The organism is Acidobacteriota bacterium (assembly GCA_009838525.1).
Classification (GTDB): Bacteria; Acidobacteriota; Vicinamibacteria; order Vicinamibacterales; family UBA8438; genus VXRJ01.
In genome coordinates this window covers 1-43,123 of the sequence record VXRJ01000012.1, presented here as the reverse complement: position 1 = coordinate 43,123, position 43,123 = coordinate 1, and the positions used below count along the sequence as shown (strand labels likewise).

Here is a 43,123-nt window from a genome sequence, read left to right as displayed (position 1 = left end):
ACGCCAAGCGCGAGATCCACCTCTTCGACGGCAAGCTGGCCGATCCCGCCGCCTAGCCAGAGGTCCGCCGGCCTCCAGGCCGGCAAGAGAACAGCCGGTGCCGGCGTGGACGCCGGCGCGGCTGGTAGACTGTGAGTCCATCATGCGACTGGCTGCCCGCGCGCTGATCGTCGTCGGATGCCTGCTGCTGATTCCGCTGACCGCGATCCTCACCGCCGCCGCGAAACAGCGCTTTACCGATGGTCCGAACCGGTTCTTCTCCGGCGGGCCGCTCGTGTCGGGGGAGTTGCACGGTGGTCCGGAGCCGGACTGGAGCTTCACCGACGATATTCAGACCATCGAGCTGCAGTTGCTGGACCCGCCGCGGTCACGCCGCATCTGGATCCAGGCGCACGACGGGAAGATCTACGTCTTCTCCGGCTTCATGAGCACGACGGTCGGCCGGCTGTGGAAGCGCTGGCCGGTCCAGGCGGAGCGGGACGGCCGTGCGGTGCTCCGCATCGACGGGAAGCGCTACGAGAGGCAACTCGCACGGATCGAGTCGGGTCCGGTTCTGGAAGGCATCACCGGCGCCATCCGGGACAAGTACGCGTACGACGTCAGCCGGGCGACGGTGGAAGCGGGGGACACCTGGGTGTTTGAGGCCGCGCCGCGGTAGGGGCGCAGGCGACGCCCGCCACACCGTCGGGGAGCGAGCAGCCACATGCCGACGACGGGCTTTCTCGGGACGCGCGCGGATGTCCTGATCGACCTCGCGCTCGTCGTCTTCGTCGCGGCGCCGTTCCTGATGACGTACGCGCTGCGGCTTGCGGCGCGCCGCCGCTACCGGCAGCACCGTAACCTGCAGGTGAGCCTGATCGCCGGCGCGATCGCTGCCGTCGTGCTGCTCGAGGCGAGCATTCGCTACGGTCCGGCCGCGGCGGCCTTCCAGCAGAGCGCGTACTATGGCACCTCGCTGGTGCGTGGGCTGTTCCTCGTGCACCTCGCAGTGGCGATACCGTGCTTCGTGGTCTGGTGCACCCTGGTGGTCATGTCCTGGCGCCGCTTTCGAGGCATCCTCCCGGGTTCCTTCAGCCCGACCCACCGGCGGTGGGGGTGGGTGACCTACGTGGCGCTGTGGCTCACGTGCATTACGGGCGTGGCCCTGTACGTCCTCAGCTTCGCGCTCTGAGCGGCCGGAGGCCCGGTCAGCCGGCCTCGGGCCGGTGGTAGACTGAGCCCATCATGCGACTAGCTTCCCGAGTCCTGATCGTCGTCGGATGCCTGCTGCTGATCCCGCTGAGCGCTGTCCTTACCGCTGCCGCGAAACAGCGCTTTGCCGACGGCCCGAACCGGATTTTCTCCGGCGGCCCGCTCGTATCGGGCGAGCTGCACACCGGCCCCGAACCGGACTGGAGCTTCGTCAGCGACATCCCGACCATCGAGCTGCAGTTGCTCGACCCGCCACGGTCCCGGCTCATCTGGACCGCGGAACACGACGGCAAGCTCTATGTCTGGTCCGGCTACATGGGCACGACGGTCGGCCGGCTCTGGAAACGCTGGCCGGTCCAGGCGGAGCGGGATGGCCGCGCGGTGCTTCGCATCGACAGCAAACGCTACGAGCGGCAGCTCGTGCGCATCCAGTCGGGGGACATTCTCGACGGCATCGCCGGGGCCATTCGGGACAAGTACCCGTCGCAGACCACGCGGGAGGCGATAGAAGCGGGCGACGCCTGGCTGTTCGAGGCCGCTCCTAGATAGGCGACCGCCGGAGCGGACGCGCAGGAGTTCTATTGTGCAATCCCCGACGCAACCCATGACGTACTTCTACTGGTGCATCGCGGCCGCCGTGGTCGTGACCATCCTCGCGGTTCTGTTCGTGCCGGGCGTGGACGACTTCGTGGAACGGACGTTCCAGGGTTACGTCGGCCGCGCCGCGCGCTGACGCCACGGCCCATTTTGCTCCTCTAGCCAGTCCTCCTTCTAAGCGAGCCAGCCTGGAAGGGGCTGAGTCGATGATGTGATGTTATGATGTGCTGATGCGTACCACCGTCACCATTGATGATGACGTACTGGCTGTCGCTCGGGCGCTTGCGGCGCAGCGCGGCGGCAGCTTGGGAAGTGCGCTGTCGGACCTTGCGCGCCGAGGCTTCAGGCGCACCCCGGCTGATGAAGATGACGGACTTCCAGTATTCCGTGTTGCAGCCGACGCCCCCTCCATTACCAGTGAGGACGTACAGAAGGCGCTGAGCGACTGGCCATGATCCAGTTGCTGGATGTCAACGTACTCATTGCGCTCGCCTGGCCCAACCACGTTCACCACGGCGCAGCAAGGTCGTGGTTCGCCAGGTGGCGCGCAACGGGTTGGGCTACCTGTGCAATGACTGAAGCAGGATTCGTTCGCGTGTCATGCAATCCATCCGCCGTCAAACAGTCGGTTACGCCGGCGGAAGCGATTGCCTTGTTGAGCCGGCTCCGGCAACTGGAATCACACACGTATTGGGCTATGGACCGATCGATCACCGCACTGCCATCGGCCATTCTGGCGCGTATTCAGGGGCACCGACAGATTACCGACGCCATGTTGCTTGCTCTCGCAATGCAATACGGCGGACAACTCGCGACCTTCGACGCCGGGCTTGCAGACCTTCTCACGACGGAGGCGCGCCGGTCGATCCGCACGATTCCAGTGTGAGTCGCACGGCGGAAGTCAGTGCCGAGTGCCCCGGGATCCGTTCAGAACCTGACTCGGACGCCGAACGACGGGATCAGCGGGAAGCCGGCGGTCGGGCTCTCCACGATGCGCGGCATCGGCCCGTCCGGGTCGTGGGCCAAGCTGGTCTCCACCTCCACCGGGTTGTCGCGGTTCAGCAGGTTGATCACCTCGATGTACCAGGACCAGCGGCCGGACGGACCGCCCGGCCGGTTGGCGATGCGCAGGTCGACGCGGGCGTAGTACGGCAGGCGCCCCTGCTGCAGCGCCGCGAGGCCGCCGAGGTCCACGGTGTATACCGGCGCGCCGATGGCGTCCCGGGCGGGAACCAGGCGCCCCCCGGCGTCCTCATCCGACGCCACGCGCAGCCCGACGGCGGGCGTGTAGGGGAAGCCGGTCGCCACCTGTGCGGTGGTTGCGACGCTCCAGCCCCGGCCGATCCGGATGCGTCCGACGGCATTGAAGGCGTGCCGGCGGTCGTACTCGAACGGGTAGCGCAGGCCGTAGGTGTCGCGGTCGGCGCGGCCCCAGGCGTAGGAGAGCCAGCCGGCAAGCCGGGAGGCCGGGTTGCTGCGCACCAGGTAGGCGTCGACGCCGTAGGCGGACCCGCGGCCGCCGTTCTCCGGAATGCTCGTTATCTGCGCTTCCGACGGGACGCTGGCCTGCAGGTCGGCCGGGAAGTCGTAGCGCGCGACCCGCGCGAGCCGCTCGGCCTCGGGTTCGAGGCGGCCGACAATCAGATCGTCGAAGGTCTTGTAGTAGCCCTCCACGCGAAAGAGCGTGTCGGATCCCAGGTCCTTCTCGAAGCCGGTGACCAAGTGGGTCGACCGCTCGTGGCGCAGGTTGCTGACCACGTCGGGCGAAAGGTCGAAGAAGTAGTCCGACTGAATGAGCTTCTCGTAGCCGGGGCTCTGGGTGTAGAGGCCGCCCGCGACGCGCAGCCGGCTCGACCCGGGGAGCAGCACGGTGGCGGCAAAGCGCGGCGACAGGACCGCATCGCCGTTGACCGTGCTCCACTCGAGCCGGAGTCCGGGTTCGACCGACAGCCACGGCGTCACCGTGTAGCGGTCCTGGACCCAGGCGCCGCCCCGCGTCCCGCCCAGCGTCGAGTCGAGGTCGTCGGGGAGCCCCGTCCCGCCCCGTGCGCTGGACGGGTTGGCGACCGCCTCGTTCCGGTCCCCTGTGATCGACAGGCGAGCCGCCGAGTCGAGCTGGTGCAGCTCGATCCCGGTGTCGATGGTGTGCGAGGCCGAGGCCGAGAACGCGAACTCCTGGCGCACCGACAGGTCGCGCACCGACAGGTCGCGGTCGAAAACGACGCTCGTCGAACCCGCCGCACTCTCTTCGTCGGGTGCGTTGGAGCGCCGCGACGACGATTCGAACGTCGCGTCGACGTCCAGCAGCTCCGTGTTGCGGTACCACGAGACGATGGTGCGCGACGTGGCGCGATTGCCGAGCACCGCGTCGAACCGCAGCGAACCGAGGTCGTTGCCCGCCTCCGAGACGAGGCCGCCGGTGTCGCCCGACTCCTCGTCGTCCTCGGGGTCGAATCTGAAGTCGGCGTTCTCGCGGCTCGTGAGGCCGAAGAGGGACAGCCGGTGTCCGGGGCCGAACGTCCAGTTCGCCTGGAGCTGCAGGTCGGCGAACGACGGGAGGTTCTGGTCGGTGACGAGGCCCGCCACCAGGTCGTAGTAGGTCCGCCGGCCGGTCAGCAGCCACGATCCGTCGCCGGGCGCCGCGCCTTCGAACACGACGTTCGCGTCGGTGACGCTCGCCGACGTGGAACCCGTGAGGTCGCGTTCGCCGGGCCGGTTGTCGACTATGAGGAGTGACGACAACCGGTCGCCGTACGCTGCCCCGAAGCCGCCCGCGGTCAGCTCGAAACGCTCGACCGTCTCCGGATTGAACGCGCTCACCAGACCGAACAGCCGGTAGGGGTTGTGGATCTCCACACCGTCCATCATCGTGAGGTTCTGATCCGGCGTGCCGCCGCGAACCGCAAGGCGGCTGCCGAAGTCGCCGGTCGATGCCACGCCGGGGAGTGTGTCGAGGGTGCGGAAGATGTTGTCGAAGGCGCCCGCGACCTCGAAGACCTCCTCCGCCTGGATGGGGGTGGCGGACGGCCGCTCCGGTAGGGTCAGTGGCGCGGAAACCACCTCCACGGTTTCCGCGAACGTGTTGCTGAAGAGCAGGATCTCCAGGTCTCCGCCCGCCGCGGCGATGGCCGGTTCCAGGGTGACGGTGGTTTCCAGGTAGCCGTCGCTCCCGACGCGCAGCTCGCCGTCGCCGGGAGCGAGGGTCACCGTAAAGCGTCCGTCTGCGCCGGTCGCCGCCGTCTCCGCGCCGCTCGCAACGGTGGCCGCGGCCAGGGGCGACAGCGTAGCGCCGTCGAGGACGACGCCGGTGACGACGGCCGGCTCCTGCTCACTTGCTACGCCAGCCGTCGTTGGTTGCGCGGCAGGCTCCGGCTGCGCGGCCGCGCCTGCGCCCTGCGCCACGGCCAGGTACGGAGCAAGCGCCAGCACCAGAGTCACCGCCAGCAGGACGGCGAGCGTCGAGCGGGAAGCGGGCATCGTGGGGGCGTCCGGCGAGGTCAGTCGAACGCGAGTTCGACGCGCCCGATTCCCGGGAACTCCGCCGACAGTCGCTCCCCCGCCTGAACCGGGTAGATCTCATCGGTGGTGACCCCGGTGGTCACGTAGTCGCCGCGCGAGAGGGAGAGCCCGTAACGCGGCAACTCGTTGGCCAGCCAGGCCACCACTTGCAGCGGGTGTCCGAGGACGTTTCCGCCCGAGCCGGTGAGCCGCTCTTCGCCGTTGACCAGTAGCCGGGTCGGCTGCGCGGCCAGGTCGAGGCCGCGCCAGTCGTCCACCGGAGCCCCGTGGATCCAGGCGCTGTGGATGGCGATGTCCGCCGCGAACGACTCGGGCGTGAACCGATCGAGCCCCGCGAAGTGATGCTCGACGAGTTCAATCGCGGGATAGAGCGGCCCGATGTATTCGGCGACGGATTGGCGGTCATGGCCCCCTTCGACGGCGGGCACGTCGGCCGCCATGCGGAAGGCGATCTCGACCTCGATCAGCCGGATGACGTAGTCGGCGGCGGGCAGGGTAACGCCGGACTCGTGCAGGCGGTTCGTGAACAGGCGCCCGAACACCGGATAGGGCACCCCCAGCATGCGCTGCGCGGCGGGATTCGTCAGCGCCACCTTGTAGCCCGCTGTCGTGCCGCCCCAGTGTTCGCAGAGCCCGTCGACCAGCAACGCCTGGGCCTGGTAGGCGGACGCGAGGTCGGGCGGCGTGAACGCCGCCGGCAACGCCTCGACTCGCTCATGCCGCGTGCGGAGGTCGTATAGGAAACGGGCGGTATCGGCGTTGCTCATGGGCAGTCAGGCGGCCGCTTTGTGGGCGGCATCAGTATACGGTCAGCCCGGTCTTCGACCTGCACGACGAGGTCGCATTCAAGCATCGCTCCCAGCAGATCCTGGTCGTCTTGCATGGGCTTCAGGACCCGACCGACGGACACCGGGCTGAGATCAGTCAGCGTGGTGGAGCGAGCATTCGCCCCGCGCGGACTCTTCATGCCACTTAGCCTCACGCATCGGACGCCTCCCGTCAATCTCGCCGCAACCTGCCTTGACATCGACCCCTCCTCCGGGCAACGTGGGCGCAGGGTACCGTGATGCACATTTTCGGCGCGGCTCGCGCACCCACACTCCTCCGCGCTCTCATCCTCGGGATTGTCTGCGCCGCCCCAATCGCGGCGGCAGTCTCCGCCGGGGCGCAGTCTCCGGGTCAGGAATGGCGCTACTTCGGCGGTAACGAGGCCTTCACCCGGTACTCGCCGCTGGACCAAATCGACCGCGACAACGTGCACGACCTGGAGATCGTCTGGCGCCGGTCGGCGGCGGATCCGGAGCTGCAGGCGGCGTTTCCCGATCTGGGCGTAAATGCCTACCTGAAGTCGACGCCGATCCTGATCGACGGGGTGCTGTACGCCCCGAATGCTCACGGGCTGCTGGAGGCGTTCGATCCCGTAACGGGTGAGACCGTCTGGCGGCAGCCGCCGTTTGCCGCCACCGAAGAGGAGGCGGCGGGCAGCAGCACGCGCGGGGCCGCGCACTGGAGCGACGGGACGGCCAGCCGGCTGCTGCTGGTGCGCGGCGGCTATCTGTACGCGCTCGACGCGCGGACCGGCCGGCGCGTGCCGGCGTTCGGCCTTGCCGATCAGGGCCGGGTCGACCTGGACTGGGAGCATGCGCTCGCCGGCGAGTTCAACTGGACGTCCGGACCCATCATCGTCGGCGATGTCGTGGTGGTGGCGGGCACGACCGGCGGGTCCGGCGACGGCGGCGTCGTCCGCGAGGCAGCCCCGGAGGACGTTCGCGGCTTCGACGTCCGCACCGGCGAACTGCTCTGGACGTTCCACGTCGTGCCGCGCCCCGGCGAGTTCGGGGCGGATACGTGGGGCGACGGCTCCGGCGACTACTCGGGCGACCTGGGTTCGTGGTGCTGCCTGACCGCCGACACGGAGCGGGGACACGTCTACGTGCCGTTGTCGGCGCCCACCGGGATGGTCTACGGCGGCCACCGGCCCGGCGACAACCTCTTCTCGGACAGCCTCGTCGCCCTCGACGCCGCCACCGGCGAGCGGGTGTGGCACTTCCAGATGGTGCACCACGACATCTGGGAGTACGACACGGTCGGGCCGGCCATTCTGGGCGACATCACGGTGGACGGGCGGCGCATAGAGGCGGTGATGCAGCCGAGCAAGACGGCGTTCCTCTACGTCTTCGACCGCGAGACGGGCGAGCCGGTGTGGCCGATAGAGGAACGCCCGGTGCCGCAGTCGACCGTCCCGGGCGAGCGGACGTCGCCGACGCAGCCGTTCCCGACGAAGCCGCCGCCCTTCGATAGGCAGGGCGTAGCCGTCGACGACCTCATCGATTTCACGCCGGAGCTGCGGGCGGCGGCCCTCGAGGCGGTGGAGTCCCTGGTGCTTGGGCCGCTCTTCACGCCGCCCTGGCCGCGTGGCGGCGATCCGGGCGGCAAGCTGGGCACGCTGACGGTCCCCGGCGGCTGGGGGGCGGGCAACTGGCACACCGGGGCGTTCGATCCCGAGACGGGGATCTACTACGCGGTTTCCCACACCATGCCGACGGTCTGGAGCGTTTCCCCGACGACGTCGGAGGACGCTACCCTGGCCTGGGCGACCTCCCGGGGCGAAGAGCTGCGGGTGCCGACGCCTCGGCCGCACGGGCTGCCGATCGTCAAGCCTCCCTACGGCCGGATCACCGCCCTCGACCTGAACCGTGGCGAGCGGGCGTGGATGGTCCCCAACGGCGACGGTCCGCGCAACCATCCGCTGCTGAAGGATCTCGATCTGCCGCCCCTCGGCATCCCCAACCGCCCGGCGCCCCTCGTCACCGGCAGCCTGCTGTTCCTCGGGGAGGGGAGCGACTCCGTCATCGGCACGATGCGCGGCGAGGGCGATTCGACGGACCCCGAGCAGGATCAGTCGTGGCGCTGGGGCCGCAAGTTCCGGGCCTACGACAAGGCGACGGGCGAGGTCATCTGGGAGACGGAGCTGCCGGCCGGCACGACCGGCGGGCCGATGACGTATCTGCACGAGGGCCGGCAGTACATCGTGGTCGCCGTCGGCGCCCGTGACGAGGTTCCGGAGTGGGTGGCGCTGGCCCTGCCGTAGCCGGGGCGATTCGGATCGGGACCAGCGGTTGGCACTATCCGACCGGCGAAGGCGCCTGGGACGGGATCTTCTATCCGCCGCGCGGCCGCCGTCACCGCCCGCGCGGATTCGACGAGCTGGAGTACTACGCGGAACGCTTCGACACCGTCGAGGTGAACTCCACGTTCTACGGTATTCCGCGCCGCTCCGTCACCGAGAGCTGGGCCAGGCGGACTCCCGACGGCTTCGCGTTCTCGATCAAGCTCTACCAGCAGTTCACCCACCCGAAGATGTACGCGGCCTCCACCGGCAAGAGCGACACGCGGGTCGGTCGTGACGACATCGATCAGTTCTGCGAGGCCCTCGTCCCCATCCACGAATCCGGCAAGCTCGGCGTGCTCCTCGCGCAGTTCCCGCCGAGCTTCAAGAACGACGCGGCCGCGCATGACTACCTGGCGTGGCTGATCGAGGCGCTCTCCGGCCACCCGGTCGCGGTCGAGCTGCGTCACCGGAGCTGGAGCGACGATGTCGCGGGGACGCTGCGCCTGCTGAACGGGCTCGGCGCGGCCTGGGTGCAGATCGACGAGCCGAAGTTCCGGCTCTCCATCGAGCAGAACTTCCTGCCGAACGTCGAGACCTTCTATTACATGCGCCTCCACGGCCGCAACGCCCGGAAGTGGTGGCGCCACGACCGGACCGAGGAGCGCTACGACTACCACTACTCGACGGCAGAGCTGAAGCCGTTCCGGGACACCGCGGACGCCGCGGCGCATCTCGTCAAGCGGCTCTACCTCTACATGAACAACCACTTTTCGTCCAAGGCGGTAGCGAACGCCGCGACGCTGAAGCACGAGCTGGGTCTGCCGGTTCCCGGCGTATACCCGCAGGAAATGCTTGCGCGCTACCCGGAGCTGGAGGAAGTAGTCAGGACGAGTCCGGAGCCCGCTCCCCTGCTCGTGCCCGCCGACGGGTCTCCCGAGCGCCGGTAATCACACATGGTTCAGCAGCGCCAGTTCCTTCGGGTGCGGGTGCAGGTAGGTCTGGCCTAGCAGGTACTCCACGTCGAGCCGCCGCGCGTGGTGCCGTACGAGGGTGAGCGGCACGATCCGGGGCACGAGGCCGCGGCGGTAGTCTTCCAGCACGGCCAGCAACTCGTCGCGCGAGTCGGTGTCGAGCTGTCGCTTGAAGTGCCCGACGGCATGCATCAAGGCGTTCGTATGGCGCGCCCGGGTCGCCCGGATGCGCATGGCCGACATGAACTCGTCCTCGTAGCGGCGGCTTAGTTCCGCCCGCGGTATGGCCTTCGCCTCGGCCACGAGGCGCCCCAGTTCGCGGTACCGGAGGGGGGAGTGGGCCATCAGGGCCAGCTTCTCCGCGGTATGCCATCGCACGAGGGCGCCGACGTTCCATCGGCCGGAAAGCAGCGCCCGCAGCCGCCGGTAGGCGAACACGCGCTCGAAGAAGTTCTCGCGCAGCACGGGGTCCTGCAGCCGGCCTTCTTCTTCCACCGGCAGGTTCGGGTACTGCCGCAGCAGCTCGGCCGCGAACATCCCGCGGCCGTTCCGCTCCGACGTCCGGCTGTCGTCGGCGCTCCAGACCTTCACCCGCTCCATGCCGCAGCTCGGTGAGTCCTTCTTCAGGATGTAGCCGCTCAGATCCTCCTTCGCGAGGGCGCGGATTCGGCGGCGGGCAAACTGCCGCATCCGGCCCGTCAACCGGACCCCGCTGCGGCTGACGAGCCGCACGCCGTCGGCCTGGCCGGCGTCGCGCACCAACCGGATCGGTTCGCGTGGCGTTCCCAGACCCAGTTCCACCTCCGGGCACACCGGAACCCATTCGACCAGGCGGCCGAGCGTCTCGACCAGGAAGGCGTCGCGCTTGTGTCCGCCGTCGTGCCGGACGTTCTCGCCCAGGAGGCAGGTGGAGATGCCGAGCCGAACCGGCGTCTCCGAGGTCGAAGCCGGTCGGTTCGTAGGCGACCGACCCGGTCTCTCCTCACGTCCGGTATCGAGCACTGTCACCTACAAATAGCTTAGTGTCTGGACCGCCCATCAATGACGCGGCGCCGCCCATCCGGGAAGATCTGCAACCAGTTCTCCTGGGTATACGGCAGGTCACTCTTCCAGGCGTCCGGCGACCTCGTGTGCGGCCGCTTATTCCGCCAGATGAAGGTGTCCATCCCCGCCTGGATGGCGACGGCGCCGCGGCGGACCTCTTGTCGACCCGCGGCCTCGGTGATCTGATGTGCTAGTTGCAAGGCATCCCTGACGTCCGATTGGGACCACTTCCGATTGCGCAGCTCGTCGAACCGGACGTCATGCACGTGTTCGACGAAGCCGATGTAGCTGATGCCGACCGCGTGCCCGTTGTTTGCTCTCCGCACGAGATCGTGGAATAGACGGATGCCGCGGTCGATGGCGGGCTCGAGCTCCACATCGCGCTCGTCTACTAGCACCGCGCTCTTCACCGGTGCGGGTTCGATGGCAGGGAGCGCTCCGTCGACGGGCGCCGCGTCCCAGATAAGCCCTTCCACCAGCGCTGTGTCAGCTTGGCGGGCCGGTTCGCCACGCGCAACTGCCTGTGCCGGACCACCGAGTAGTCCGGCAGCAGGCAGTGCTGCGACGACTGCCTGGAGATGGTCGTGGTTGCGCGTAATCGCACCGGATGGGAGCGAGTAAGCGTCAACGAGACGCTTCGCAAACTCTGCGACGGTCTTCGGCGGTGCCTTGCGATGTCCTGGTAGCGCCTCTAGGCCAGACGTGCGCCACGTCGAGGTCGGAAAGCACTCCAGCAACCAGTAGCCTCGCTGTCGCAGCGGAACCGTACCACCGGTATCGTTGACGAGTCCGACATCAGGGTACTTGAGGAGTTCGGCGAAGACCTCGACGCTGAATCGAATCCAGCGGAGGAAGGTCGACGGATAGGCGATGCCGGTCGTTCCGGTCTTTCCGGGTGTGCGAGTCGCATACTCGCACGCGCGACCGACACCCTTGCGTGAGGAAGACGCCGCTGGATCTCTCCAGCCTTGTGGGCCGTCGATGGAGACGGCTGAGACTTGATGTGCGCGAGTGAACGAATCGATGGCTCGTGCGACGGCAGGCGGTGTCAGTTCCTCTCCTGGCCAGGCGACCGCGTCCGGCAAGGCCGTGGTGAAGCCTTGCCGGTCGAACGCGAGCAATGCAGAGCCGATGTCTTTCCAGCTCCGACAGGCCAAGTCGATCCCGAGTACAGACGTTGAGTGCTTCAGATAGGTCATCAGCTCTTATGGTCGTGGACGTACTTGTGCCACTCGATGACCTGAACGTCAGATGCGGCGGTCACGCGGGCGATAAAAGCCTCCGCCCGCCGCCCAAGTAGTCGAAGCATGTCGGGAAGTGCCTCCTTCAGTACCCGGGCCTGGTCTTGTCCGCTGAGAGTGGCACCCGTGAGCACGAACGTCTTGACGCGTTCTTGCCGAAGCGCGCGCAGCTCGAGCTCGCGTTTGCGGATGTGCTTGTCCTTCGTGATCAGGATCCAGCGGCGAGCGCCAACATCGGGGAGCCAGTCTCTGTCCGGGGTACCGCTCTCGAACGTCTCGTTGTGCACGTGCGCAGTATGTCCTTCCTCTCGCAGCATCTCGGCAATCGGACGTGCCGCGACGCATTCGTCAAGGAAGAACTCGTACGGGTGTTCAGGCGGCGCGGTCGAGCGTGAGCTCGCAACGGATCGCTTCTTCGATTTCCTGCGGCGGCCGGCCATACTCGTCTGCCAGTTGGTCTAAAGAGTCGCCGGCCCGGAACCGTTCTGCGATCTCTTCGGTAGGAATGCTGGTACCTGCGATGACGGGGCGGCCGAATCGCACGCGAGGATCGAGGGCAATGATCTTCGGTTCTTCGGTCAGGACTTCCGGTGGACGGGGCGTGTCTGGATCGTGGCGCACGAAGGGGAAGAGACGAATGGCAAGGCCGTCGACATCCTGCTCGATGCGCTGCAGATGGGCTTCCATCAGTTGCCGCATTGCCAGTTGGCCACTCCTGGTCGCATTGATCAGAGTGCCAGTGTGTTCGACGAAGATGGAAACGCCGTCTGTGAGCATGCTCTTGGTCAGCAAGGGATGCTGGGTCTTAAACGTGTCTTCCAGGTAACGAATGGTGTTGCGCAGCTTCCCCGGGGGAATCCGGTGGTATCGGCGGAGCGCGCCGAGCACGTGCAGCTCGGCCATGTTCCAGAAGGACAACAGGTGGCGCTGCCGGTCCGCAATGTGGATCAGCGGATCCGCACCACCCGTGCGGAATCCGAACGACCAGTTCTGCACCGTACGGAGCGGCAGCCGTAGGTACCGCGCCGCCTCCGAGCTTGTGTACGCCGGCAAACCCCGCGGGTCACGCCCCTCGTACAGGCGCCACCGATCGTTCGTCTGACTCATCAGGACCTAGGCTCTTCTTTGGTGAACATCGTGCAGTGTGCAGGAACCTCCCGCATGCACAATGCCCTTCTCGATTGTGACACGAGTGGGTCTCAATTGCTGATTGTCCGCGCGGCAATCGATGGCCTATATTGGGCATCAGTCGGAACGTCGGACGCGCGGGCCGGGGCGCATGCCCGGCTCGCAGGATCGGAGTCGCGGGACAGACAGCAGGAGCAGGGAAATGGTGGACCAGAAAAAGATCGACAAGCGGGTCTTCGACCTCTACGACGAGTACTGCCACGGCCGGATCGACCGGCGCGAGTTCCTCGCGCGCTCGGCCGCCATCACCATCGGCGGCGTATCCGCGCTCTGGATGGCGCAGGCGCTGCTGCCACGCTACGCGGAGGCGCAGACGATCTCGTTCACGGATTCGCGGATCAAGGGCACCTACGTCGAGTACCCGTCACCCGGCGGCACGTCGGGCGAGATGCGCGGCTATCTCGTGCAGCCGACCGGCGAGGGTCCGTTCGGGGCCGTGCTGGTCATTCACGAGAACCGCGGCCTGAATCCCCACATCGAGGACGTCGCGCGCCGCGCCGCGGTGGCCGGCTTCCTCGCGCTCGCGCCGGACGGACTGTCGCCGGTGGGTGGCTATCCCGGCAACGACGATGACGGCCGCGTCCTGCAGCGCGAGCTCGACCCTGAGGAGCTGGATCAGGACATGATCAACAGCGCCCGCTACCTTCAGGCGCACGCGTTGTCCAATGGCCGGCTCGGGGCCACCGGCTTCTGCTGGGGCGGGGGTATGACCAACCGCCTGGCGGTGGAGCTGGGCGCCGACATGGCTGCGGGCGTGCCGTTCTACGGCGCTTCCGCCGCCACCGAGGGCGTGCCGAACATCCAGGCCGCGATGATGATCATTTACGCCGAGTCGGATCCGCGCATCAACGCGATGTGGCCGGAGTACGAGGCGGCGCTGCAGGCGAACGGCGTGGATTACGAGATGCACATGTTCCCGGGCACGCTGCACGGGTTCCACAACAACTCGACGCCCCGTTTCAACGAGGCGGCGGCGGGGCTCGCCTGGAATCGGACAGTCGGTTTCTTCCGCCGGCACCTGACGGCGTAGGACGGCGAACAGGAGAAACAGGCACAATCCAACCGAAGCGCACCTTGCGGGGAGGCTGAAGATGAGTCATCGACATCTCGCGGCGGCATGCACGGTGATCGCGCTGCTGGTGTTCTCGCCGGTCGTTGCGGCGGGGCAGGGCGCGGAAACGCCCCGGACACCCTGGGGCGCGCCGGACCTTCAGGGCGTCTGGGACTTCCGCTCCATCACGCCGATGGAGCGGCCCGACGACCTGGCGGATCAGGAGTTCCTGACGGCGGAAGAAGCGGCGCGTCTCGAACAGGAGACCCTCGACCGGAACCAGGAGCTATTGCTCCGGCCCGCGCGGCGCACGGAGGCGACCAACAGCGTGGACCAGGGTGAGGAAGGCGCGCCCGGCTTCTACAACAACCTCTGGCTGGACCGCGGCACGACGACCGTCGGCACCCGGCGCACGTCGCTCGTGGTGGACCCGCCGAACGGGAAGATGCCGGCGCTGACTCCCGAGGAAGAGCAGCGGCGAGCGGAGTACGCGGAGCTCCGCGAGGGCGTCGACACCCACGCGCCCACGCCCGGCGGCTGGATGGAGGAACTGGGCACCAACGGACTGCAATTGCGCTGCATCACCGGCTTCAACTCCGGCCCGCCGATGACGCCGGGCGGCTACAACAACAACGTCCAGGTGTTCCAGACTCCGAACTTCGTCGCGTTGCTCAACGAGATGAACCACAACGTGCGCTTCGTTCCTCTCGACGGGCGCCCGCACGTCGATCTGCCACAGTGGACGGGTGACTCCCGCGGCCACTGGGACGGTGACACGCTGGTCATCGAAACGAACAACTTCCTGCGCGAGACCAGTTTCGCGCAGGGGCGGACGGGCCCGAACCTGCAGCTCGTCGAGCGGCTCACCCGCGTGTCCGAAGACACGCTGCTGTATCGGGCGACCATCAACGACCCGACCGTCTGGACGAGCCCGTGGACCTACGAGGTCCCGATGGTCCTGAACGACCAGCCGCTCTATGAGTACGCCTGCCACGAGGGCAACTACGGGCTGGAGAACATCCTCGCGGGCGCGCGGGTCCTGGAGGCGGAGGCGGAAGGGCGGTAGGCGCCGCCAGGGCCATAACAGGCGGCCGGTAACGGGAGGCACGCCATGAATCGGCTGGCGGCCTTCGGCGGAATGGCAGGGATCCTAGCGGGCGGCGCCGTGGTCTTTGCGGCCTGGGCTGCGGATGCCACGCTCGCCGCCCAGCAGGCTGACGCGGAAGGCGCCAACGCCGTCATTCCGTGGGCCTACACGCTGAACGATCCGTCACCGGAGGACGCGCCGCCGACGCCGGACCCGGACGAGGTCCTGACCGTTCCCGGCAGCGATGTCACGTTCCGGCGCTCGGAGCTGCGCGATCTGTTCAACCCGCCCGACTGGCATCCCGACAACCATCCCCCGATGCCGCCGGTCGTGGCGCGCGGGCGCCAGCCGGATGTCCGGGCCTGCGGCTTCTGCCACCTTCCCAACGGTCAGGGGCGCCCCGAGAACTCCAGCGTGGCGGGTCAGCCGGCGGAGTACATCGTCCAGCAGATGCGGGACTACCGCAACGGCCTGCGCCGCAGCGGCGAGCCGCGCATGGGCCCGCCCAGCCTGATGGTGGAGATCGGCCTCGCCGCTACCGAAGCGGAGGCGCAGGAGGCGGCGGAGTACTTCTCGTCGTTCCCGTTCCGCCCGTGGATTCGAGTGGTCGAGACCGACACGGTTCCGGTGACCCGCGTCAGCGGCTGGATGCACGTTCCCGTGGAGGGGGGCGGCATGGAGCCGATCGGAACCCGCATCATCGAGACGCCCGAGGACGTTGCGAGGACGCAGATACGCGATTCCGAGGCGAGCTTCGTTGCCTATGTGCCGACCGGATCGGTAGCGCGAGGCGAGGCGCTCGTAACGACCGGCGATGGCGGCACGACGGTGGCGTGCGGCGTCTGCCACGGCGATGACCTGCGCGGCCTCGGCCCGGTGCCGCACCTCGCCGGCCGGTCGCCGAGCTACATCGCGCGGCAGCTCTACGACTTCCAGATCGGGGTGCGCAACGGCGCCTGGTCGGACCTGATGGACGCTGCGGTCGCGAACCTCACCGTGGCGGACATCGTCGACATCGCGGCGTACACCGCGAGCCTGGAGCCTTGAGCCCCGAAAAACCTGCTCAGCTAGCACCCTTGCTGAGGCCGCGCCGGAACTCCCGCCCGGCGCGCGGAGCAAACCGCGTGACGGTGACCTCCTATTGCGGGCGCGCGTCGTCGCGAAACGGGTTGACGACGCGCAGGTGTCCGAACGTTTGACCGTGTTGCAGGTCTTCCGTGAGGAGAACTGTCGCGCCAGCGTCGATCGCGCTCTCGACAATCAAGGCGTCCCAGTAGGACAGCGGCGCCGACCTGCTCCGTCGAACCGCGGATCGGACCAGCTCCGCTCCCAGGGGCCGAACCGTAAACGTACACAGTGCATCCACGGCCTCGACGGCGCGCAGGGCGTCGAGTGGTCTGGCCAGCTTGCGAGTCACGGTGACGTAGAACTCTCCGAGCACCTGCGTGCTCAGAACGATCTGCTCCGCCTTCTCGAGAAGGAGTTGCCGGGCCATCGCGCGCTTCCGGGGCGAGTCGTCGTCGTACGCGTAGACCAGTATGTTCGTGTCGACGAACCAGGGATCAACGCTCATGTAGCTCGTCGCGGGTCCAGGTAGCGTTCCCTCGGCCGGTGTTGGCGTCATCAGCCAGAGCAAGGAATCGACCGATTGCTTCGCGGCGCTTGGACGGCCCGCCAGCATACGACTCCAGATAGTCCCTGACTACGGCGTTCACGGAGGTGTCTTCCTCCAATGCGCGAATCCGGGCTCGCTTGAGGACTTCGTCGTCGACCGTTAGCGTCAGGTTCATGATGCCTTCGCTAAGTGGAACACGAGATCAGTGTAGCACGGATTAAGGTGCTTGTGACCCCGGTGTGGAAGCCGCTATGGCCCGTCGTAAAGCGCAGAGTCCGGAATCATGGGCGGTCTGTCAGAAACTGCTTGACACGTTTTTCCAGAGGCCCCTCCGGAACTTCCCAACCGGTGGGTAGACACGTCGTTCCAGCAGCCTGACAGCGCCGTAGCGCGACACCGCCGCGAATCGCGACGACAGGTTCATGTGAACCTCGGCGCGACCGCCACAGTCGAAGCTAAACGGTCTAAATACAGTGGTTTACACTGGAGGTATGAACACTTCCACGACGTCCGACAAGGCCCCGATTCCGTCTCCCGACGAGCTCCGCCGGAACCGCGAAGAGCGCAACCGCCTCGAGAACGAGATCGCCGAGCTCTCCGCCCGCATCGACGCCGCCATCTACGAGCTGCTGGTCCGTATCCGCCGCTTCGACGAGCTGGGAGGCTGGTCGGGCGCCACGTCCTACCCCCAGTGGCTGAGCTGGCGGGCCAACCTGGCCCCCGGCACCGCGCGGGAGTACGTGCGGGTGGCGCATGCCCTGGCCGACCTGCCGAAGACCTCCGACGCGCTGCGGCGGGGCCAGATCTCTTACTCGAAGGTGCGCGCCATCACCCGGGTCGCGACGGCGGCGACCGAGGACCGCCTGCTGCATCTCGCCCGCCAGTCGACGGCGGCCGACCTCGAGCGCATCGCCCGGGCGTGGCGGCTGTGCGACCGCCAGCAGGAGGGGCGGGAGGACGCGAAGCGGCGGCGGAACCAGGAGCTCAGCATCTATCCGGATGTCGACGGCATGTTCGTCGTCCGGGCGTTGTTGACGCCGGAGTTGGGCGCGGTGGTGCGACGGGCCATCGAGGCGGCGTCCGAGCAGCTCTACCAGGAAGCGAAGGACGCGGAGCCGAAGAACGTGGAGAAGGAATCGCCGGCCTGCCGGCGGGGGGATGCGCTGGGGCTGATTGCGGAGAGCGCGCTTGCCGCGAAGCTGGACACGGGGACGGCGGGCGACCGCTACCAGGTGGTCGTGCACGTCGACCCGGAGACATTGCGGGACGACGTTTCCGCGGAAACGTCCGGGGCGACCGACGGTCCGAGCGAGAACAACTCGGGCAAAGGGTTGGCGAGTGCCGGGCAGGCTGCCCTGGAGGAAGCGGGCGGGATCCGCGTTTCCGCGGAAACGTCCCGGCGTGTTGCCTGCGATGCCGGCAAGGTGGTGATGCGCCATGACGCCAAGGGCAATGTTCTTGATGTTGGACGCAAGACGCGGACGGTCTCCCCTGCGTTGCGCCGGGCCCAGGAGTCACGGGACCAGCACTGCCGCTTCCCCGGCTGTGAGGCGCGGCGCTGCGACGCTCATCACGTCAAGCACTGGGCGGATGGCGGTACAACGAAGCTGGACAACCTGGTTCTGCTGTGCCGCCGCCACCATCGGGCAGTCCACGAGGAGGGATTCGGCCTGACCCTTGATGCGGAAGGTCAGCCGCGGTTCACGCGGCCGGGGGGCGGCGTGTTGCCGAGGGTGCCTGCCCCTCCCGCCTGGTCGGGTGCGCCGCTGGCGCCGACGGACGCGAAGCTCGCGGAGGACGGCATCGCGGTTGACGCCAATACGTCGATTCCCAACTGGGCGGGCGAGCGGCTGGACCTGCCCTATGTGATCGGTGTCGCGTGGAGGCCGGGGGGCAGTTCGGGCGCGGAGGAGACTGCGGGGCGGTAACCCCCGCACGAACCCTCACGTAGCGATTCCGTTGTACGTTCCCTGCTGATGACGGCCACACGTTACGTTAGTGCCGCCGGCCTGCTCGCGATGGCCGCGCTGGCCTGCGGTCCGGGCTTGCCACAAGGCGTCGGGCCAGATGGCGCGGAGCGTGATCTCCTGACCCGCGCGGAGCGCACCGGCTACGAGGAGACGACGGGGTACGACGAGGTTGTCGAGTTCATCGAGCGTGCCGCGGGGCTGTCCGACGAGATTCATGCCACGAGCTTCGGTTCGACGGTCGAGGGGCGCACGCTGCCGCTGGTTGTCGTCGGTGACGTCGCCGATGCGGGGCGGGAGTCGGTTGCCGCGGCCGGCGGGATTCGAGTCTGGCTGCAGGCCAACATCCACGGCGGCGAGGTATGCGGCAAGGAAGCGCTGTTGATGCTGCTGCGGGATCTGGCGACGGGGCGCCACGCTGCCTGGCGCTCGTCCATGGTTCTGCTCATCGCTCCCATCTACAACGCCGATGGCAACGAGCGGATGGCGCTCGACAACCGGCCCTACCAGCTCGGTCCGGTCGGCGGCATGGGCACGCGGCGCAACGCGCAGGACCTCGACCTGAACCGCGATCACATGAAGCTGGCGTCGCCCGAGGCGCGGGCGCTGGTGCGCGCCTACCGCGACTACAACCCCCACGTGGTGATTGACCTGCATACGACCAACGGCACACAGCACGCCTATCACCTCACCTATGCACCGCCGCTGCATCCGAACACGCATCCCGCGATCGACGCCCTGCTGCGAAACGACTGGCTGCCCGCCGTCACGGATGCCATCCGGGCGTCCGACGGGTGGGACTTCTACCACTACGGCAACGTGCCGCGGGCTGAGGACGTCCCGCCGACCTGGCGCACGTTCGATCACCGCCCGCGGTTCAACAACAACTACGTCGGGTTGCGCAACCGGATCGCGATCATCAGCGAGGCGTACGCCTACGCGACGTTCGAAGAACGCGTCACCGCGACACTGCGTTTCGTCGAGGAATCGCTCGCCTTCGCGCACGCGCACGCCGACCGCATCGCCACGGTGATCGAGGAAGCGGACATGGAGCGCGTTGCCGGCCGGCGCCTCGCGACCCGGGCCGTCCCGCGCCGCTCGCCCGAGCCGGTGGAGATCCTGCTAGGACGGACAGAGGAGGTGCCGCACCCGCAGACCGGCGAGCCGATGCGGCGCCGCCTCGACGTCGCGGAGCCGACGCCGATGGACGAATACGTCGCCTTCGAGGCGGCGGAGGACGGCGTGGAGATAGCGCCGGAGTCCTACTACGTGCCGGCCCAACTGACGGCGGTAGTCGACCTGCTCACCGCCCATGGCATCGAGGGCCTCCCACTGGATGCGGACGCAACGCTCAGCCTGGAGCAGTTCGTCACTAGCCGCACGTCACTTGCTGAGCGGCCATTCGAGGGGCACCGTCTGCGCACGGTCGAAGGCGTCTGGACCACGGTGGAGCGAGCCCTCCCGGCGGGCACACTGTACGTCCCTGTTACGCCGGCAACCGGCCGCCTGGTGTTCGCGCTGCTCGAGCCCCGCTCCGACGATGGAGTCGTCGCCTGGAACCTGCTGGACGACTACATCGAGGCAGGCGCGGTCTATCCGATCCTGCGGGCGCCGGCCGTGGAGACGCCGGAGCCTTGAGCCAGCGCGATCGATATGATCGAAACGATGCCAGCCAAGTTGGGAGAAGACGCGCCCGAGGCCAGCAAGTACCGCACGAGGCCGCACGCGCTCGGCATGCGCCCCGGCTTCGACCCGACCCGACTCAACCAGTTGGTTGATGAGCTCGAAACGGACGTCTACCTCGAGCGGAAGGGCCCGCTGAAGCGAGAGGACGCGCCGCAGCCGTAGCCTACTGCGCGGCCTCCACCCAGTCCGCGAACTGCGACCACGGCCCCGGCACCCCGTGAATGGGGACGATGGTCTCGACGTCGAGCCCCAGGCGCTGCACGTTGCGGTACAGGGTTCGGGCGCTGGCGTTGGGACTGGCGGGCAGCGACCCGCCGGGACCGGGCGGCGTGAAGAGGTCGGCCTGCACGAGGATCTTCTCGTGGGGCAGGTAGGCGATCAGCATGCCGGCGGCATGGGCCAGCCCCTGGACGTGGTGGATCTCGACGAGGCGCGTCGTGTCGCCGAGGATGTACTTCTCCCGTAGCGTCTCGAAGATGTAGCCCTCCGACCACTCCTCCGGCGGGAACAGCGAGAAGCGGTCCGGCTCGAGCAGCCAGGGTCGCGCCCGCAGGACCTCCTGGTAGTAGGGGCGGTTCCCCTCGTGGGTGACGACCGTCGCGCCCTCGTGCACGTAGGCGCGCATGCCGCCCAGGTGGTCCCAGTGATGGTGCGTCGTCACGATCCAGCGGATCGGCTTGCCGGGGATGCGCCGCATGATCTCGTCGATCACGGCGAGTGAGCGCGCCTCGTTCAGCGGCGCCTCGATGACGGCGACCTCGTCCTCGAACTCGACGGCCACGCTGTGGTGCGATCCGCCGGCCATCAGCCACACGCCGTCGGCCACCTCTTCCGCCTCCACGCGCATGGGGGGCGCCGGGGCGTTCCGCGCCGAGTCGGGGACGTCCAGTGCGGCATCGGCCACGTTCACCTCGACGTCGTCGATGGTCGACAGTTGGAAAGTGTGATCGCCGCCGCTGACGTTCGGCTCGTGGGCGCCGTCGTCGAAGTCCTGGTGCTGGTGCCAGTTCATCGGAAACATCATGCCCCCGCCCACGTCCTGATAGTTGGTGTAGACGGTCTCGTAGTACATGTCGCCGACGACCGGGTTGGGCATCCAGGTCTGCACGCGCTGAACGATGTTGTCCTCGGTGATGGTGCCGTTGATCCGGTACTTGTCGAGGGCGACGAACGAGACGACGGTCACCCGTCCGCCGTATTCGTTCCGCTCTACCGCAATCACGTCGTCAGCGGCCATCGCGCCCTTCAGAAAGCCGTGCGGCGTCAGGTAGATCTCCAGCCGACGGCGCTCCGCATCCTGTGGCCTCGGGACCACGCGATCGATTTGCCGGTTCCACGCAAACTCGCCCCGGACCATCCAATTCCGGATCCGGTCCCCGACGATCGGTGCGCCGCCGCCGCCCCGGGCGGGGTAGTTCCCCTGCCGGATGACCATCTCCTCGGTGGACGACTCCGTCTCGAAGTCGATGGTGCGTTCGTACTCCGCCAGCTCGAAGCGCGGCCAGTCCTCGGCCGGGGCGAAGTTCTGGCCCGCGGCGCCGACCCAGCCGCTCCCGGAGTACCGGATGGACATCATGTCGTCGACGCCCATCGTCTCGGCGGCGGCCTGTAGCATTGCCTGCGCGTCCTGCGCCGCCGCTGGCCCCGCCGCCAATCCCGACGCCAAGAGTGCAACCGCAATCAACAGTCCGACTCGCTTGGCCATGGCTACCTCCAGATTCCCCAGACTAGTCTTCCTGGGGTCGAAAAACCACCGAAATCGTTGCCAGCGAGCACGGCGTCCGGCAACTCAGCCGGCCAACGATGATCGTCACGTTCACGGCGAGCGCTCACCGGTTTCGTCGGCCGGCGACGGCCCGGGCGGACGCTGCTCGGCGTTCGCCTCGTCGGCGGATGCTTGGGCCGAGGCCGGACGTCGCGCGCGGCGGGACGGCATGCGCCCTGCCTGCTGCAGCGCGCGCCGCAGGATGAAATCGATCTGGCCGTTGACGCTGCGCAGCTCGTCCGACGCCCAGCGCTGCAGGGCGTCGAGCACGTCCGGATCCGTGCGCAGCAGGAACGGTTTGCGTGGGGCCATCCGCTAGTTCCGAGAAAGCCCGACGGCGCCGATGGCCGCCGGGCCTTCGCTGGTCGATGCGTTACTGGTGCAGGGTACCCGTGTTGACCACCGGCTGCGTCCCGCGGTCGCCGCACAGCACGACCAGCAGGTTGCTCACCATGGCGGCCTTCCGCTCCTCGTCGAGTTCGACGATCTCGCGGCTGGAGAGGCTGTCGAGCGCCATCTGCACCATGCTGACCGCGCCCTCGACGATTTGCGTGCGCGCCGCGATGATGGCGCCCGCCTGCTGGCGCTGCAGCATCGCGGCGGCGATCTCCGGCGCATAGGCGAGATGCGTGATGCGCGCCTCGAGCACCTCGACTCCTGCCTTGTGGAGCCGCCCCTGGATCTCCGTCTGCAACTGTCCGGCGATCTCCTCCGTATTGCCCCGCAGCGAGAGCTGGCCTTCCTTCTGCGTGTCGTACGGGTACTGCGTCGCGAGGTTCCGGACCGCGGACTCGCTCTGCACGTGCACGTAGTTCACGTAGTCGTCCACCTCGAACGTGGCTTCGGCGGTGTCGACCACCTTCCAGACCACCACGGCGGCGATCTCGATCGGGTTGCCCTCCGTGTCGTTCACCTTCGAGCGCCCCGTCTCGAAGTTGCGGACCCGCAGCGAGATGCGCCGCTTCGTGTAGAACGGGTTAGCCCAGCGCAGACCCTGGTCCTTCGCCGTGCCGACGTAGCGTCCGAAGAACTGCACCACGCGCCCTTCGTTCGGGTTGACCACGAAAACGCCCAGCATGAGGAAGATGAGGAGTGGAGCCAGCACGATGCAGGCCACGCCGAGCGGCGTCATGCCTGCCTGGATGAGGCTGAGCACGAGCACCGTGATGTCGAGCGCGAACAGGACGATCAGCGCGATGAGAACGACCAGGCCCGACTGGGCAGCGAACGGTTTCTCCTTGATCACCGATGCACCTCCTGGGTGGATTTCATAACAATATCATAGTGATATCATTCTGCGCAACCCGCCCCCGCATGGGCGAAACCGGTCCCGCACGTACGTACCCGCCCCCCGCACATACGGAGGGGGACACGTTTCCAGGTGCTGTGATAGTTTTCTGCTACCTACCCACTCTCCGCCCTACCTCCAACGCAAGCGGAAATGAGCGAATCGCAGGAACCGACCTCGAATCCCCGTCTGCGCTACGCCGTCGACGAATTGCCGTCGCTGGGGCTCACGCTCGGACTCAGCCTGCAGGTCGTGACGCTCGTCCTGACCGGCATCATCATCACGCCGATCATCGTGCTCAACGCCGCGAACTATCCGGCGGGAGTGGAGTGGACGGTGTTTGCGGCGCTGGTGGTCAGCGGCCTCGCGACGATCCTGCAGGCCCGGCCGGCGGGGCCGATCGGCGCCGGGTATCCCCTCTACATGGGGACGTCCGCCGCGTTCATCGGGGTCTCGGCGGCGGCCATCATTGCCGGCGGCCTGCCCCTGCTGGCGACGCTCGTGGCCGCCTCCGCGCTGGTGCAGTTCTTCTTCTCCGCACGCCTGTCGCTCTTTCGCAGGCTGATAACCCCCACCGTCGGCGGCACGGTGATCATGCTGCTCGCCGTCAATGTCTTTCCCATTACGACCGACCTGCTGGCGGGCGTTCCCCCCGGGGTCGACTCCCTCCACCTGGGCATACCGCTGGTTGCCCTCGTAACGTTCGTGACGATCACGCTGGTCTCGCTCTATGCGAGCGGCGCAACACGCCTGTGGGCGCCGCTCATCGGCATCGTCATTGGCACCACCCTCGCGGGCCTGCTCGGCATGCTGAACTGGACGCCGGTCCTCGAAGCGGCCTGGTTCGGACTGCCCCGGGCCGGCTGGCCGGGTATGGATCTGTCGTTCGACGCCCGGTTCTGGACTCTCCTCATCCCCTTCATCATCGTCACGATCATCGGGGCGCTGGAGACCTACGGCGACGCCATCGCCATCCAGCGCGTATCCCACCGCACCCTGGTGCCGGTGGACTTCAAGGTCGTTCAGCGCGCGCTGAACGCGGACGGGGTCGGCAACCTGCTCTCCGGCCTTGCCGGCACGGTTCCGAACACGACCTATTCCAGCAGCATCTCCATTGCCGACCTGACCGGCGTCGCGGCGCGGCGGGTCGCCCTCTTCGGCGGGATCATCATCGTCCTGGCCGGGTTCGTTCCGCTGTTGCCGGCGCTGCTGCAGATGGTGCCGGATGCGGTCGCCGGCGCGTACATCTTCATCTTCATCGTGCTGCTGTTCCGCCAGGGCATGCGAATGGTCACGGCGGGCGGGTTCGACTACGAGAAGGGGCTCATCGTCTGCATCTCGTTCTGGGTGGGTCTGGGCTTCCAGTACGGGGTCATCTTTCCCGACCATCTGCCGGAATGGTCGCGGGGCATCCTCGACAACGGCATGGCGAGCGGCGGAATCGTCGCCATGACTCTCACGCTGTTGACGTCGTTTCGGCGTCGCGCCCGGGCGGTCGTACTGGAACCCAGCGTGCGGTCGGTCTCGAAGTTGCGCGCCGCCCTGGACGTTGCCGCGGAACGCGCGGGCTGGGACGAGACGGCCACGAACCGCCTGGAGCTGGCGGGGGAGGAGGCCTTCCTGTATCTGCTCGAACGGCAGGACGAATCCGCGCCCCAGCCCGTCCGGGTCGCGGCCCGGCCGGTGGAAGACGTGCTCGAGATCGAGTTCGTCAGCGGTCCCGACAGCGCCAACCTGGAACTCCGGCTGAGTGAACTGAAGGAGGATCGCGTGGTGCTCGAGGAGGTTGGGGCGCGCCTGCTCCGGCACGTGGCGAAAGACGTACGACACGAACAGTTCTACGATCTGGACGTGCTGACAGTGACCGTGGACACCCGTCCGTTGGTCTGAAGGGGAGATCGACCGATGGCAACCAGCAGCGCCGAAGAACGGCGAGACGTTCGCTACGAGCCCGACGAGACGCCGCCCGGCGTGCTCTCGCTCGGGCTCGCGGCGCAGTACGCGATGGTCGCCGTCCCGAGCATCGTGCTGAGCCCGACCATCCTGATCACGATGGCGGGCGGCAGCGATGCCTATCTCTCCTGGGCGGTCTTCGCGGCGCTGGTCATCAGCGGGATCACGACCGCCATCCAGGCCCTGGGCCTCGGGCGCGTCGGCGCCCGCTACGTGATTCTGATGGGCAGCAGCAGCGCCTTTCTCGCCGTCTGCATCTCGGCGCTGGAGCAGGGCGGTCCCGGACTGCTGGCGACGCTGATCATCGTGTCGTCGATGGTCCAGTTCGCCCTCGCGGCGCGGCTGTCGGCGCTGCGGCGGATCTTCACGCCCACGGTAGCCGGCACCGTCATCATGCTGATCCCGGTGACGTTGGCGCCGGTCTTCCTGGGCAAGCTCGTCGACGTGCCGGAGGGAGCCTCGCCCCTGGCGGCGCCGGTCACGGCGGGCGTGACGCTGCTCTGTACGGTCGTGGCCGCGCTCCGGGCGCGCGGCGCGTGGCGGCTGTGGGGGCCGATTCTCGCCATCATCGTGGGCAGCGCGACGGGCGGATTCGCTTTCGGGATCTACGATACGCAGCGCGTGCTCGAGGCGGCCTGGATCGGCTTGCCGGAGCTTGCCTATCCCGGCCTCGATCTCGGGTTCGGGCCGGCGTTCTGGGCGCTTCTGCCGGCGTTCGTAATGGTGACGCTGGTGGGGGCCATGGACACGCTCGGCGACGCCATCGCCACCCAGCGCGTATCGTGGCGCAAGCCGCGCGCCGTCGATTTTCGTTCGATCCAGGGCGCCATGACGGCCGACGGGGTCGGCAACCTGCTGTCCGGTCTCGCAGGCACGCTGCCGAACACGACGTACGCCACGGGCATCTCCCTCGTGGAACTCACCGGCGTGGCGGCCCGGTCCGTGGGCGCCTGCATCGGGGTCGTCTTCGTCGTGATGGCGTTCGTGCCGAAGTTCATGGCTCTCGTCATCGCGATTCCCGGGCCGGTGGTCGCCGCCTATTTCATCCTCATCGTGGCGCTGCTGTTCGTCTTCGGCATCCAGATCCTCCAGCACGATGGCCTCGACGGCCGGAAGGGTCTCATCGTCGGTCTGGCCTTCTGGATCGGCGTTGCGTTTCAGCTCGACTGGATCTTTCCCGAGTTCTTCCAGGGCCAATGGAGCGATCTGCTCGCCAACGCCGTGACCGTCGGCGGGACGACGGTAATCGCGTTGACGCTGTTCCAGGAGTTCACGGGAGCGCGCCGCCAGCGCCTGCGGGTCGACCTGAGCCCTGAGGCGTTTCCGAAGCTCGACACGTTCCTCGCGAAGCTCGGCGCGCGGCGCGGCTGGGACGAGGAAATGGTCGAGCGGGTCCGCGCGGTGGGCGAGGAGACGCTCCTGCTGTTGAGCGGGAAGGACGCGGAACGCCCGCCCGGAGGCGACCGGCGCATGCTGCTGATCGCCCGCGGCGAGGGGGATGCCGCCGTGCTGGAGTTCATCGCCGCCACTGACGAGACAAACCTGGAGGACCAGATGGCGGTCCTCAGCGAGCGCGCCGTGAGCGGCCTGGTGGAGCAGGAAGTGTCCCTGCGTCTGCTGCGGCACTACGCCTCGTCGGTGCGCCACAGCCAGTTCCACGACACCGACGTCATCACGGTGCGCGTGGAGTCCGCGCAGCCGTGACAAGCCGTCCGAAACCTGCTTGATCTCGCGCTTGGGCGTGATAGGTTGGCGGCGAGGCCCTCATGACTGAAGAACACACGAGCCCGCCGCCGGCGCCCGCATATCCGCTCAGGTTGGAGATCGACTATCCGGAAGGTGGCCTGAGCCGTCTCACCACGGCGTTCCGCTTAGTGCTGGTGATTCCCATCGCCGCGGTTACCACGCTGCTGACGGGGGGCGCGGCTCAACCGACCGAGATCGACAGCGGGGCGGACGGCTGGTCGGCAGTGGTCTACGCGGGCGGCGTCGTATTCCTGCCGGCGCTGCTCATGATTCTGTTCCGGCGCAAGTACCCCCGCTGGTGGTTCGACTGGAATCTCGAACTCATGCGTTTCTCGACTCGTGTCGCCGTCTACCTGTTTCTGCTCCGCGACGAGTACCCCTCCACGGACGACCAGCAGGCCGTTCATCTGGACATCGACTATCCGGACGCCGCGCGCGACCTCAACCGGTGGCTGCCGTTGATCAAGTGGCTGCTCGCGATTCCCCACTTCCTGCTGCTGGCCTTGCTCTCAGTCTTCGGCCTGGTGGTGACCGTGATCGCCTGGTTCGCCATCCTCATCACCGGCCGCTATCCGCGGGGGCTCTTCGGCTTTGTTGTCGGTGTGACGCGCTGGTCGCTGCGGGTGCAGGCGTACATGCTCCTGCTGGTAACCGACCGCTACCCCCCGTTCCGTCTCGACCCGTAGCTGCTAGGGCTCGGCGAGCCGGAAGGCGCCGTTCCCGGGTGGAGAATCTGCCGGATGCGGACGCCAGTCATGGAGAGTATGATGGCCCGTGAAGCGAAGCGACGGATCGTGAGGAGGACACCATGAGCGGCAAACAACCGAGCCAGCGGCTGAGCGCGCAGCCCAGCGAGCGGCCCAGCCGGCGGCGGTTTCTCACGAAGGGCGCGGCGGCGGCCGGCCTGGTTGCCACGGCCCCGGCCCTGGAGTTCGCCGGCGGTTCGTCCGCGGCGGCGGCGCAGGTCCCGGTGATCGCCGACAACAACGACATCGAGAGCGTGCTCTACGGTCGGCGCTCGCGCTTCGTCACCACCACCCGCGAGATCGAGGGGCGGAGCCACAGCCAGACCCCCCGCATCCGGCCCAACCCGCAGCGGCCCAGCGCGCGCACGCCGCTGGCCGAGCTGACCGGAACCATCACGCCGACGTCGCTCCACTTCACGACGCAGCACTACTACGGCATCCCGGACATCAATCCGGCCGAGCACACGCTGATGGTCGAGGGGATGGTCGACCGGCCGCTCGTGTTCACGATGGCCGAGCTGCACCGTATGCCGTTCGTCACGCGCATCCACTTCCTGGAGTGTGTTGGCAACCGGCCGAACCCCCGCGGCGAGACCGTGACCGCGACACACGGCCGCATGGGGTGCAGCGAGTGGACCGGGGTGCCGCTGTCGGTCCTGCTCGACGCGGTCGGCGTGCGGAACGGCGCGTCGTGGATCATCGCGGAGGCGGTCGACGGCGGGAAGCACACCAAGAGCGTGCCCCTCGCCAAGGCGCTCGACGACGTCCTCGTCGCCTACGGCCAGAACGGCGAGCCGGTGCGGCCCGACCACGGCTACCCGCTGCGGCTCCTCGTGCCGGGGTTCGAGGGCATCTACAACGTCAAGTGGCTGAAGCGCATCAAGGTGGTCGACCAGCCCTACCTGTCGTTCCAGGAGCATTCGCGCTTCCTGACCCCGGATCCGAAGACGCAGCGGGACAGCTACGACTTCGGGCCCAACTCGGTCATCACGCACCCGTCGGGCGGTAACGAACTGCCCGCGCACGGCGCCTACGCCATCAGCGGGCTGGCGTGGTCGGGCAGCGGCAAGGTCACCCGCGTCGACGTCTCGACCGACGGCGGCGCGACCTATCAGGAGGCAGAGCTGGTCGGCCCGGTCCACTCGAAGGCCCACACCCGCTTCTGCCTGCCGTGGCGCTGGAACGGCGAGGAAACGGTGTTGCAGTCGCGGTGCCTCGACGAGCGGGACCAGCTTCAGCCGACCGAAGCCGAGTACGCGCGCTACTGGGGTCTCACGCGGGGACAGCTCTACGGGACCATCCAGAGCCAGCTCGGCCACTGCAACTGGATTCAGCCGTGGAAGGTAGGTTCCGATGGCAAGGTCACGAACGGGCTGGAGCCGACCGACGTCGTCGTCGACGTCCACGCGTAGCGGCCTGCACGGGGCGTGCCCGCCCGTCGCCGGCCCACGCGTCGCGAGCCTGCGCATCGTGAACGCGCTTGTCGCGGGGGCTGTCATGGCGGCCGTCCTGTTCGGCGGCGCGGCTCACGCCCAGCAGGAGGGACCCCTCGCCGGGCTCGGCCGTCCTCCCAGCGCGGGCGAGATGCGCGACGTCATCGTCGGGCCGGACGGCGCCGACCTCCCCGAGGGGAGCGGCAACGCGGCCGAGGGCGCGATGGTCTTCGCGCGCCGGGGCTGCTCGACCTGCCACGGCCCGACGGCTGAGGAGGGCCCCTCCATCCCCCTCGTGGGCGGCGACGTCACCACCCGCACCAACTACTGGCCGATCCTGCACTGGCCGTTCGCACCCAGTATCTGGGACTACATCCGCCGCGTCATGCCCTACGACCGGCCGGGCATCCTCACCGACGACGAAACCTACGCGGTGACCGCGTACCTACTCTTCCGCAACGGGATCATCTCGGAGGAAACCATCCTGGATGCGCAGACCCTGCCGCAAGTCCGGATGCCGCGCCGGGACGACTACGTGATGCCCGGCACGTGGACGCCGGAGACGCGGCGGGGATTCCAGATCGAACCGGATCGGTAATTCGCTCGTGTTGTCCGCCGGAGCCGGGAGGCTCTGCATATCAGCGTAGTAGTTGCTGTATTTCATGTAATTCAGCGATAATGGCGCGGATATGTACCGCCGCGTCCTGGATCTGCGGACCCTCGTCAAGGACCGCTCCGTCTTCCTGCTCGGCCCCCGCCAGACCGGCAAGAGCACGCTCGTCCGCCGGACGTTCCCCGAGGCGGCGTTCTACGACCTGCTCGAAGCCGACACGTTCCGGCAACTGAACAGCCGTCCCGAACTTCTGCGGCAGACGTTGGACCCACGCCGCGAGATCGTGGTCGTCGACGAGATCCAGAAATGCCCGTCGCTCCTGGACGAGATTCATCTGCTGATCGAGCGGAACCGGTCGCTCCGATTCGTGCTGACCGGCAGCAGCGCGCGCAAGCTCAAGCGGGGCGGCGCCAACCTGCTCGCGGGCCGTGCGCGCGTGGCGCGGCTGCACCCGCTGGTGTCGCCGGAGGTCAGTGACGACCGACTGCTGGATCGCGTGAACCGAGGCGGCCTGCCGGGGTTTCTCGACGCGCCCGCGTGGCGGGACGATCTCCGGGCGTACGTCGGGACGTACCTGAGGGAGGAAGTGCAGGCCGAAGGGCTCACTCGCTCGATCGGCAACTTCGGCCGCTTTCTCGACGTGGCGGGCCTGACCAACGGGGAGCAGGTCAATTTCGCGAACGTCGCCTCGGATGCGGGTCTCGCCCCAAGCACCGTGCGCGAGCACTATCGGATTCTCGAGGACACCCTCGTCGGCGAGCAGCTTCCCGCGTTTCGCGGCACCCGCACCCGGAAGCCAGTGGCGACGGCCAAGTTCTACTTCTTTGACGTCGGAGTCGCCAACACCCTGCGCCGCACCGGCGTCATCGAGCCGGGATCCGACGCGTATGGCCGCGCGCTGGAGCATCTCGTGTTTCTGGAGGTGCGAAGCTGGCTCGACTATCGTGGCCGCGATGACCCGCTGACCTATTGGCGCAGCCGGTCGCAGTTCGAGGTCGACCTTGTCATCGGCGATGCGGTCGCCATCGAGGTCAAGGCCAAGTCACGGGTCTCGGTCCGCGACTACAAAGGTCTGCTCGCTCTGGCCGAGGAGGTTCCTCTCGATCGGAAACTGGTGGTCTGCCACGAGCTCCGTCGCCGTCGGGACGACCACGGCGTCGAGATTGTGCCCGTACAGCGGTTCCTGCAGGAGTTGTGGGACGGCACCATCCTCGGGTGACGCGTGGCGCACCGGTTCCTGCTCGACACCGTGGCGCTGCTCACTCGCTGAGCGGGCTTGAGACCTGCTCGAGAAGCGCCTGTAGCCTCGGCAGCGCCTGCCGGTCCTTCTCCCTGTCAGCGGCTTGCTTCGAACGGATGATGTCGGCCAGCGACGCCACGGAAATGGAGAGGCCCCTGGCCGGCTCCATCGTCACCGCGTCTCTCTTCAGGTCCTCGTAGCCGGTCGTTCCGGCCGGGATAAACGCGACGTCCAACGCTCCCGCTCTCGTGGTCAGGCTGAGGAGAGCGTCCGGCCCTGATTTGCGCAGGAATCCCGCCGAGCAGTCGAAGGGGAGACCTTCCGGGACGCCGTCGGCGCGAATGCGCGCTTCGAGCGCCCGCAGGGCAGCGGCAAGCCGTTCCAGGTTGTCGGGATCGTACGCTGGCGCGATGTCGATATCGACGGTCACCCCCACGTCGCCGTGCAGGACCGCCGCCATCCCGCCGATCAGGACGAACCGGACGTCGGCATCGTGCAGTACCGCCAGCACCGCGGCCGGGTCGAACGTCGGTTTACCCACGGCTTCGCTCGCGCAACTGCTGGCGCCCGTGCAGGACGAACCGCGCTGCCCGGGTAGCGTCGGCCAGGCGTTGGGCGGGGGTCCGGCGGAGAGTCTGCGAGAATAGCGAAACGGTTTCGGGGTCGGGTTCGCCGAGACTCACTCGGGGTTCGAAACCCGCGGCGCGCACAAGCCGCTCGACCATGTCGGTGGACGGGGTACGGGCGCCAGACTCAATGCGGGCGATTGTCGACTGCGGCACTCCGGCCCGGCGGCCCAGTTCCGCCTGCGTCAAACCGGCACGCTTGCGCGCCTCCCGGACGAGATTGCGAAGGATCACCTGCCAAGCATATAGCCGATTGGCTATCCGGGGTGCAACTGGGAACTGGCGACCGCCGCAGGGGCGACATCGAATCGATCACAAGTCACGCCAGGCTTCCTCATCCTCCGGCGACACCCATTCGCTCATGGTTGCTGAGAGGCCCCGCAGGTACGCGTCCTGATCTGTCGCAACCTTCCGCACGATCAGGTGATCGCCCTCGATCTCAAAGGCGACGACGTCTCCTTCGCGCAGACCAGCGCCAACTCGAATGCGTTTGGGAATCGTCGTCTGGCCGCGTGCCGTAATCCTCGCTATCTCCATGTCTCTGATGCTATCGAGAATTCTGTCTTGTTGTTTGTGCACGTATTTCTGTACGTCTCCAGTCTGAAGGCCCTTGACGGGAGATGGGAGCACTGGCGTCCGGATTACCGCTGTAGTACTTTGCCGCGCGTGGCCACCCTCACGATTCGCATCGACGACAGACTGGACGAGGAATTGCGCAACGTGGCGGCACAAACCGGCGCCGGCAAGAGCGCCTTCGTTCGGGAAGCCGTTCGGCGCCACCTCGCGATCACGCGAGTCGGACAACTGCGGCGTCGTGTCGGGCCGTTCGCTGAAGCCCACGGCTGGTTGACCGACGAAGACGTGTTCAACGAGGTCTCGTGAGGACACTGCTGGACACGAATGTCCAGGTCGCCGCCTCCGCGAACCGCAGGTTCTGTCTTGACATCCTCCAGTTGGTGCTTGAGGAGCACCATCTGCTCATCGAGGCCGCCGAAGGCGTGAGTGATACGCTGACACCGCTGTAGGAGCCGATCGTGATCACCCTGGTCGAAGCGCTGAACTATCGCAGCTTGAGGTACGTCGCGCGGCCCCTGTCGCCGTTTCACGTCTTGGTTGGTCCGAACGCCTCGGGCAAGACGACCTTCTTGGACGTCATCGGCTTTCTTGGCGACGTCGTGTCGAATGGCCTGGAGAATGCGTTGGCGGACCGCGCTCCGGACCCTCGTGATCTGCTGTTTCGCCGCCAGGGGACTCGCCTCGAACTAGCGGTGGAAGCCGCGGTGCCGGATCAACTTCGCCAACTGGCACTGAACCCGAGTCTGGACACGGTTCGGTATCAAGTCACCATCGGCTTCGACGACACGGACCGCCAGTTTGAGTTCAAGGCTGAAACGCTCGTGCTCAGGAAGAAGGCGGAGGTGTCCAAGCCGCCGCAGCGTGAGTTGTTTCCAGAGCTTCCACCCTCATTGCCGGTGTCCTTGCAGGTTGGCATCCGGCAGCGTGACAACAAGGTGCTGATCAACAAGGTTTTCGGTGGGAACGACAACTTCTACAACGAGACCAAGCGGTCGGACCGAAGCTGGGCGCCGTCGTTCAGGCTCGGCCCAATGAGGTCGGCGCTCGGCAACCTCCCGGCGGATGAAGCATCCTTTCCCATCGCGACGTGGTTTCGCCAGTACCTCGGTTCCGGGATCCAGCGATTCATGCTCAACAGCCGAGAGATCAGACAGCCCAGTCCACCGACGCGCGTCGCGGGCTTCCTTCCGGATGGATCGAATCTCTCGTGGGTCGTGGCCCGGCTTCGGGAAAACGATCCGGACCGGCACCAGGCCTGGATAAGGCACCTGCGCACAGCGCTTCCCGACCTGATAGACATCAAGACCATAGAACGTCCAGAGGACCGCCACTGCTACATGACCTACGAATATGCAGGCGGTTTGAGCGTTCCGTCGTGGCTTGTCTCCGACGGTACCCTCAGACTGACGGCCCTCACGCTCCCGGCGTACCTCGCTGATCTCCGAGGCGTCTACCTGATAGAGGAGCCGGAGAACGGGATTCACCCCGGAGCGGTGGCGGCCGTCTACGATTCGCTGCGCTCTGTATACGCCGCCCAAGTACTGTTGGCGACGCACTCGCCCGTCGTGTTAAGCGTTGCGAGTACCGCCGACGTACTGTGTTTCGCGAAGGATGAGAACGGTGCTACCGACATCGTTCTCGGTTCTGAACACCCCAGGCTCCGCGGGTGGCAGGAGGATGCGGATCTTGGCACCCTGCTTGCATCCGGAGTGTTGGGGTGACGAGGAGGGATTTGGTCGTTCTTGTGGCTGACAAGGACATGGAACATGCGCTGAAGGGACTCTTTGCGAGACCGCAGTCGATGAGCATCCGGCCTGTTGTCTACGACACGTTCGTTCATCCGCAGCACGATCCGGCGTGCGCGAGGCGGGGAGTGTCGTTCCTGGCCCGCATGTCCACGCAGTACGATCACGGCTTGTTGCTTTTCGATCATGAGGGCAGCGGGCGTGAGGCGACCCCCAGCGACGAGCTCCAGCGAGAGATCGATGGACACCTTGCGACCTCAGCCTGGGGGGAACGGGCCAAAGCCGTTGTTGTGGACCCGGAACTTGAAGCATGGGTGTGGAGCCCGTCCCCGCACGTGGACGACGTGGCAGGATGGACGGGACGGGCGCCTTCGCTGCGCGAGTGGCTGGTGACCGAAGGCTGGTTGCGGGAAGGAGCGCCGAAGCCCGCGCGTCCGAAAGCCGCGTTCCATTCAGCGTTGCGCGCGGCAGGCGTCGCTCGTAGCGCATCTCTGTACCAGCAGATTGCCGAAAGGGTATCCCTTAGACGTTGCGAAGACCGTTCGTTCAGGAGGCTCCAGCGCACCCTGCAAGAGTGGTTTCCCGCCGACCCGGTATGACCGCGGACTACTCGTGACGTAGCGCGACCACCGGATCGAGCCGCGCCGCGCGTCGCGCGGGCCGGACGCACGCCGCCACCGACACGCCGCCCAGAAGGACGGCGACGGCCGCCTGGGTGATCGGATCGGTGGGCGCGGTGTCGACGAGCCAGCTCTCCAGCAGCCGGCCGACGGTCAGCGCGCCCCAGATGCCGGCGGCGAGTCCGATGCCCAGGGGGGCGAGGCCGCGGCGCAACACCATCCAGCCCACCTGACCGGTGCGGGCGCCGAGCGCCATTCGCACGCCGATCTCCTGCGTGCGCTGCGTCACGGCGCAGGCGGACACGCCGTACAGGCCGACGGCCGACAGGATCAGCGCGATCAATGCGAACGCGGCGAGCAGCGAACCTATAAGGCGTGGCAGAAACAGCGTGTTCCCGAGCACGGTGGTTAACGTGTAGACACGAACTGCTATGTTCGCGTCGAGATCGCGCACCGCGCCGATCGCCGCGGCGGTCTGCCGCTCGTCACCCCCGAGAATCTGCGTGAAGGGGAGCGGTTCCGCACGGTAGGGAGATAGGCGACCGGGATGGCCGGCGCCGCGCCGAAGCTCTGCCGCACCGTCGGCGAAATGCCGATGATCGTTAGCCACGGGGCATCCTCCGCCGCCCCGGCGCGCGGTGTCAGGCGGATTCGCTGGCCGAGCGGATCCTCGTCCTCGAAGAACGTATCGGCTAGGAGGCGGTTGACGATGGCCGTCTCGTTGCCGGCGGTTCCGTCGCGGTCGTTGAACGTGCGTCCACGTAGAAATCCCAGGTTCAGCTTCTCGAAGTAGGCGTCGGAGACGGTGACGACGCCCGCCCTCGGCGGAGGGGCATCGCCGGCGACGGGGCGCCCGTCGATCTCGAGCTCGCGGCGCGGCGCGGGCAGGAACGGCGGCCGGCTGGCCCGGGCGGCGGTCAGGGCGGGCGCGGTCAACGCGATCCGCTCGTCGAGGGTTCGGAAGAAGGCGAGGCGTTGCTCCGCCGACGGGTAGCGCGATTCCGGCAGGGTGAGCTGAATCGCGGACATGCCGGCGGGGTCGATGATGCGGTCCGCGTAGGCGAGGGTCAGCAGACTGCGCGCCATCAGCCCGCCGCCGGCCAGCAGCACCAGGGTGAGAGCCACCTCGACGGTCACCAGCCACGCCATCCAGCGGCGCGCCGGACCCCCGCCGCCCGGACTGCGCACCCCGCTGGTCGAGACATCCCGGACGTTGGCGCTCGACGCGTGGAGGGCGGGCGCGAGCCCGAACACCGGCACGGTCGCCAGACAGGCCAGGGTCAGGAACGCCAACACGCGGCCGTCGACCGGGAAATCGATCCAGAAGGGAGCATCCAGCGGCTCGACGCCCATCGAGAGCAGTTGGGCCGCGAGCGCGGCGAACGCGAGACCGAGCACGCCTGCGAGTCCGGCGAGGACGCCGTTCTCGACGAGCAGTTGGCGCACGATGCGTCCCCGCGTCGCGCCCAGCGAAGCCCGCATGCCGACCTCGCGCGAACGGCGGGCGGCCCGTGCGAGCAGCAGGTTGGCGGCGTTGGCGCACGCAATCAGCAGAACGAGCACGGCCGCCGCCAGCACCGCGTTCAACGCCCCCTGAAACTGCGGGTGGAAGTACTCGTGGAAGGGGGCGACGTGCGCCCGCAGTCCGGCGTTCGTGTCGGGATACGTCCCGACCAGGCCGGCCGTGACCGCATCGAGATCCGCCTGGGCCTGGTCGAGGCTTACGCCGTCCGCGAGGCGGCCGACGACACTGAAGGCCCGCTGGTCGCGCTCCTGCTCCGCGAGGCCGGGGGTGAGCGACAGCGGCTGCCACAGTTCCGCCCAGAACGGAAACTGGAAGCCCTCGGGCATCACGCCGATGACGGTCGAGGCGACATCGTTGACCCGGATGACGCGGCCGAGGACGTCCGGATCCGCGCCGTAGCGGGTCGTCCAGATGCCGTGTCCCAGCAGCACGACGGGCGGCGCGCCCGGACGGTCGTCGTCCGGCCGGAAGTCGCGGCCCAGCACTGGCGGGGCGCCGAGGAGGCCGAACGTGTTCGCGGTCACGCGCGCCCCGTAGAACTGTTGCGTGCCCAATCCCGGGTCGGAGACGTTCAGTGGCGGCTGGCTGTACGCTGCGATGTCCCGGAAGTTCTCGGCCGCATCGCGCCAGTCCCGGTAGTCGAGGTAGGAGACCGCCTGATCGGCCCCGGTCTCGTCGCGCATCGCCAGCGCCATGACGCTCCGCTGGTCGTCGACCGGAAGCCTCCGGAGCAGCAGGCCGTTGTAGGCGGTGAACGCGGCGCTGGAGATCCCCAGACCCAACCCGAGCGCAAGCACCGCCCCCGCCGCCGCCCAACGGTCCTTCAGCAGCAGGCGCAAGGTGAACCGCACGTCCTGCCCGATCTCCTCAAGCCACCGCGTCCCGCGCGCGTCGCGGCACAGCTCCTTGATCTGATCGAGGCCGCCGAACTCCAGCCGCGCGTGCCGGCGCGCCTCCCGCGGCGCCATCCCGGCCCGGACGTGGTCGGCCGCCTGCCGCTCCACGTGGTCGCGCAGCTCGCGGTCCAGCTCGTCCTCGGCCCGGCTGCGTTTCCAAAGACGGCCCCACCAGCTCACCGCGCATCTCCGTCCGCCGTCCCCGGAATCAGCGGCAGTTCGGTCCTGGGTGTGTCCATCGCTGTATGCCTCTGACTTCTACATGTAGTAGCGGATCAACGTGTAGAAGATCAAGGCATTTTGTTGGCGTCGCCGTCGCGCTGGAGGTCCTGTAACATTTACGTTGACATTGCAACAGATATGTTGCCATCATCGGGTGCGTGTCCGAGACGTTCAATCAGCCTCTACACCGGACGGGCGGAGAAGGAGACGTAGGCGAATGTTGCGCTACCCGGTGAGGTTGACGACCGAGGGTGAACGTGTACTCGTGGACTTCCCGGATTTCCCGGAGGCTCATACCTTTGGGGACACACGGGAAGAAGCTCTGACACGGGCATCTGACGCCCTGTTGACCGTGATCGATGCGTACATGAAGGACCGGCAACGCCTGCCACAGCCCTCCAGAGGAAGGGTAGTGGTCGATGTTCCACCATTGGCCGTGCCAAAGATCGAGCTGTACAACGCAATGCACCAGCAGAGAATTACAAAGGCTGAACTTGGGCGGAGGCTCGGTTGGCATATGCCACAGGTCGACCGCGTCCTCGATGTTCACCACGCTTCCCGTATAGACAGGCTGCAGCAGGCGCTTCAGGCCGTTGGTCGGCGACTGGAAGTAACGGTCGTTGACGCGTGAGGGTGCGCGCTGGAACTGCGACTAGACGCCAAGTCTTGACACCGAACTGCGCGGGCGGGACGCTGCTGCTAAATAGGGCGTGGCGTCACCGGAACAGTGTTTCGAGCGCGCCGCGCTGCGCCGCATGCTTCCCGGGATCGGCATCCTTGAGCCTCTTCAGGTTGAGCAGCTTCCAGCGAACGGCCGGAAGGTCCGCCGCTTCGGGCAGGCCGATCAGTTCGAAGTCGGGTTCGGCATCGTGGAGGGAGAGGAGGAACTCCGCGACATCGCCACGCAGCCGCGATCGGATATCGGCGTGCAAGCGCCGGCCTACCTCGGCGAGGGCCTCCCGGGATACCGCCTCGCGCGTCATGCCGACGAACTCATCGTCATAGAGGCCCTCGTTGAAAGGCGTTGCCGGGGCCAGGAGTTCGTGCATCGGTCGGCCCGAACTCGCCACGTAGACCATGAACACACGGAACAGATCGTCGGTCAGGCCTTCGTTCTCGTAGAGGAGCTTCACGTCGAAGAGGTCGCGCGGGTGCCGACGGTCGAGTGCCGCGTGGAGCTTACCGCCATACAGGTCGTCGAAGGCCAGCACGTTCGCCTCGACAAACCCGAACCGCTCCGTCACCGCCTCGGACGCCGCCATCGATCGCGCCCTATACACGGCTCCCCGCGCTACCGGGGACGTCTCTATCTTGATCCGTACGTGGCCGTCGTTGACCATGACTCGAGTGTCGCTGCCCCCGCCCCCGGCGATGCGGCGCGCGTCGAACCGAGGGTTGCGGCCCGCGATGGCCGCCGCGATGCGGTCGAGTGCAGCGTCGATGTCCCGGAGCGACGACTGGCGGTCCGCCACGGGTAGCCAGATCAGGTCGACATCGACGGACAGCCTCGGCAGGTCCCGGTAGAACAGGTTGATGGCCGTGCCGCCCTTGATCGCGAACGCGGTTTCCCGCGCGATGTCCGGCAGGACGCTCAGCAGCAGGCGGACCTGCGCCAGGTACCGGTCAAGCATCGCCGTCCGCCCCTTGAGGCTCCGCGGGCATCAGGGCGTCGGGCACGGAGATGTGGTAGGCCGGATGGAACCGCCCGCCCTCGACAAGGGCCCGCGGCCCGGAGCCGAAGTCGATAGCCGAGGTGTCGAGGTACTTGCGCCATGCGTGCCGATGCCGGTCCGCGAAGACGAAGAACAACCTGCGCACTTTCACGCTGCGGCAGGTGCCGAGCAGCGCCGTGAGCTGTCTGGGCCGCAGCGACTCCAGCCCCTCGAAGACCCTGTCGAGGTTCTCGAAGCTCGCGTGCCGCGGCAGCTCGTCGAGCGCTTCGAGGATGGCGCGCTCGGGCGACGATACCTGGATGGGCCAGCGCCATACATCGATCGCAGTCCCGACCCCGAATTCGGACTCGTCTATGCCTATCGGATCGTCGCCGAAGAGCGTGCGCCGACGCACGACGATCTCCGTCGGCATCGGCAGGCGCTTCAGCCAGGAAGGCACGTCGCCGTAGAACTGCACCCGCCGCGTTCCTCCGAGGCTCAGGTAGTGCACATGGCCGGCCAGGTCGAGAGCGCTCTCTCCGCCCAGATGCACGGCGTAGTTCATGAGTCGTTGCAGGGAGAGGAGGAGAATGGCCCAGGACTCGCCGTTGCCACCCCGGCCGGTTTCCGGCACCGGGCGGCGATACACGCCGCGGACGACGCGTTCGAGCCAGCCGCGGGCGACATAGTCGTGGATGGACTTGGGGTCGATACTCCGGGCCTTCAGCCATGGTGTGTCCACCAGGAAGCCGGGCGGGACCGTATCGAGGAGCGGTTTCAGCCGCGGCGTTCTTGAATGGTTCATAACCATTAATATTATACAATATTAAAATTTCTCCCAAGATGTATTTTGTCTTTCACCTACTGCATGGCTTATTGCCATTAAAAACAAAAAATTCTAAACGCTGGTCTCGTCGATGACCGTGGACGGCGTTTCGGTCAGGGACCGGGGGCTGCGTTGCACCCTTAATGGCCGCCTACCGTTGTCAGAAAGTGATAACATTATTAATGACAGCGACTGACCGCGATCCTGGGCTGGATACGCTTCTTGACCTTCATGGCCAGACGCTGTTCGTGGATGAAGTCGGACATTGGGTGAAGTTCGTTGTGGTGCGAACCGAGACGAGTGTGGAACGGCCGCACGGGCTCAGCTACTCGCTGACGCTTCACGCCCCGGATGGCACGAGGCTCGTCGGTTTCGACAATGCGCACCCGGTGAGGGAGCGGCAGGGGACGGGCACGCGGCGCCGCCGCCGGAGCGACCACCGTCACCGGCTGCTGAGCATCGGACCGTATGACTAAAAGGACGCGGCTACCCTACTCGAGGACTTCTGGAACGAAGTGGACGGCGTGCTGAGGAAAAGGGGATCGCTGCGATGAAAACGCTGAAGATCGGAATCGCCGACTACGACCGGATGAAGGCGCGCACGATGGCGATCGCGCGGGGCGAGCACAAGCCTGGCGGGGGCGAGCCGACGGTCTGGTTTACCTCGATCGAGAGCTTCGCCAAAGTGCTCTCGGGGCGCAATCGCGAGTTGCTGGCGCTGATCGCCGGGAAGAAACCCAGTTCTCTGGCCGAGCTGGCAGAGCTCTCCGGGCGACACAAGTCGAACCTCTCGCGGACGCTCAAGACGATGGCGCGCTACGGGCTCGTCGAGTTGAAGGTGGGGCAGGGCGGCACGCTGGTGCCTCGGGTGCCGTTCGACCAGGTGAGGTTGGATGTCTCGTTGACACAAGCCGCGGCGGCACGATTGCAGCGACTTCAGTTCGAATCGCCGTCCGCCCCTTGAGGCTCCGCGGGCATCACAGCGTTGGGCACGGAGATGTGGTCGGCCGGATGGAACCGCCCGCCCTCGACCAGGGCCCGCGGACAGTTGGTTCGCGCACTGACAGGAAGTGACAGCAGGCAACTGTAGAATCCCCGCCGCGCCCGGTCAGAATCCGCTTGCGTGAGATTCGACGGCGCGGCGGCTGAGGAAGATCGATCCGCTGGAGTAGACCAATGGTCCCCAGACTTTGCGGCGCCGAGTACCTGCGCGACTACAAGATTCTCGCTACCTTCGAGGACGGCAAGACGGGTGTCGTCGATCTGGAGCATGAACTGTGGGGCGAAGTGTTCGAGCCGTTGCGGGACGTCGGGCTGTTTCGACGCTTCAAGTTCGATGCCGAGGCCGACACCATCGTGTGGCCGACCGGCGCCGATCTGGCCCCGGAGTACCTGTACGAGAACGCCGTTGCCGTCGCTCCTCCGCCGGTCGCGGAGCCGGGGGTCGATCAGCCGTTCTTCCCGGTGTCGAAGGTACGCGTCCGTACGTCGGATACCGGTCACAGGTTTCGGCGGCAATGGGCCGTCGTGGCGGACGACACGCGGGAGATCTTCTCCATCGTGCCCGAGGGCTACCGGCTGGTGACGAACACGCGTGCGTACGAGCTCGGCAGCCTGGCGTTCGCGCTGGTCTTCGGCGCCGATGCGACGTCCCGGCTGAAGGTGTTCAACGTCACCATGCCGGCGACGAGGTCGTGGGCGCACATCGACCTGACGGCGGACGGTCTCGAGTTCGCGCCGTGGAAGAAGGACACGTGGCTACCGTTTCTGCGCGTGACCAACAGCTACAACCGCAGCCATGCGCTCGGGTTCAAGGTCGGCGTCTGCCGGTGGATCTGCACCAACGGCCTGATCTTCGGCGAGCGGTCGTTCAAGCTGAAGATCACGCACGCGAAGGACCAGAACCTGGAAGGCCGTCTCGTCGAGGAGTTCGGGCACCGGCGGTTCGACTGGACGGAGTACGGTGAGAGGCTCCGGAAGCTGACGCGGCTGTTGGTGCCGAAGGAGCGTTTTCTGGCCGGGATACTGGAGATTCTCGGTGTGAAGCCACCGGCCAGGCTGCCGCGGCAGAGGGCGCGGCGCGACGGATGGTCGCGCCTGGGGTCGCACCTGTCCGGGCTGGGTCATCGCTACCAAGAAACGCTCGGCGCCAACGCCTACGCGCTCGTCAACGCGGCATCGGAGTACGCGGGCGACGTGCACGCCCCCCTGATGACGACGGCGCGCGTCGACGCGCTGCAGTCTCGCTGCGGCAGTTGGGTCGACAGGGTTCTGAAGCGTTACGGCTCGGAGTTCGCAACCCGGCCTACTATCGATATCAGCCCGGGAAGCACGGATGCCGCCGAGCAACTGCTGGCCCTGGAGCGAAGCGGCACCTGAAGCGGCACAACGAACGGGCGATCATGACGAACGCCAGGAAGTAGCGGTTCAGCAGGCTACGCGCCGCGCAGCACGTCCATCGGATCGATCCGGGTGGCCTGACGCGCCGGTAGCCAGCAGGCAACCAACCCAACGCCGAGTAGCAGCGCCATGCGCATGCCGATTTCCCTCCGGCGCTGTGCCACCGTGTAGCTGAGAAGGCTGTAGAGGCCGACGGCAGCCGGGCCCAGCTCTCCGTCTGTTCCCGCAACTGCGCCCGGCCCTTCGGCGTCAGCCGGTAGAACTTCGCGTCGCGGCCCGTGACTTCTACATGTAGTACAGGATCGATGTGTAGAAGGTCAAGGCGTTCGACCCGCTCTGTCCCATCCCTCGCCCGCTTCAGTTTCAAGCCAACCGACGGTGGTATTCTGGAGGTTGGACTCGGGAGGGAAGGCCATGGTGACGGAGGCGACCCGGCGCGCTGTCTGGAACGATTTGCTGGACGTGACCAGGGTGGCCCGCTACGCGGAGGCGATGGGTTCCCAGTACCGCTTGCGTCATCTGTCCATTCGTCTCGGCCTGCTCGTGGCCGCTTCGGGCAGCATGGCGACGTTGCTGGACGCGCTCGGGGGACATTGGCGGATCGGCTTCGGTCTGGCGATCGCTGCTCTGATCGCGGCGGACTTCATGCTCGACTACGCAACCAAGATCGCCGTGCTGAGTTCCACGAAAAGGGAGTGCAACGTTCTCGAGGCCGAATGGCGGGAGCTCTGGCTGGACGTGGACTCGCCCGAGTCCACGGATGCGGAGATTCGGCGTCGCAGCCGGGAACTCGGCCGGCAGTTCGAGCGGGCGACCTCGCCCATGGACGAACAGGTTCGCGTCAGCAACAGGACGAACGTGCGCTGTACGACGGCGGCCTTCAAGGTGACACGAGAACAGTATGCCTCCTCGCCGTAGCCTGGAGGAGCGCACGGGCGGCGGCCCGAGTCGGCCTCCGAACGTCCCCGCACCGCCTCCGCCC

General features: G+C 67.2%; 42 protein-coding genes and 3 pseudogenes. 28 read left to right on the top strand and 17 right to left on the bottom strand.

Annotation, left to right across the window (positions count from 1 at the left end; translation table 11 throughout):
* Window positions 1-142: 142 nt before the first annotated feature.
* The 5 genes from F4Y45_04000 to F4Y45_03980 all read left to right on the top strand — a co-directional run bounded on the left by F4Y45_04000 (window position 143) and on the right by F4Y45_03980 (window position 2,674).
* Window positions 143-658 (top strand): hypothetical protein, encoded by a 516-nt coding sequence (locus tag F4Y45_04000; protein ID MXY23669.1) that lies wholly within the window; start codon window positions 143-145, stop codon window positions 656-658.
* A gap of 45 nt (window positions 659-703) precedes the next feature.
* On the top strand, window positions 704-1,171 hold the full coding sequence (locus F4Y45_03995) for a DUF420 domain-containing protein (GenBank protein ID MXY23668.1): 468 nt from the start codon (window positions 704-706) through the stop codon (window positions 1,169-1,171).
* 53 nt (window positions 1,172-1,224) lie between these two features.
* Window positions 1,225-1,740, top strand: coding sequence for a hypothetical protein (locus F4Y45_03990; protein MXY23667.1), 516 nt, complete (start codon window positions 1,225-1,227; stop codon window positions 1,738-1,740).
* A gap of 278 nt (window positions 1,741-2,018) precedes the next feature.
* The gene (locus tag F4Y45_03985; GenBank protein ID MXY23666.1) at window positions 2,019-2,243 is read left to right on the top strand and encodes an antitoxin; all 225 of its coding nucleotides are present in this window, start codon (window positions 2,019-2,021) and stop codon (window positions 2,241-2,243) included.
* On the top strand, window positions 2,240-2,674 hold the full coding sequence (locus tag F4Y45_03980) for a PIN domain-containing protein (GenBank protein MXY23665.1): 435 nt from the start codon (window positions 2,240-2,242) through the stop codon (window positions 2,672-2,674). Before F4Y45_03985 ends, F4Y45_03980 begins: the two co-directional genes overlap by 4 nt.
* A gap of 41 nt (window positions 2,675-2,715) precedes the next feature.
* Here F4Y45_03980 and F4Y45_03975 read toward each other — a convergent pair whose 3' ends face one another.
* Together F4Y45_03975 and F4Y45_03970 are read right to left on the bottom strand one after the other, a co-directional pair.
* Window positions 2,716-5,265: a TonB-dependent receptor gene (locus F4Y45_03975; protein MXY23664.1), complete on the bottom strand. Its 2,550-nt coding sequence runs from the start codon at window positions 5,263-5,265 to the stop codon at window positions 2,716-2,718.
* Window positions 5,266-5,285: 20 nt separating this feature from the next.
* Window positions 5,286-6,074: a hypothetical protein gene (locus tag F4Y45_03970; GenBank protein ID MXY23663.1), complete on the bottom strand. Its 789-nt coding sequence runs from the start codon at window positions 6,072-6,074 to the stop codon at window positions 5,286-5,288.
* 299 nt (window positions 6,075-6,373) lie between these two features.
* Here F4Y45_03970 and F4Y45_03965 point away from each other — a divergent pair, with 299 nt between their 5' ends.
* Window positions 6,374-8,398: a PQQ-binding-like beta-propeller repeat protein gene (locus F4Y45_03965; GenBank protein MXY23662.1), complete on the top strand. Its 2,025-nt coding sequence runs from the start codon at window positions 6,374-6,376 to the stop codon at window positions 8,396-8,398.
* On the top strand, window positions 8,374-9,366 hold the full coding sequence (locus F4Y45_03960) for a DUF72 domain-containing protein (protein ID MXY23661.1): 993 nt from the start codon (window positions 8,374-8,376) through the stop codon (window positions 9,364-9,366). The genes F4Y45_03965 and F4Y45_03960 overlap by 25 nt, the downstream gene beginning before the upstream one ends.
* Here the strand turns inward: F4Y45_03960 and F4Y45_03955 are convergent, their stop codons facing one another.
* Complete coding sequence (locus F4Y45_03955; protein MXY23660.1) at window positions 9,367-10,392, bottom strand: DUF523 and DUF1722 domain-containing protein; 1,026 nt, start codon at window positions 10,390-10,392, stop codon at window positions 9,367-9,369. It lies immediately after the preceding gene.
* A gap of 681 nt (window positions 10,393-11,073) precedes the next feature.
* Here F4Y45_03955 and F4Y45_03950 point away from each other — a divergent pair.
* A pseudogene (locus F4Y45_03950) lies at window positions 11,074-11,178 on the top strand (hypothetical protein).
* 454 nt (window positions 11,179-11,632) lie between these two features.
* Here F4Y45_03950 and F4Y45_03945 read toward each other — a convergent pair.
* Together F4Y45_03945 and F4Y45_03940 are read right to left on the bottom strand one after the other, a co-directional pair.
* Complete coding sequence (locus tag F4Y45_03945; GenBank protein ID MXY23659.1) at window positions 11,633-11,962, bottom strand: hypothetical protein; 330 nt, start codon at window positions 11,960-11,962, stop codon at window positions 11,633-11,635.
* A gap of 85 nt (window positions 11,963-12,047) precedes the next feature.
* Window positions 12,048-12,782 (bottom strand): DUF433 domain-containing protein, encoded by a 735-nt coding sequence (locus F4Y45_03940; protein ID MXY23658.1) that lies wholly within the window; start codon window positions 12,780-12,782, stop codon window positions 12,048-12,050.
* A gap of 226 nt (window positions 12,783-13,008) precedes the next feature.
* On the opposite strand from F4Y45_03940, the gene F4Y45_03935 reads away from it, so the two are divergent.
* The 3 genes from F4Y45_03935 (at window position 13,009) to F4Y45_03925 (ending at window position 16,048) form a co-directional block, all read left to right on the top strand.
* Window positions 13,009-13,893, top strand: coding sequence for a dienelactone hydrolase family protein (locus tag F4Y45_03935; GenBank protein MXY23657.1), 885 nt, complete (start codon window positions 13,009-13,011; stop codon window positions 13,891-13,893).
* Window positions 13,894-13,954: 61 nt separating this feature from the next.
* Window positions 13,955-14,980 (top strand): hypothetical protein, encoded by a 1,026-nt coding sequence (locus F4Y45_03930; GenBank protein ID MXY23656.1) that lies wholly within the window; start codon window positions 13,955-13,957, stop codon window positions 14,978-14,980.
* A 45-nt stretch (window positions 14,981-15,025) separates the two neighbouring features.
* Window positions 15,026-16,048, top strand: coding sequence for a cytochrome C-binding protein (locus F4Y45_03925; protein ID MXY23655.1), 1,023 nt, complete (start codon window positions 15,026-15,028; stop codon window positions 16,046-16,048).
* A 91-nt stretch (window positions 16,049-16,139) separates the two neighbouring features.
* Here the strand turns inward: F4Y45_03925 and F4Y45_03920 are convergent, their stop codons facing one another.
* Window positions 16,140-16,682: a PIN domain-containing protein gene (locus F4Y45_03920; GenBank protein ID MXY23654.1), complete on the bottom strand. Its 543-nt coding sequence runs from the start codon at window positions 16,680-16,682 to the stop codon at window positions 16,140-16,142.
* A gap of 425 nt (window positions 16,683-17,107) precedes the next feature.
* On the opposite strand from F4Y45_03920, the gene F4Y45_03915 reads away from it, so the two are divergent.
* The 3 genes from F4Y45_03915 to F4Y45_03905 are packed head-to-tail and all read left to right on the top strand — an operon-like array spanning window position 17,108 to window position 20,431.
* Window positions 17,108-18,544, top strand: a complete 1,437-nt coding sequence (locus F4Y45_03915; protein ID MXY23653.1) for a DUF222 domain-containing protein — start codon at window positions 17,108-17,110, stop codon at window positions 18,542-18,544.
* A gap of 48 nt (window positions 18,545-18,592) precedes the next feature.
* Complete coding sequence (locus tag F4Y45_03910; protein ID MXY23652.1) at window positions 18,593-20,221, top strand: peptidase M14; 1,629 nt, start codon at window positions 18,593-18,595, stop codon at window positions 20,219-20,221.
* A gap of 27 nt (window positions 20,222-20,248) precedes the next feature.
* Window positions 20,249-20,431, top strand: coding sequence for a hypothetical protein (locus F4Y45_03905; GenBank protein MXY23651.1), 183 nt, complete (start codon window positions 20,249-20,251; stop codon window positions 20,429-20,431).
* A 1-nt stretch (window position 20,432) separates the two neighbouring features.
* On the opposite strand, the gene F4Y45_03900 is transcribed toward F4Y45_03905, so the two are convergent.
* The 3 genes from F4Y45_03900 to F4Y45_03890 all read right to left on the bottom strand — a co-directional run bounded on the left by F4Y45_03900 (window position 20,433) and on the right by F4Y45_03890 (window position 23,166).
* The gene (locus tag F4Y45_03900; protein MXY23650.1) at window positions 20,433-21,974 is read right to left on the bottom strand and encodes an MBL fold metallo-hydrolase; all 1,542 of its coding nucleotides are present in this window, start codon (window positions 21,972-21,974) and stop codon (window positions 20,433-20,435) included.
* Window positions 21,975-22,085: 111 nt separating this feature from the next.
* The gene (locus F4Y45_03895) at window positions 22,086-22,346 is read right to left on the bottom strand and encodes a hypothetical protein (GenBank protein MXY23649.1); all 261 of its coding nucleotides are present in this window, start codon (window positions 22,344-22,346) and stop codon (window positions 22,086-22,088) included.
* A 61-nt stretch (window positions 22,347-22,407) separates the two neighbouring features.
* Window positions 22,408-23,166 carry an SPFH domain-containing protein gene (locus F4Y45_03890; protein ID MXY23648.1) on the bottom strand — a complete coding sequence of 253 codons (759 nt, stop codon included), beginning with the start codon at window positions 23,164-23,166 and terminating at the stop codon, window positions 22,408-22,410.
* 309 nt (window positions 23,167-23,475) lie between these two features.
* Between F4Y45_03890 and F4Y45_03885 the strand changes: the two genes are divergently transcribed.
* From F4Y45_03885 to F4Y45_03860, 6 genes are all read left to right on the top strand, one after another.
* Window positions 23,476-25,212 carry a hypothetical protein gene (locus F4Y45_03885; GenBank protein MXY23647.1) on the top strand — a complete coding sequence of 579 codons (1,737 nt, stop codon included), beginning with the start codon at window positions 23,476-23,478 and terminating at the stop codon, window positions 25,210-25,212.
* A 15-nt stretch (window positions 25,213-25,227) separates the two neighbouring features.
* Window positions 25,228-26,979, top strand: coding sequence for a hypothetical protein (locus F4Y45_03880; protein ID MXY23646.1), 1,752 nt, complete (start codon window positions 25,228-25,230; stop codon window positions 26,977-26,979).
* Window positions 26,980-27,041: 62 nt separating this feature from the next.
* Entirely contained in the window at window positions 27,042-27,707 is a 666-nt protein-coding gene (locus F4Y45_03875; protein ID MXY23645.1) for a DUF4389 domain-containing protein, read from the top strand.
* A 122-nt stretch (window positions 27,708-27,829) separates the two neighbouring features.
* Complete coding sequence (gene soxC, locus F4Y45_03870; protein ID MXY23644.1) at window positions 27,830-29,179, top strand: sulfite dehydrogenase; 1,350 nt, start codon at window positions 27,830-27,832, stop codon at window positions 29,177-29,179.
* Between the two features lie 85 nt (window positions 29,180-29,264).
* Complete coding sequence (locus F4Y45_03865) at window positions 29,265-29,798, top strand: cytochrome c (protein ID MXY23643.1); 534 nt, start codon at window positions 29,265-29,267, stop codon at window positions 29,796-29,798.
* 91 nt (window positions 29,799-29,889) lie between these two features.
* On the top strand, window positions 29,890-31,032 hold the full coding sequence (locus F4Y45_03860; GenBank protein MXY23642.1) for an ATP-binding protein: 1,143 nt from the start codon (window positions 29,890-29,892) through the stop codon (window positions 31,030-31,032).
* A gap of 40 nt (window positions 31,033-31,072) precedes the next feature.
* Here F4Y45_03860 and F4Y45_03855 read toward each other — a convergent pair whose 3' ends face one another.
* The 3 genes from F4Y45_03855 to F4Y45_03845 are packed head-to-tail and all read right to left on the bottom strand — an operon-like array spanning window position 31,073 to window position 32,216.
* Window positions 31,073-31,594 carry a hypothetical protein gene (locus F4Y45_03855; protein MXY23641.1) on the bottom strand — a complete coding sequence of 174 codons (522 nt, stop codon included), beginning with the start codon at window positions 31,592-31,594 and terminating at the stop codon, window positions 31,073-31,075.
* Entirely contained in the window at window positions 31,587-31,988 is a 402-nt protein-coding gene (locus F4Y45_03850) for a helix-turn-helix transcriptional regulator (protein ID MXY23640.1), read from the bottom strand. The genes F4Y45_03855 and F4Y45_03850 overlap by 8 nt, the downstream gene beginning before the upstream one ends.
* 3 nt (window positions 31,989-31,991) lie before the next feature.
* Window positions 31,992-32,216: an AbrB/MazE/SpoVT family DNA-binding domain-containing protein gene (locus F4Y45_03845; protein ID MXY23639.1), complete on the bottom strand. Its 225-nt coding sequence runs from the start codon at window positions 32,214-32,216 to the stop codon at window positions 31,992-31,994.
* 129 nt (window positions 32,217-32,345) lie between these two features.
* Between F4Y45_03845 and F4Y45_03840 the strand changes: the two genes are divergently transcribed.
* The 3 genes from F4Y45_03840 to F4Y45_03830 all read left to right on the top strand — a co-directional run bounded on the left by F4Y45_03840 (window position 32,346) and on the right by F4Y45_03830 (window position 34,599).
* A complete protein-coding gene (locus tag F4Y45_03840; protein MXY23638.1) occupies window positions 32,346-32,561 on the top strand; it encodes a CopG family transcriptional regulator in 216 nt (71 codons plus the stop codon).
* Between the two features lie 152 nt (window positions 32,562-32,713).
* On the top strand, window positions 32,714-33,976 hold the full coding sequence (locus F4Y45_03835; GenBank protein ID MXY23637.1) for an ATP-binding protein: 1,263 nt from the start codon (window positions 32,714-32,716) through the stop codon (window positions 33,974-33,976).
* Between the two features lie 23 nt (window positions 33,977-33,999).
* On the top strand, window positions 34,000-34,599 hold the full coding sequence (locus tag F4Y45_03830; protein ID MXY23636.1) for a hypothetical protein: 600 nt from the start codon (window positions 34,000-34,002) through the stop codon (window positions 34,597-34,599).
* A 7-nt stretch (window positions 34,600-34,606) separates the two neighbouring features.
* Here F4Y45_03830 and F4Y45_03825 read toward each other — a convergent pair whose 3' ends face one another.
* A complete protein-coding gene (locus F4Y45_03825) occupies window positions 34,607-35,230 on the bottom strand; it encodes an FtsX-like permease family protein (protein ID MXY23635.1) in 624 nt (207 codons plus the stop codon).
* Window positions 35,050-37,221 carry an FtsX-like permease family protein gene (locus F4Y45_03820; protein MXY23634.1) on the bottom strand — a complete coding sequence of 724 codons (2,172 nt, stop codon included), beginning with the start codon at window positions 37,219-37,221 and terminating at the stop codon, window positions 35,050-35,052. Before F4Y45_03820 ends, F4Y45_03825 begins: the two co-directional genes overlap by 181 nt.
* A 259-nt stretch (window positions 37,222-37,480) precedes the next feature.
* Here F4Y45_03820 and F4Y45_03815 point away from each other — a divergent pair, with 259 nt between their 5' ends.
* Entirely contained in the window at window positions 37,481-37,894 is a 414-nt protein-coding gene (locus F4Y45_03815) for a type II toxin-antitoxin system HicB family antitoxin (GenBank protein MXY23633.1), read from the top strand.
* A gap of 85 nt (window positions 37,895-37,979) precedes the next feature.
* On the opposite strand, the gene F4Y45_03810 is transcribed toward F4Y45_03815, so the two are convergent.
* The gene (locus F4Y45_03810; GenBank protein MXY23632.1) at window positions 37,980-38,894 is read right to left on the bottom strand and encodes a nucleotidyl transferase AbiEii/AbiGii toxin family protein; all 915 of its coding nucleotides are present in this window, start codon (window positions 38,892-38,894) and stop codon (window positions 37,980-37,982) included.
* Window positions 38,887-39,720 (bottom strand): hypothetical protein, encoded by an 834-nt coding sequence (locus F4Y45_03805; GenBank protein ID MXY23631.1) that lies wholly within the window; start codon window positions 39,718-39,720, stop codon window positions 38,887-38,889. Before F4Y45_03805 ends, F4Y45_03810 begins: the two co-directional genes overlap by 8 nt.
* Window positions 39,721-39,923: 203 nt before the next feature.
* Here F4Y45_03805 and F4Y45_03800 point away from each other — a divergent pair.
* From F4Y45_03800 to F4Y45_03790, 3 genes and pseudogenes are all read left to right on the top strand, one after another.
* A pseudogene (locus tag F4Y45_03800) lies at window positions 39,924-40,295 on the top strand (hypothetical protein).
* Entirely contained in the window at window positions 40,292-40,705 is a 414-nt protein-coding gene (locus tag F4Y45_03795) for a helix-turn-helix domain-containing protein (protein ID MXY23630.1), read from the top strand. Before F4Y45_03800 ends, F4Y45_03795 begins: the two are co-directional and overlap by 4 nt.
* Before the next feature lie 212 nt (window positions 40,706-40,917).
* On the top strand, window positions 40,918-42,120 hold the full coding sequence (locus tag F4Y45_03790; GenBank protein ID MXY23629.1) for a DUF2442 domain-containing protein: 1,203 nt from the start codon (window positions 40,918-40,920) through the stop codon (window positions 42,118-42,120).
* 217 nt (window positions 42,121-42,337) lie between these two features.
* Here the strand turns inward: F4Y45_03790 and F4Y45_03785 are convergent.
* A pseudogene (locus tag F4Y45_03785) lies at window positions 42,338-42,421 on the bottom strand (PadR family transcriptional regulator).
* Window positions 42,422-42,555: 134 nt separating this feature from the next.
* Between F4Y45_03785 and F4Y45_03780 the strand changes: the two are divergent.
* Complete coding sequence (locus F4Y45_03780) at window positions 42,556-43,059, top strand: hypothetical protein (GenBank protein MXY23628.1); 504 nt, start codon at window positions 42,556-42,558, stop codon at window positions 43,057-43,059.
* Window positions 43,060-43,123: the final 64 nt, after the last annotated feature.

What these genes read in the sequence shown, in the direction of transcription:
- F4Y45_03980 (MXY23665.1), top strand. Translation starts at nt 2,240, where the DNA reads ATGATCCAGTTGCTGGATGTCAACGTACTCATTGCGCTCGCCTGGCCC.
- F4Y45_03875 (MXY23645.1), top strand. Translation starts at nt 27,042, where the DNA reads ATGACTGAAGAACACACGAGCCCGCCGCCGGCGCCCGCATATCCGCTC.
- F4Y45_03930 (MXY23656.1), top strand. Translation starts at nt 13,955, where the DNA reads ATGAGTCATCGACATCTCGCGGCGGCATGCACGGTGATCGCGCTGCTG.
- F4Y45_04000 (MXY23669.1), top strand. Translation starts at nt 143, where the DNA reads ATGCGACTGGCTGCCCGCGCGCTGATCGTCGTCGGATGCCTGCTGCTG.
- F4Y45_03795 (MXY23630.1), top strand. Translation starts at nt 40,292, where the DNA reads ATGAAAACGCTGAAGATCGGAATCGCCGACTACGACCGGATGAAGGCG.
- F4Y45_03860 (MXY23642.1), top strand. Translation starts at nt 29,890, where the DNA reads ATGTACCGCCGCGTCCTGGATCTGCGGACCCTCGTCAAGGACCGCTCC.
- F4Y45_03925 (MXY23655.1), top strand. Translation starts at nt 15,026, where the DNA reads ATGAATCGGCTGGCGGCCTTCGGCGGAATGGCAGGGATCCTAGCGGGC.
- F4Y45_03900 (MXY23650.1), bottom strand. Translation starts at nt 21,974, where the DNA reads ATGGCCAAGCGAGTCGGACTGTTGATTGCGGTTGCACTCTTGGCGTCG.
- F4Y45_03880 (MXY23646.1), top strand. Translation starts at nt 25,228, where the DNA reads ATGGCAACCAGCAGCGCCGAAGAACGGCGAGACGTTCGCTACGAGCCC.
- F4Y45_03805 (MXY23631.1), bottom strand. Translation starts at nt 39,720, where the DNA reads ATGAACCATTCAAGAACGCCGCGGCTGAAACCGCTCCTCGATACGGTC.
- F4Y45_03995 (MXY23668.1), top strand. Translation starts at nt 704, where the DNA reads ATGCCGACGACGGGCTTTCTCGGGACGCGCGCGGATGTCCTGATCGAC.
- F4Y45_03895 (MXY23649.1), bottom strand. Translation starts at nt 22,346, where the DNA reads ATGGCCCCACGCAAACCGTTCCTGCTGCGCACGGATCCGGACGTGCTC.
- F4Y45_03970 (MXY23663.1), bottom strand. Translation starts at nt 6,074, where the DNA reads ATGAGCAACGCCGATACCGCCCGTTTCCTATACGACCTCCGCACGCGG.
- F4Y45_03920 (MXY23654.1), bottom strand. Translation starts at nt 16,682, where the DNA reads ATGCTGGCGGGCCGTCCAAGCGCCGCGAAGCAATCGGTCGATTCCTTG.
- F4Y45_03845 (MXY23639.1), bottom strand. Translation starts at nt 32,216, where the DNA reads ATGGAGATAGCGAGGATTACGGCACGCGGCCAGACGACGATTCCCAAA.
- F4Y45_03910 (MXY23652.1), top strand. Translation starts at nt 18,593, where the DNA reads ATGACGGCCACACGTTACGTTAGTGCCGCCGGCCTGCTCGCGATGGCC.
- F4Y45_03885 (MXY23647.1), top strand. Translation starts at nt 23,476, where the DNA reads ATGAGCGAATCGCAGGAACCGACCTCGAATCCCCGTCTGCGCTACGCC.
- F4Y45_03865 (MXY23643.1), top strand. Translation starts at nt 29,265, where the DNA reads ATGGCGGCCGTCCTGTTCGGCGGCGCGGCTCACGCCCAGCAGGAGGGA.
- soxC (MXY23644.1), top strand. Translation starts at nt 27,830, where the DNA reads ATGAGCGGCAAACAACCGAGCCAGCGGCTGAGCGCGCAGCCCAGCGAG.
- F4Y45_03810 (MXY23632.1), bottom strand. Translation starts at nt 38,894, where the DNA reads ATGCTTGACCGGTACCTGGCGCAGGTCCGCCTGCTGCTGAGCGTCCTG.
- F4Y45_03790 (MXY23629.1), top strand. Translation starts at nt 40,918, where the DNA reads ATGGTCCCCAGACTTTGCGGCGCCGAGTACCTGCGCGACTACAAGATT.
- F4Y45_03780 (MXY23628.1), top strand. Translation starts at nt 42,556, where the DNA reads ATGGTGACGGAGGCGACCCGGCGCGCTGTCTGGAACGATTTGCTGGAC.
- F4Y45_03940 (MXY23658.1), bottom strand. Translation starts at nt 12,782, where the DNA reads ATGAGTCAGACGAACGATCGGTGGCGCCTGTACGAGGGGCGTGACCCG.
- F4Y45_03985 (MXY23666.1), top strand. Translation starts at nt 2,019, where the DNA reads ATGCGTACCACCGTCACCATTGATGATGACGTACTGGCTGTCGCTCGG.
- F4Y45_03890 (MXY23648.1), bottom strand. Translation starts at nt 23,166, where the DNA reads ATGACGCCGCTCGGCGTGGCCTGCATCGTGCTGGCTCCACTCCTCATC.
- F4Y45_03990 (MXY23667.1), top strand. Translation starts at nt 1,225, where the DNA reads ATGCGACTAGCTTCCCGAGTCCTGATCGTCGTCGGATGCCTGCTGCTG.
- F4Y45_03975 (MXY23664.1), bottom strand. Translation starts at nt 5,265, where the DNA reads ATGCCCGCTTCCCGCTCGACGCTCGCCGTCCTGCTGGCGGTGACTCTG.
- F4Y45_03815 (MXY23633.1), top strand. Translation starts at nt 37,481, where the DNA reads ATGTTGCGCTACCCGGTGAGGTTGACGACCGAGGGTGAACGTGTACTC.
- F4Y45_03965 (MXY23662.1), top strand. Translation starts at nt 6,374, where the DNA reads ATGCACATTTTCGGCGCGGCTCGCGCACCCACACTCCTCCGCGCTCTC.
- F4Y45_03915 (MXY23653.1), top strand. Translation starts at nt 17,108, where the DNA reads ATGAACACTTCCACGACGTCCGACAAGGCCCCGATTCCGTCTCCCGAC.
- F4Y45_03905 (MXY23651.1), top strand. Translation starts at nt 20,249, where the DNA reads ATGCCAGCCAAGTTGGGAGAAGACGCGCCCGAGGCCAGCAAGTACCGC.